The organism is Corynebacterium sp. (assembly GCF_030152825.1).
GTDB lineage: Bacteria > Actinomycetota > Actinomycetes > Mycobacteriales > Mycobacteriaceae > Corynebacterium.
Genome location: NZ_JASLIP010000007.1, coordinates 1 through 57,495, shown reverse-complemented (window position 1 = coordinate 57,495; position 57,495 = coordinate 1). Strand labels below are relative to the sequence as shown.

At 65.4% G+C, this 57,495-nt stretch carries 54 protein-coding genes and 2 pseudogenes (1 of these 56 only partly in view); 49 read left to right on the top strand and 7 right to left on the bottom strand.

Going from position 1 to position 57,495, the window contains the following annotated elements; translation table 11 throughout:
• The 3 genes from lysA to thrB all read left to right on the top strand — a co-directional run.
• Positions 1–720 carry the 3' portion of a diaminopimelate decarboxylase gene (gene lysA, locus Q1V78_RS01405; protein ID WP_300610816.1) on the top strand. The gene continues 669 nt to the left of window position 1, outside the view, so only the last 720 of its 1,389 coding nucleotides appear in the window; its start codon lies beyond the left edge, outside the window; its stop codon occupies positions 718–720.
• Between the two features lie 182 nt (positions 721–902).
• Positions 903–2,243, top strand: coding sequence for a homoserine dehydrogenase (locus Q1V78_RS01400; protein WP_300610814.1), 1,341 nt, complete (start codon positions 903–905; stop codon positions 2,241–2,243).
• A 5-nt stretch (positions 2,244–2,248) separates the two neighbouring features.
• Positions 2,249–3,169: a homoserine kinase gene (gene thrB, locus Q1V78_RS01395; protein WP_300610812.1), complete on the top strand. Its 921-nt coding sequence runs from the start codon at positions 2,249–2,251 to the stop codon at positions 3,167–3,169.
• A gap of 15 nt (positions 3,170–3,184) precedes the next feature.
• On the opposite strand, the gene Q1V78_RS01390 is transcribed toward thrB, so the two are convergent.
• Positions 3,185–4,237 carry a ThiF family adenylyltransferase gene (locus tag Q1V78_RS01390; RefSeq protein WP_300610810.1) on the bottom strand — a complete coding sequence of 351 codons (1,053 nt, stop codon included), beginning with the start codon at positions 4,235–4,237 and terminating at the stop codon, positions 3,185–3,187.
• Positions 4,238–4,242: 5 nt separating this feature from the next.
• Here Q1V78_RS01390 and Q1V78_RS09380 point away from each other — a divergent pair.
• From Q1V78_RS09380 to Q1V78_RS01375, 3 genes and pseudogenes are all read left to right on the top strand, one after another.
• Positions 4,243–4,665, top strand: a pseudogene (locus Q1V78_RS09380) (molybdopterin-binding protein); the annotation flags it as partial.
• Positions 4,666–4,762: 97 nt separating this feature from the next.
• Positions 4,763–4,957, top strand: coding sequence for a hypothetical protein (locus Q1V78_RS01380; RefSeq protein ID WP_300610841.1), 195 nt, complete (start codon positions 4,763–4,765; stop codon positions 4,955–4,957).
• Positions 4,958–4,985: 28 nt separating this feature from the next.
• Positions 4,986–5,240 carry a MoaD/ThiS family protein gene (locus Q1V78_RS01375; protein ID WP_284780780.1) on the top strand — a complete coding sequence of 85 codons (255 nt, stop codon included), beginning with the start codon at positions 4,986–4,988 and terminating at the stop codon, positions 5,238–5,240.
• Positions 5,241–5,493: 253 nt separating this feature from the next.
• Here Q1V78_RS01375 and Q1V78_RS01370 read toward each other — a convergent pair whose 3' ends face one another.
• From Q1V78_RS01370 to Q1V78_RS01360, 3 genes are read right to left on the bottom strand one after another with little or no spacing between them, the layout of a single operon-like run.
• A complete protein-coding gene (locus tag Q1V78_RS01370; protein ID WP_300610805.1) occupies positions 5,494–5,922 on the bottom strand; it encodes an NTP transferase domain-containing protein in 429 nt (142 codons plus the stop codon).
• Position 5,923: 1 nt separating this feature from the next.
• A complete protein-coding gene (gene moaA / locus Q1V78_RS01365) occupies positions 5,924–6,967 on the bottom strand; it encodes a GTP 3',8-cyclase MoaA (RefSeq protein ID WP_300610803.1) in 1,044 nt (347 codons plus the stop codon).
• Between the two features lie 44 nt (positions 6,968–7,011).
• Positions 7,012–8,781 (bottom strand): long-chain fatty-acid--CoA ligase, encoded by a 1,770-nt coding sequence (locus tag Q1V78_RS01360; RefSeq protein ID WP_300610801.1) that lies wholly within the window; start codon positions 8,779–8,781, stop codon positions 7,012–7,014.
• A 539-nt stretch (positions 8,782–9,320) separates the two neighbouring features.
• On the opposite strand from Q1V78_RS01360, the gene rho reads away from it, so the two are divergent.
• The 30 genes from rho to Q1V78_RS01210 all read left to right on the top strand — a co-directional run bounded on the left by rho (position 9,321) and on the right by Q1V78_RS01210 (position 38,810).
• On the top strand, positions 9,321–11,057 hold the full coding sequence (gene rho / locus Q1V78_RS01355; RefSeq protein WP_300610799.1) for a transcription termination factor Rho: 1,737 nt from the start codon (positions 9,321–9,323) through the stop codon (positions 11,055–11,057).
• A 62-nt stretch (positions 11,058–11,119) separates the two neighbouring features.
• Entirely contained in the window at positions 11,120–12,235 is a 1,116-nt protein-coding gene (prfA, locus tag Q1V78_RS01350) for a peptide chain release factor 1 (RefSeq protein WP_300610797.1), read from the top strand.
• A complete protein-coding gene (locus tag Q1V78_RS01345) occupies positions 12,236–13,246 on the top strand; it encodes a HemK/PrmC family methyltransferase (protein WP_300610795.1) in 1,011 nt (336 codons plus the stop codon).
• 89 nt (positions 13,247–13,335) lie between these two features.
• Positions 13,336–13,995, top strand: a complete 660-nt coding sequence (locus tag Q1V78_RS01340) for an L-threonylcarbamoyladenylate synthase (RefSeq protein ID WP_148812465.1) — start codon at positions 13,336–13,338, stop codon at positions 13,993–13,995.
• Between the two features lie 15 nt (positions 13,996–14,010).
• Complete coding sequence (locus tag Q1V78_RS01335) at positions 14,011–15,192, top strand: MraY family glycosyltransferase (protein ID WP_300610792.1); 1,182 nt, start codon at positions 14,011–14,013, stop codon at positions 15,190–15,192.
• A complete protein-coding gene (locus tag Q1V78_RS01330; RefSeq protein WP_300610790.1) occupies positions 15,185–15,697 on the top strand; it encodes a hypothetical protein in 513 nt (170 codons plus the stop codon). The genes Q1V78_RS01335 and Q1V78_RS01330 overlap by 8 nt, the downstream gene beginning before the upstream one ends.
• Before the next feature lie 347 nt (positions 15,698–16,044).
• Entirely contained in the window at positions 16,045–16,845 is an 801-nt protein-coding gene (atpB, locus tag Q1V78_RS01325) for a F0F1 ATP synthase subunit A (protein WP_012359961.1), read from the top strand.
• Between the two features lie 100 nt (positions 16,846–16,945).
• Entirely contained in the window at positions 16,946–17,188 is a 243-nt protein-coding gene (locus tag Q1V78_RS01320; RefSeq protein ID WP_012359962.1) for an ATP synthase F0 subunit C, read from the top strand.
• A 147-nt stretch (positions 17,189–17,335) separates the two neighbouring features.
• Complete coding sequence (locus Q1V78_RS01315; RefSeq protein ID WP_012359963.1) at positions 17,336–17,896, top strand: F0F1 ATP synthase subunit B; 561 nt, start codon at positions 17,336–17,338, stop codon at positions 17,894–17,896.
• A gap of 5 nt (positions 17,897–17,901) precedes the next feature.
• Complete coding sequence (locus Q1V78_RS01310; protein ID WP_300610783.1) at positions 17,902–18,720, top strand: F0F1 ATP synthase subunit delta; 819 nt, start codon at positions 17,902–17,904, stop codon at positions 18,718–18,720.
• A 57-nt stretch (positions 18,721–18,777) separates the two neighbouring features.
• Positions 18,778–20,415, top strand: a complete 1,638-nt coding sequence (atpA, locus tag Q1V78_RS01305) for a F0F1 ATP synthase subunit alpha (protein WP_300610839.1) — start codon at positions 18,778–18,780, stop codon at positions 20,413–20,415.
• A gap of 64 nt (positions 20,416–20,479) precedes the next feature.
• Positions 20,480–21,457 (top strand): F0F1 ATP synthase subunit gamma, encoded by a 978-nt coding sequence (locus Q1V78_RS01300; RefSeq protein ID WP_300610781.1) that lies wholly within the window; start codon positions 20,480–20,482, stop codon positions 21,455–21,457.
• A 2-nt stretch (positions 21,458–21,459) separates the two neighbouring features.
• Positions 21,460–22,908 carry a F0F1 ATP synthase subunit beta gene (gene atpD, locus Q1V78_RS01295; RefSeq protein WP_300610779.1) on the top strand — a complete coding sequence of 483 codons (1,449 nt, stop codon included), beginning with the start codon at positions 21,460–21,462 and terminating at the stop codon, positions 22,906–22,908.
• Between the two features lie 11 nt (positions 22,909–22,919).
• Positions 22,920–23,294, top strand: a complete 375-nt coding sequence (locus tag Q1V78_RS01290) for a F0F1 ATP synthase subunit epsilon (RefSeq protein ID WP_300610777.1) — start codon at positions 22,920–22,922, stop codon at positions 23,292–23,294.
• 253 nt (positions 23,295–23,547) lie between these two features.
• Positions 23,548–23,979: a DUF2550 domain-containing protein gene (locus Q1V78_RS01285; protein ID WP_300610775.1), complete on the top strand. Its 432-nt coding sequence runs from the start codon at positions 23,548–23,550 to the stop codon at positions 23,977–23,979.
• Positions 23,980–24,119: 140 nt separating this feature from the next.
• Positions 24,120–24,695: an ABC transporter substrate-binding protein gene (locus Q1V78_RS01280; protein ID WP_300610773.1), complete on the top strand. Its 576-nt coding sequence runs from the start codon at positions 24,120–24,122 to the stop codon at positions 24,693–24,695.
• A 35-nt stretch (positions 24,696–24,730) separates the two neighbouring features.
• The gene (gene nucS / locus Q1V78_RS01275) at positions 24,731–25,471 is read left to right on the top strand and encodes an endonuclease NucS (protein WP_300610771.1); all 741 of its coding nucleotides are present in this window, start codon (positions 24,731–24,733) and stop codon (positions 25,469–25,471) included.
• Positions 25,472–25,560: 89 nt separating this feature from the next.
• Positions 25,561–26,598 carry a tetratricopeptide repeat protein gene (locus tag Q1V78_RS01270; protein ID WP_300610769.1) on the top strand — a complete coding sequence of 346 codons (1,038 nt, stop codon included), beginning with the start codon at positions 25,561–25,563 and terminating at the stop codon, positions 26,596–26,598.
• Positions 26,599–26,665: 67 nt separating this feature from the next.
• Positions 26,666–27,526 carry an ABC transporter ATP-binding protein gene (locus Q1V78_RS01265; RefSeq protein ID WP_070759297.1) on the top strand — a complete coding sequence of 287 codons (861 nt, stop codon included), beginning with the start codon at positions 26,666–26,668 and terminating at the stop codon, positions 27,524–27,526.
• Between the two features lie 50 nt (positions 27,527–27,576).
• Positions 27,577–28,491: an NUDIX hydrolase gene (locus Q1V78_RS01260; protein WP_070759299.1), complete on the top strand. Its 915-nt coding sequence runs from the start codon at positions 27,577–27,579 to the stop codon at positions 28,489–28,491.
• 7 nt (positions 28,492–28,498) lie between these two features.
• Entirely contained in the window at positions 28,499–29,770 is a 1,272-nt protein-coding gene (locus tag Q1V78_RS01255) for a hypothetical protein (RefSeq protein ID WP_300610765.1), read from the top strand.
• A 190-nt stretch (positions 29,771–29,960) separates the two neighbouring features.
• Positions 29,961–30,749, top strand: coding sequence for an electron transfer flavoprotein subunit beta/FixA family protein (locus Q1V78_RS01250; RefSeq protein WP_148820430.1), 789 nt, complete (start codon positions 29,961–29,963; stop codon positions 30,747–30,749).
• 62 nt (positions 30,750–30,811) lie between these two features.
• Complete coding sequence (locus Q1V78_RS01245) at positions 30,812–31,762, top strand: electron transfer flavoprotein subunit alpha/FixB family protein (RefSeq protein ID WP_300610761.1); 951 nt, start codon at positions 30,812–30,814, stop codon at positions 31,760–31,762.
• A 198-nt stretch (positions 31,763–31,960) separates the two neighbouring features.
• On the top strand, positions 31,961–32,917 hold the full coding sequence (locus tag Q1V78_RS01240; protein ID WP_300610759.1) for a VWA domain-containing protein: 957 nt from the start codon (positions 31,961–31,963) through the stop codon (positions 32,915–32,917).
• 25 nt (positions 32,918–32,942) lie between these two features.
• Positions 32,943–33,227: a hypothetical protein gene (locus tag Q1V78_RS01235; protein WP_300610755.1), complete on the top strand. Its 285-nt coding sequence runs from the start codon at positions 32,943–32,945 to the stop codon at positions 33,225–33,227.
• A 54-nt stretch (positions 33,228–33,281) separates the two neighbouring features.
• Positions 33,282–33,740 carry a hypothetical protein gene (locus tag Q1V78_RS01230; RefSeq protein WP_300610753.1) on the top strand — a complete coding sequence of 153 codons (459 nt, stop codon included), beginning with the start codon at positions 33,282–33,284 and terminating at the stop codon, positions 33,738–33,740.
• A 135-nt stretch (positions 33,741–33,875) separates the two neighbouring features.
• The gene (locus Q1V78_RS01225) at positions 33,876–35,255 is read left to right on the top strand and encodes a CitMHS family transporter (protein ID WP_300610751.1); all 1,380 of its coding nucleotides are present in this window, start codon (positions 33,876–33,878) and stop codon (positions 35,253–35,255) included.
• A gap of 30 nt (positions 35,256–35,285) precedes the next feature.
• Complete coding sequence (locus Q1V78_RS01220; RefSeq protein WP_300610749.1) at positions 35,286–36,473, top strand: cysteine desulfurase family protein; 1,188 nt, start codon at positions 35,286–35,288, stop codon at positions 36,471–36,473.
• Positions 36,474–36,534: 61 nt separating this feature from the next.
• Positions 36,535–37,755, top strand: a complete 1,221-nt coding sequence (gene mnmA / locus Q1V78_RS01215; protein WP_300610747.1) for a tRNA 2-thiouridine(34) synthase MnmA — start codon at positions 36,535–36,537, stop codon at positions 37,753–37,755.
• Positions 37,752–38,810, top strand: coding sequence for a hypothetical protein (locus tag Q1V78_RS01210; RefSeq protein ID WP_300610744.1), 1,059 nt, complete (start codon positions 37,752–37,754; stop codon positions 38,808–38,810). The genes mnmA and Q1V78_RS01210 overlap by 4 nt, the downstream gene beginning before the upstream one ends.
• Here Q1V78_RS01210 and ligA read toward each other — a convergent pair.
• Positions 38,807–40,942, bottom strand: coding sequence for an NAD-dependent DNA ligase LigA (gene ligA, locus Q1V78_RS01205; RefSeq protein WP_300610742.1), 2,136 nt, complete (start codon positions 40,940–40,942; stop codon positions 38,807–38,809). The two genes, Q1V78_RS01210 and ligA, sit on opposite strands and share 4 nt — an antisense overlap.
• A 62-nt stretch (positions 40,943–41,004) precedes the next feature.
• Here ligA and Q1V78_RS01200 point away from each other — a divergent pair, with 62 nt between their 5' ends.
• Together Q1V78_RS01200 and ilvA are read left to right on the top strand one after the other, a co-directional pair.
• Positions 41,005–41,676 (top strand): 3'-5' exonuclease, encoded by a 672-nt coding sequence (locus tag Q1V78_RS01200; RefSeq protein ID WP_300610740.1) that lies wholly within the window; start codon positions 41,005–41,007, stop codon positions 41,674–41,676.
• 24 nt (positions 41,677–41,700) lie between these two features.
• Positions 41,701–43,236, top strand: coding sequence for a threonine ammonia-lyase, biosynthetic (ilvA, locus tag Q1V78_RS01195; protein WP_300610738.1), 1,536 nt, complete (start codon positions 41,701–41,703; stop codon positions 43,234–43,236).
• A gap of 72 nt (positions 43,237–43,308) precedes the next feature.
• On the opposite strand, the gene Q1V78_RS01190 is transcribed toward ilvA, so the two are convergent.
• Positions 43,309–44,001, bottom strand: a complete 693-nt coding sequence (locus Q1V78_RS01190; RefSeq protein WP_300610735.1) for an amino acid-binding ACT domain protein — start codon at positions 43,999–44,001, stop codon at positions 43,309–43,311.
• Between the two features lie 98 nt (positions 44,002–44,099).
• Here Q1V78_RS01190 and gatC point away from each other — a divergent pair, with 98 nt between their 5' ends.
• From gatC to Q1V78_RS01140, 10 genes are all read left to right on the top strand, one after another.
• A complete protein-coding gene (gene gatC / locus Q1V78_RS01185; protein ID WP_070759377.1) occupies positions 44,100–44,405 on the top strand; it encodes an Asp-tRNA(Asn)/Glu-tRNA(Gln) amidotransferase subunit GatC in 306 nt (101 codons plus the stop codon).
• Between the two features lie 99 nt (positions 44,406–44,504).
• Positions 44,505–46,013: an Asp-tRNA(Asn)/Glu-tRNA(Gln) amidotransferase subunit GatA gene (gene gatA / locus Q1V78_RS01180; RefSeq protein ID WP_300610731.1), complete on the top strand. Its 1,509-nt coding sequence runs from the start codon at positions 44,505–44,507 to the stop codon at positions 46,011–46,013.
• Positions 46,014–46,094: 81 nt separating this feature from the next.
• Positions 46,095–46,775, top strand: coding sequence for an NUDIX domain-containing protein (locus Q1V78_RS01175; RefSeq protein WP_300610729.1), 681 nt, complete (start codon positions 46,095–46,097; stop codon positions 46,773–46,775).
• 111 nt (positions 46,776–46,886) lie between these two features.
• A complete protein-coding gene (locus Q1V78_RS01170; protein WP_300610837.1) occupies positions 46,887–48,338 on the top strand; it encodes an MFS transporter in 1,452 nt (483 codons plus the stop codon).
• A gap of 69 nt (positions 48,339–48,407) precedes the next feature.
• Entirely contained in the window at positions 48,408–49,442 is a 1,035-nt protein-coding gene (locus tag Q1V78_RS01165; protein ID WP_300610727.1) for a 6-phosphofructokinase, read from the top strand.
• Positions 49,443–49,496: 54 nt separating this feature from the next.
• Positions 49,497–51,011, top strand: coding sequence for an Asp-tRNA(Asn)/Glu-tRNA(Gln) amidotransferase subunit GatB (gene gatB / locus Q1V78_RS01160; protein ID WP_300610724.1), 1,515 nt, complete (start codon positions 49,497–49,499; stop codon positions 51,009–51,011).
• A 132-nt stretch (positions 51,012–51,143) separates the two neighbouring features.
• Positions 51,144–52,775, top strand: a complete 1,632-nt coding sequence (locus Q1V78_RS01155; protein ID WP_300610722.1) for an AMP-binding protein — start codon at positions 51,144–51,146, stop codon at positions 52,773–52,775.
• Between the two features lie 85 nt (positions 52,776–52,860).
• Positions 52,861–53,916 (top strand): iron ABC transporter permease, encoded by a 1,056-nt coding sequence (locus tag Q1V78_RS01150; protein ID WP_300610721.1) that lies wholly within the window; start codon positions 52,861–52,863, stop codon positions 53,914–53,916.
• Positions 53,913–54,617 carry an ABC transporter ATP-binding protein gene (locus tag Q1V78_RS01145; RefSeq protein WP_300610719.1) on the top strand — a complete coding sequence of 235 codons (705 nt, stop codon included), beginning with the start codon at positions 53,913–53,915 and terminating at the stop codon, positions 54,615–54,617. The genes Q1V78_RS01150 and Q1V78_RS01145 overlap by 4 nt, the downstream gene beginning before the upstream one ends.
• A 127-nt stretch (positions 54,618–54,744) precedes the next feature.
• Positions 54,745–55,689 (top strand): ABC transporter substrate-binding protein, encoded by a 945-nt coding sequence (locus tag Q1V78_RS01140; protein WP_300610717.1) that lies wholly within the window; start codon positions 54,745–54,747, stop codon positions 55,687–55,689.
• A gap of 29 nt (positions 55,690–55,718) precedes the next feature.
• Here Q1V78_RS01140 and Q1V78_RS01135 read toward each other — a convergent pair whose 3' ends face one another.
• On the bottom strand, positions 55,719–56,765 hold the full coding sequence (locus Q1V78_RS01135) for a glutathione S-transferase C-terminal domain-containing protein (RefSeq protein ID WP_300610715.1): 1,047 nt from the start codon (positions 56,763–56,765) through the stop codon (positions 55,719–55,721).
• A gap of 233 nt (positions 56,766–56,998) precedes the next feature.
• On the opposite strand from Q1V78_RS01135, the pseudogene Q1V78_RS01130 reads away from it, so the two are divergent.
• A pseudogene (locus tag Q1V78_RS01130) lies at positions 56,999–57,495 on the top strand (DoxX family protein); the annotation flags it as partial.

The following is a 57,495-nucleotide window of genomic DNA, read 5'->3' as shown; positions in this document are numbered from 1 at the left end:
GTCCTGCGTGGCCTGCACTGCCACGTCGGCTCCCAGGTTTTCGACGCCGACGGCTTCGTGCTCGCCGCCGAGCGCCTGCTGGGCCTGTGGAAGCAGCTGCTATCCCACGAAGCCACGGGGGAGGATTTCAACGTCCTCGACCTGGGTGGCGGCTATGGCATCGCGTATACCCCGGACCAGGAGGCGCTTGACGTGGCCTCCGTGGCGCGTAACCTGCTCGCGAAGGTCGCCGAGGTGGCCGAGGAGGTCGGTGTTCCTAACCCGATCGTCAACGTCGAGCCGGGGCGCGCGATCGCTGGCCCGGCCATGGTGACCGTTTACCGGGTCGGCACCGTCAAGGACGTCGAGACCAGCGACCACACCGTGCGCCGGTACATCTCCGTCGACGGGGGGATGAGCGACAACATCCGCCCGGCCCTCTACCAGGCGGAGTACGACGTCCGTGTGGTCAATCGCGAGGTCGCCGGCACGCTGGTCCCGACCCGCATCGTCGGCTCCCACTGCGAGTCCGGCGACATCCTGATCAATGATGTCCCGGTTCCCGACGACGTCGCGCCGGGCGACCTGTTGGCCATTGCGGCGACGGGGGCGTACTGCTACTCGATGTCCTCCCGCTACAACATGTTCCTGCGCCCGCCGGTGATTACCGTGGCCGATGGCCAGGACCGAGTGATGATTCGCCGGGAGCGCCTGGAGGACATTTTGACCCTCGAGGGCTAGGGAAGGTCTGCCCCGGCAGGGCTGGGGCGCACCTGCAAAACGTAAAACTAGACTGCTTGGTCTAGGTGGGTTAACCTCTGACCTAAGCGATAAATAACTTGGCATTCTGCCGCTCGCTAGAATGGCTAACCGACGCCACCAAAGGCGAGCGCAAAACCAACAACAACATTGGGAGAAAACTTATGACTGACGCATCGACGCCCACCATCCGCCCGGGTAAAGGACTCGACGCCACTATTGGTGTTGCACTGCTGGGCATGGGCACAGTCGGTGCTGAGGTTTACCGACTGCTCAACGAGCGTGCCGACGAGTTCGCCGCCCGCATCGGCGGGCCACTGGAGGTCCGCGGCGTCGCGGTCTCCGACTTGACCCGCCCCCGCGAGGGAGTTGACCCCGAGCTGCTGACGGACGACGCGCTCTCCCTGGTGCAGCGCGACGACATCGACCTCGTCATCGAGGTTATCGGCGGCATCGACTACCCACGCCAGGTCGTCAACACAGCCCTGAAAGCCGGAAAGTCCGTGGTCACCGCGAACAAGGCCCTCATCGCCGCCCACTCCGGCGAGCTCTCTGAGGCTGCCGAGTCCACCGGCGCTGACCTCTTCTTCGAGGCGGCCGTCGCCGCTGCCATCCCGGTCGTCGGCCCGCTGCTGCGCTCCCTGGCCGGCGACAAGATCGAGTCCGTCATGGGCATTGTCAACGGCACCACCAACTTCATCCTCGACGCGATGTACGAGCGCGGCGCCAGCTACGACGAGATGCTCGCCGAGGCCACCGAGCTGGGCTACGCCGAGGCCGACCCGACCGCGGACGTCGATGGCCACGATGCCGCATCCAAGGCTGCGATCCTGGCATCCCTGGCCTTCCACTCGCGCGTCTCCAGCGAGGACGTCCACACCGAGGGCATCCGCAACATCACCACCCAGGACATCGAGGCCGCGCGCGCCGCAGGCTGCACCATCAAGCTGCTCGCCCTGTGCGACCGCGTCACCCAGGCCGACGGCACCCCGGGGGTCTCCGCCCGCGTCTACCCAGCGCTCGTCCCGCTGTCCCACCCGCTGGCCAGCGTCTCCGAGTCCTATAACGCCATCTTCGTCGAGGCGGAGTCCGCCGGCCGCCTGATGTTCTACGGCAACGGTGCCGGCGGTGGCCCGACCGCCTCCGCCGTCCTCGGTGACGTCGTCGCCGTGGCCCGAAACATCATCCACGGTGGCCGCGGTCCGCGCGAGTCCACCTACGCCGCCCTTCCGATCGCTGACTTTGGAGACGTCGTGACCCGGTACCACGTTGACATGCTGGTGGAGGATCGCGTGGGCGTGCTCGCCGAAATCTCCAACGCTTTCTCTAAGCACAACGTCTCCCTGAAGACGGTGCGCCAGGAGAACAAGGACGACCTGGGCGCCCGCCTCGTCGTCGTGACCCACAGTGCCACCGAGAAGGACCTGGAGGAGACCGTCGCGACGCTCAACGAGCTCGACGCCGTCCGTGAGGTCCACTCCGTCATCCGTATGGAAGGTAAGTAACAGCAATGGCGACTGAGATCCCCGTCGGGCGCAAGGTTCGGGTCAAGGTTCCGGGTTCCTCCGCGAACCTGGGCCCCGGCTTCGACTCGCTGGGTCTGGCCTTGAGCATCTACGACCACGTCGAGGTCGAGGTCATCGACTCCGGCCTCGAGGTGGAGGTCACCGGCGAGGGGCAGGGCGAGGTGCCGCTGGACGAGCGCCACCTGGTCGTCCGTGCCATTCGCGCCGGGCTGAAGAAGGCCGACGTCATCGCCCGCGGCCTTCGGGTGCGCTGCAATAACTCCATCCCGCAGTCTCGCGGCCTGGGTTCCTCTGCTGCCGCCGCCGTCTCGGGCGTGGTGGCCGCCAACGCGCTGGCCGGGGACGTCCTGGACACGGACACGATCATCCAGCTCGCCTCGACCTTCGAGGGCCACCCGGATAACGTCGCGGCCTCCGTCCTCGGCAGCGCCGTCGTGTCCTGGACGAACATCCCGGTCGACGGCACTGAGCCGACGTACCACGCCGCCCCGGTCACGGTCCACCCGGATATCCGCGCTACCGCGCTGATTCCGAACTCTCACGCCTCCACCGAGGCCGTGCGTCGTGTGTTGCCGAGCGATATTCCGCACCTGGACGCCCGATTCAACGTCTCCCGCACCGGCGTGCTGCTCGTCGCCCTCTCCCAGGACCCGAGCCTGCTGTGGGAGGGAACCCGCGACCGGATGCACCAGCCGTTCCGCGCCGAGGTGCTGCCGATCTCCTCCGAGTGGGTCAACCGCCTGCGCAACCAGGGCTACCCGGCGTTCCTCTCCGGGGCGGGTCCGACCGTGTTGGTGCTGTCCACCGAGCCGGTGGAGGAAGCGCTCCTGCAGGAGGCTCGCGACCGGGGCATCCGCGTCGAAGAGCTGACGGTGGCCGGGCCGGTGACCGTCGAGGACGCTTAAGCGGCTGACCGCGAACTAGCGGAAGCGGGTCAGCCCGCCCCGCAGGCTGGCCAGCCCCGCGACGCCGCGTCGCTCCAGCGCATCCACCGCGTGGGCCGAACGGGCCCCGCGCGCGCAGACCACGACCGCCCCGTTTTCCACCTCCGGCGGGGTGTAGCCGCCCAAGATCTCGGCCAGGGGCACATTGATCGCCCCGGGCAGGTGGAATTCCGCAAACTCCTTGGGCTCCCGCACGTCGATGACCGTGCTCCCGCGCGGAATCTCGGTGACCTCCACCGGGCCATGCGGGGGCGTTCCCGTGCGCACCTGCTCGGTCACCGCCGGGTTGGCTGCCACCGGGATTTCCTCCCAGCTTGCGGTCAAGCTGTCGTAGTAAGCGAGCCGGCCGACCAGCGGCTGGCCCACACCCGTGATGAGCTTGATGGCCTCCAGGGCCATCGCCGAGCCCACGATGCCCACCAGCGGCCCCAATACACCCGCCTGCGAGCAGGAGGGCACCGCGCGCGGCGCGGGCGGGGTGGGGAAGAGGTCCTCGTAGATCGGTCCGTGACCTGCCCAGAACACCGATAGCTGGGCCTGATAGCCCAGGATCGAGGCCCAGACGTGCGGGATCCCCAGCCGGGCAGCCGCGTGACTGGCTACGTGCCGGGTGTCGAAGTTATCCGTCCCGTCGAGGATGAGGTCCGCGCCCTCCAGGACTGCTAGTGCGTTCTCCCAGGTCAGCCGCTCGACGATCGGTTCGAGGTGAACATCGGGGTTGAGCTCTATCATCCGCGCGCGGGCAGAGTGGGCCTTGGACTCGCCGTGAGCGGCAGCCGCAGAGCTGTGGATCACCTGGCGGTGCAGGTTGGATAGCTCCACGGTGTCGTCGTCGATGAGCGTGATGTGACCGATGCCCGCGGCGGCCAGGTACAGCAGCGCGGGGGAGCCCAGCCCACCGGCTCCGATCACCGCGACCCGCGAGGCGGCAAGATTCTCCTGGGCCTCCGGCCCCATGAGGGTGACCTGGCGGCTATAGCGTTCGCTGGTGCTCGGCGAGCCCGCAGCGTCGACGGAGTGCGAGGACAATCTTCATGCTCCTTGGGGTTCACGTGCGGCTGAATATCGCGAGGATTCATACCCCGCAGGCGACCTCCCACTGTAGCCCTAAAATGGGATCCGGTAGCCTGCGGCAGCCCTACAGAAAACGGTGTTTCTTGTGGTCCCTGCGGGCGGCGCCGAACAACAGACAAGGGGCGCAGATGAGAGGTACAACCCCACACGACAACGCGGGCCCACGCGAGAGCACAGCCCCGCGCAACAATACGGACCCGCGTAATAGCGCGAAGATCGTCGTCGTCTCCGACCGCATCTTTGGCGGGGAGCGGGAGAACACCATCGGGCAGGAAGCCGCGGCGATGCTGCGGGACGCCGGGTTCACCGTCACCGACCTGATCGTCGTGCCCGAGGGCGCCGAGCCCGTCCGGCGCGAGCTCGAGCGGGGAATCGCCGATGGGGTGGCGCTGCTGCTGACCTGCGGCGGAACGGGTTTGGGGCCGCGAAACCTCACCTCGGAGGAAACCCCTCAAGGTCATCTCCACCCGGCTGGAGACCGTGGAAACGCAGGTGCTCGTGGAGGGGCTGAAGAACACGCCCAAGGCCTCGATGTCGCGCGGAGTGATCGGTCTGAGCTCCCGGGAGCCGGGCGGCACCCTGGTGGTCAACGCCTCCTCGTCCTCGGGCGGCATGCGGGACTGCCTGAAGGTCATCCTGGCTGTCTGGCCCAGCTTTTCGGGCTGGATCCGATAGCGCCCGGGGACGGGCTAGCATGGGGCGCATGCGTATCCACTACTTTGCCGCCGCCCGCGCCGCCACCGGGGTCAGCGAGGAGCCCGCTTCGGCCTTCGACACCCTCGGCGAGCTGCTCGACGATGCGGCTGCGCGGCACACCGGGCGCACGGACTCTGGCCTGAGCCTGGCCGACATCCTGGAACGCTGTACCTTCCTCGTGGACGGCCAGCGAGCCGAGCGCGCGACCGGGCTCGCCGGGGCGCAGCGCGTGGACGTCCTGCCACCTTTCGCCGGGGGATAGGACCCTATTCGGCGCTCGGTGGTTGGCCTCATCCGGCCGCGCGGATGAGCCCAGCTCGGTCTCAGACCAGTAGGACGTCACCCAAGTCCGACGTCATCCAACTCGGCCCCGTCGCCCAGCTCGACGTCACCCAGCTGCGCGAGTTGCGCCGGGGTATCGAAGTCCCGCTCCGCGCCCGTTCCCGGCACCAGCACCACCTGCCGAGCGGCCCGCAGCAGGGCACCGGCAGGTACGTCGCGTTCCCCGGTCTGCGCTATCTGAGCAGGCTGGCCCGGCGCCAGAGCGCACACAGTGGCTCGTCGAAGCCCTTGGCGTTGACCACCACCGCGCAGTCCGCCCCACCGATGGTTTCGGCGAGGTGGGGCAGGAGTGCGGCGGAGCCAGGAGCGTCGACGGCTAACACCGCCACCCATTCGGTATCCAGCTCCCGCAGCCCCGCGGCGATTCCCGCCACCGGTCCGCCGAAGGGAGGGTTTTCGCTGACCGTCGGCACCCCCAGGTTCTGAGGTGCCACGGCCACCCGCGGGCAATTGGGTGGTAGGGAATCCCACAGGCGGGCTCGGACCTCCCCCGTCAGCACGTGCCCATAGGCCTGGTCGAGCGGTACACCGGGGAGCACTCTTGGTTGAGCCAGCGCGAGCACCCGCTCGCGGTGCTGCGCGATGGAAACGAGAGCCGCCACGCTAGCCGCCGATCTTGCTCATGGTGCGCTCCGGCTGGAGGAAGCCGGGGTCGTCAATGCCATGGCCCGGCTTCTTGCGTGCCATCGCGCCCGCCCACGCATCGGCGAGTTCCTCGTCGCTTGCACCCTGCCGCATCATGTCCCGCAAGGAGACCTCGTCGGCTGCCGTGGAGAACAGGCAGGAGCGGATCGCCCCGTCGGTGGTCAGTCGGGTGCGGTCGCACGCCCCGCAGAAGGGGTGGGTCACACTCGCGATGATGCCCACCTGCCCGGAATACTCGCCGTCGGTGACGTCCCACAGCTCGGCGGGCGCGGAGCCGCGGGGATCGGCTGCCGGGCGCAGCGTGAATTCGGTTGCCAGCCGCTCCAGTAGCGCATCGGCCGTCACCATGCCCTCGCGGGTCCACTGGCCGCGCGGTCCCAGCGGCATCTGCTCGATGAAGCGCAGTTGCAGGCCCCTGCGCAGGCAGAAGCGCACCAAATCCGCGGCCGAGTCCTCGTTTTCGCCGGGCAGGACGACCGAGTTGATTTTCACGGGATTCAGCCCGGCCTCCAGCGCGGCATCGATGCCGCGGAGAACATCCTCGTGCCGATCCCGCCGACTGAGTGTGGCGAAGGTCTGCGGATCCGTGGTGTCCAGCGAGATATTGATGCGGCTCAAGCCGGCCGCCGCGAGCCCGGCTGCGCGCTTGTCCAGGCCGAGCGCATTCGTCGTGATTGCGATGCCCGGCACGTGCCCTTCGTCGGTGCGCAGCTGGGCGGTGGCCGCCACCAGCTCCTCCAGGGACTTACGCAGCAGCGGCTCGCCACCGGTGAAGCGCACCGCCCGGAGGCCCAGCGTCTCCACGCCGATGCGCACCAGCCGGATGACTTCCGCATCGCTCAGCGAGTGCTCCGTGGGCAGCCACTCCAGGCCATCAGCCGGCATGCAGTACGTGCAGCGCAAGTTGCAGCGATCGGTGAGGCTGACCCGCAGATCCCGCGCCACGCGGCCGAAGGAGTCGACCAGCTGGCGGGGGCGGGGCGCAGAAGAATTCTGAGTCATCGTGGGGCTCATTCTAGTGGGGCTGTCAACGCCCGCAGCAGCCGCTAGTCCTCGCCGAACTCGGCTTCTTCGTCGGGATCCGGCAGGGTCATGAAATCCCGCTCGCCGCGGCGCATCAGCCGGCGCAGCTCCTTCTTATCGAACTTCTCCACGCTCGTGCGCTCGATGTTCTTAACGAAGCAGAAGTTCTCCGGGGCCATCCACGCGGGAACCTGCGGCAGCAGGGAGTTGCGGATATCCGTCGCGGTTGCCTCCGTTGGCTCGTAGCCCGCGGCCAGGACGACGACGGCCAGGGGTCGCTGGCCCCACTTATCGTCCGGAATGCCGATGACCGCCGCCTCGTTCACCCCGGGGTGGGCCAGCAGGTAGTTCTCCAGGGAGGCGGAGTAGATCCACTCGCCGCCCGAGCGGATCACGTCGTTCTTCCGGTCGTGGATGACGAGGAAACCGTCCTGGGTCACGGTGGCAATATCACCGGTGCGCAGCCAACCGTCGACCGTGAAGCGGCTGGAGCCATCGTCCACCGCCTCGCCCCGGAAGACGCTGGCCGCACCGTCGCCGGTCTGGCTGGGGGACTCGTAGTAGCTGGCGGCGACAGTATTCCCGCGAACCTGCAGCTCGCCAGCATTGCGGTCGTGGGATTCCAGGGCGCGGCCGGCGTCGTTGACGATGCGGTATTCCAGTCCCACGGGGAAGCGTCCCTGGGAGTAGCGGTAGGCAGCACGCGCCTGGCCAGCCACGCCGGCGGGCGGGTGAGCGACCGTGCCGATCGGCGAGGTTTCCGTCATTCCCCAGCAGTGGATCATGTCCACGCCGTAGCGAGCCTCCCAGGCGTCGATCAGCGCCGGGGGAACCTGGGAGCCACCGGAGTAGATCGTCTGCAAGCTCATGCGCCGCGGCGGGGTCTTCTCGTAGTGGACGATCAGGCTCATCCACACCGCCGAGGCCCCGTGCGCTTGGCGGGGCATGGCGTCCTCGATGACGTGGGCGAGGTGCTCGGGGTCCGTGGTGTGTCCGGTCATCACCATCGGCGCGCCGGACATGAACGCGGCCAGCGGAACGCCCCAGCTCAAGACGTGGTAGATCGGCACTCCCAGGAGGAAGGGGGTGTCGTTCTGGATGCCGAAGCTATCGGCCGCGCGCAGCCCCAGGGAGTGCAGCCACAGGGAGCGATGCGAGTACACCACGCCCTTTGGCGCCCCGGCCGTGCCGGTGGAGTAGCACAGTGCTGCCGGCGCGGTTTCCGGAAGATCCGGCCAGTCGTAGATCGCGGGCCGTTCATCCAGCAGCGGCTCGTAGTCTGTCACGTGGATCCGGCGATCGGGGTCAGCCTCGGCGAAGGCGAGGGTGATCCGGTCCTGGATGCGGGTGATATCCGCGGGGCTGGCCCCGACGAGGATCACGCCCTCCACGGTGGGGCACTGGGGGAGCATCTCGACCAGGCGGTCGGCGTCCACCGCGTCACAGACGATGACGCGGTTCTCGGCGTGATTGATGGTGTGGATGACCTGGTCGTCGGCGAGCTGCCGGTTCAGCGGCTGGAAGACCGCACCCATCGACGGGGCCGCCAGCAGCACCTCCAGGTGCTCGGTGCGGTTGACCATCAGGGTTGCCACCCGGTCGCCGATGCGGATGCCGAAGTCCTCGGCCAGCGCGTGGGCGAGTGCGGCCACGCGCGCCCCGATCTCCTTGAAGGTCGTGACCTCAGGCTCGGTTCCCAGGTACGTGGTCACCGTGCTGTTGCGGTGCGCATTGGTGCCGTAGGTCAAGATTTGCGATACGGAAAAGGGGCGTTCCTGCATCGTAGATTCCATGGTGTCCACCTTAGCCCGCGGCTGCGTGTTCCTTTTCTTTATGACGCCACCAGTCCACCAACCCGGTGGCTCGGCCACCATTGATGCGTCCTGGCCATGAGGACTCGTGACTCAAGCCGGGTTCAAAAGTGTGTGAGCGATCGCCGGGTGTTACACTTGCAGCTGCTTCGAGGGCACCGTGCGATCAGCCGGGGCCCAGGAGGATTCCAAGGGTGTGGGGCGTTCAACCGCCAGCGCCGCTTCGTGGGCCGGGTTGTTATTGGCCCCGCGGCAGCCGCACCGCCACCGCGATTCCCCGGCCGGCCCCAGACAGTGGGCGTCTGCCAGATCTGCGGGATCGTGCGAGGGCAATTTCTTTTAATACTGAAGAATAATTCCGGGTTGTTGCCTGCTTGGCGCATCTGTTGAGTGGCCGCCACCTGGGCCGGCGTGTGTCGTCGGCCAAAATCAATGCAAATTTCTGCGCAGCGCGTGAGATGCACTGGCCAATAGTCCCGGCCGGTGTCGGCGAAGGGTGCTGTGCGGCGGAAAGGACTTTCGTGAGCTTGTCCGACATCATCGAGCGGGGCCAGGCCAATGGGCTGGCCTCCCTCAAGCTGGCCGAGCTGCGGCAGGTTGCAGCAGCCCAGGGGCTCAAGGGAACGTCGAAACTGCGCAAAGGAGACCTCGTGGCAGCCATCGAGAACGCCGGCAAGGGTGGCGGCGCTGTAGCTAGCGATCAGCCCCCACAGAAGGCCGAGAAGAAGGCTGAAAAGAAGGCTGATCAGCGCAGCGACCGGAGCGAGCGCGGAGAAGGCAAGCACGCCGAGCGTCGCGAGGACCAGCGGGACGAGCGCCCAACCTCCCCGGAGTCGGAGAACAACTCCGGCCAGCAGGAGGAGCAGAACTCGGGCAACAACGAGCGCGGCGATCGCCGCAACAACCGCCACAACGACGGTGGCGATAACCACCAGGGGCGCCGACGTCGTAACCGCCGCAACCGCCGCAACCGTCGTGGGGGAGAGCGGGGCCATGACCGCAACAACGGGCACCGGAACAACGGTGGCCACGGCGATGGCGGCAACCACGAGGGAGGTGGCGAGAACCGCAACGACCAGCAGGACCAGAAGCCGGAGCCGCAGGAGGCCCCGGTCGCGGGCATCCTCGATTTCGCGGACGCCAACACCGCCTTCATCCGCACCACCGGCTACCACGCGGGGCCGACGGACGTGTACGTCCCGATCAACACGGTGCGCAAGTACGGCATGCGCCACGGCGACGCCATCGTCGGAACCATCCGTCCGAACGCAAAGCAGGGCGGCGGCCGCGGCCGCAACCGCCAGAAGTTCACCCCGCTGCACTCCGTAGAGATGGTCAACGGCCTGTCCCCGGAGCAGGCAGCGCAGCGCCCGGACTTCTCCAAGCTGACCCCGCTGTACCCGAATCAGCGCCTGCGCCTGGAGACCACCCCGAAGGTCCTGACCACCCGCGTGATCGACCTGATCATGCCGATCGGTAAGGGCCAGCGCGCGCTCATCGTCTCCCCGCCGAAGGCCGGTAAGACCACGATCCTGCAGGACATCGCCAACGCGATCTCCACCAATAACCCGGAGTGCTACCTCATGGTCGTCCTCGTCGACGAGCGGCCGGAGGAGGTCACGGACATGCAGCGCAGCGTCAACGGCGAGGTCATCGCCTCGACGTTCGACCGCCCGCCGAAGGAGCACACCGCCGTCGCGGAGCTCGCGGTGGAGCGCGCGAAGCGCCTAGTCGAGCAGGGTAAGGACGTGGTCCTCCTGCTGGATTCCATCACCCGACTGGGCCGTGCGTACAACAACTCCTCGCCGGCCTCCGGGCGCATCCTGTCCGGTGGTGTGGACTCCAATGCCCTGTACCCGCCGAAGCGTTTCCTGGGTGCAGCTCGCAACATCGAGCACGGAGGCAGCCTGACGATCATCGCCACCGCGATGGTGGAGACCGGCTCCGCCGGTGACACGGTGATCTTCGAGGAGTTCAAGGGCACGGGTAACGCCGAGCTGAAGCTGGACCGCAAGATCGCCGAGCGCCGCGTGTTCCCGGCCGTGGACGTCAACCCTTCCGGTACCCGAAAGGACGAGCTGCTGCTCGGCCCGGACGAGGCCCGCGTCATGCACAAGCTGCGCCGCATCCTCTCCGCCCTGGATCCGCAGGCCGCGATCGATCTGCTCATCAAGCAGCTGCGGAAGAACAAGACGAACCGGGACTTCATGATCCAGATCGCCAGCTCCGCCCCGCTCGCGGAGGAAGAGGATGACTAGTCCGCACCCCAACCGGCTAGCATTGACCAGTGGACCAGGACTATTAGGAAGAGACTAAAAGCATGTCCAAGGCAGGCAAAGACTCGAGCAAGGATTCTGCGCTCGACCACACCCCGTCGGTGATGGATGACATCCTCTCGGAGTATCAGGGGCTGGAGGCCCAGCTGGCGGATCCGGAGCTGCACAATGACCCGAAGGCGGCGCGCCGGGTCGGCAAGCGCTTCCAGGAGCTCCAGCCGGTGATCCAGACCTACGAGCGGCTGAACACCGCGCGGGAGGATCACGAGGCCGCGGCCGAGATGGCCAGCGAGGATGCGGAGTTCGCCGAGGAGGCCACCCGCCTGGAGGCGGAGATCGAGGAGCTGCAGGAAAAGCTCACCGATCTGCTCGCCCCGCGGGACCCCAAGAACGGCGACGACATCATCATGGAGATCAAGTCCGGCGCCGGTGGCGAGGAGGCAGCCCTCTTCGCGGGGGAGCTGGCGCGCATGTACCAGCGTTATGCGGAGCGCCATGGCTTCGCCACCGAGATTCTGGGTCTCAACGAGACCGACTTGGGCGGGGTCAAGGACATGACCATGTCCATCCGCTCCAAGCAGCCTTCCCGCGACGGCGCGTGGGCCGACTTCAAGTTCGAGGGCGGCGTCCACCGCGTGCAGCGCGTGCCCGTGACTGAGTCCCAGGGGCGCATCCAGACCTCCGCCGCCGGTGTGCTGGTCTACCCGGAGCCGGACGAGGTCGAGGATGTCGAGATCGACGAGAAGGACATCCGCGTGGACGTCTACCGTTCCTCCGGTAAGGGCGGCCAGGGCGTGAACACCACTGACTCGGCAGTCCGCATCACCCACCTGCCGACCGGCGTGGTCGTGACCTGTCAGAAGGAACGCTCCCAGATCCAGAACCGCGCCCGCGCGATGCAGGTGCTGGCAGCTCGCCTGCAGCAGATGAAGGTAGAAGAGGCCGAGGCGGAGGCAGCGGAGGGCCGCGCGGCACAGATCCGCACCATGGACCGCTCCGAGCGCATCCGCACCTATAACTTCCCGGAGTCCCGCGTCTCTGATCACCGCATCGGTTACAAGGCCAATAACCTGGATTCCGTGCTGGACGGGGACCTGGAGACCCTCTTCGCGGCTCTGAAGGAAGCCGAGCGCATCGAGCGCCTCGAGGCCGAGGCCTAAATGGCCACCGTCAGCGAGGCCGTGCGCTCCGCTGCGCGGCAGTTTTCCGACGCCGGTCTGGCGTCTCCGCTCAACGACGCCCGGTGGCTCATGGCCTACGCCCTGGCCGGGCAGGGCAACGCGGATTCGCCGCGCACCCCGGCCGGACTGACCGAGGTCTTCGCCGCCGGTGACAACCCGGAGCCGGTGATCTTCGCCGAGTGGGTGGCCCGCCGGGCGCGTCGCGAGCCCCTGCAGCACATCGTGGGGGCCGCACCCTTCTTCGGCTACGACCTCTACAGCGATTCCCGCGGCTTCATCCCGCGACCTGAAACCGAACTGCTCACCGAGTATGCATTGGGGCAGATCTGTGCCTGGATTGAGCGCGCAGCCGCCGAGCCGAACCTGCGCCCCGCAGACGGGGTGGTGCGCGTGGTGGACCTGTGCGCCGGTCCCGGCACCATCGGGCTGGCGCTGGCCGCACAGCTCGGCGAGTTCCTCCGCGAGCAGGCTCCGGCCGGATCCGCCGACTACCGCTGGCTCTGCAGGATTGAGGTGACTGGCATCGAGTTGGATCCGGCGGCGGTGGAGCTGGGGCAGGAGAACCTCACATACTTCCGCCGGGTGGGTCTGCTTGGCGAGCAGCTGGACGTCCGCCTCGTGGAGGGCGACGTCCGCGACCTGGGGCTTCTCGACGACCTCGGGCTTGCCGGTCGTGCCCAGCTCGTCGTGGCGAACCCGCCCTACGTCCCCAGCGGCAGCCGAACGGACGTCGAGACCGGGGCCGACCCCGCGATCGCCGTTTTCTCCGGCGACGACGGCCTCGAGCTTATGCCCCACGTCGCCACCGCGATCGTGCGCGCCGCCGCCCCCGGGGCGCCGGTCGCCGTCGAACACGACGACGCCACCGGGGATCAGACCCGGGAGATCCTCATTGCCGCGGGACTGAGCGACGTCGTGAAGAAACAGGACCTCGCTGGCCGCGACCGCTTTGTCGTCGGGCGAGCGACTTCGCCACAGGCAAGCCAATAACAGCCACCGCGCGGGCAGCACCGGTTGGGGCACTACACTCTAGAAGAAGAAAACAGCGCACAATTCCCAAGTAAGGGAGAAGGAAGCTCATGGCCCAGCGAGTAGACGCGACAAACCCCGGAGACCGGGAGGGCGCCATCGTCACAGCAGAGAACGCGGTGAAGGGCGGTCGGTTGATCGTCATGCCGACGGACACCCTTTATGGCATCGGCTGCGATGCCTTCGATAATGCCGCCGTCGAGGCTCTGCTGCAGGCCAAGCACCGCGGCCCGGATATGCCCGTGCCGGTGCTGATTGGATCTTGGGACACCGTCGAGGGGCTGGTCGCGGAGTTCAGCGCGCACCTGCGCCGACTCGTCGAGGCCTTTTGGCCCGGTGGGCTTTCCCTGGTCGTGCCGCAGGCTCCGAGCCTGCCGTGGAACCTGGGGGACACCCGCGGCACCGTGATGCTGCGCATGCCGAACCACCCGATCGCCATCGACCTGCTGCAGCGCACCGGCCCGATGGCCGTGTCCAGCGCGAACGTTTCCGGCCAGCCGCCGGCGACCACCGTGGCCATGGCTGAGGAGCAGCTCGGCGACTCCGTGGCGGTGTACCTAGACGGCGGGGAGGCGACCATAGGGGAACCCTCCACGATCGTTGACCTGGCTGGGCACCGCCCACGCATCCTGCGCGAGGGCGCGATCAGCGCCGAGCAGATCGGCGAGGTGCTTCAGATGCCAGCCAGCGAGCTGCGTTCGAAGTCCTAAAGGTGGGCTGACGGGATGCTTTTGGCTCAGGGATTCACGCCGGTGGCGGGCGCCGGCGTGCCGCTACGCGAGCTGGCGCTCGTGTTGCTGGTCGGCTGTACCGTGACCTTCCTAACCACTGGCGGTGTGCGCTACCTCATGGTCCGCTACGGCACCATGGCCATGCCCCGGGAGCGCGACGTGCACACGGTTCCCACGCCTCGCTTGGGCGGGGTGGGGATGTTTACCGGTGTGGTTGTCGCGATCGTCGCAGCAGCTCAGCTGCCTGCCTTGAATCGCGGATTCCCGCCGGTCACACCGGATATGACGGCGGTGCTGGCCTCAGCCTTCGTGATTGTCATCGTCGGTATTCTCGACGACCTGCAGGACATCGCCTGGTGGGTCAAGCTCGGCGGTCAGGTCGTGGGGGCGACGCTCATGAGCCTGCTGGGGTTGAGCTGGTATCTGATCTATTGGCCGGGCGGGGAGGGGACCACCCTCATCCTGGACCAGGTCCAGTCCACGATCTTGACCGTTTTGCTCACGGTCACGATCATCAACGCGATGAACTTCGTCGACGGCCTGGACGGGCTGGCTGCCGGTCTGGGGCTGATAGCGGCGGGCACCGTGCTGATCTACTCGCTGACGATCCTGCACGACCAGGGTGGAGCGGTGTCCGCGTATCCGCCGGCGATCATCTCCGCCGTGCTGGCCGGGGTGTGCATGGGCTTTTTGCCGCATAATTTCTCGCCTGCGCGAATCTTCATGGGGGATTCCGGCTCGATGCTCATCGGCATGCTGCTCTCAGCCGCCTGCGTGTCGGCCTCCGGGCGCATCAACCTTTCCCTCTATGGTGTGGCGGACATGTTCGCGCTGCTGTCTCCCGTGATCGTGGTGCTGGCTGCGCTGTTCATCCCGCTGTTGGACCTCGTGCTCGCTGTCGTGCGCCGCGTGGCGGCTGGCAAGAGCCCGTTTGCGCCGGATAAGAAGCACCTGCACCACCGCCTGCTGCGCCTGGGGCACACTCAAAAGCAGGTGGTGCTGGTGCTTTATACCTGGGTCGGGGTGGCCGCGTTCAGCGCGGTGGGTTCCACGGTCTTGCCGACGAACTTGACCGCGATCCTGGTCGGGGTGCTCCTGCTCGTGGCCGTGGCGAGCACGGCGATTCCGTTGTGGAAATCTGGGGAAGCGGAAGATAGAGTAATCCGACGTGAGTGAAGATTTTGCAGGTCACAATGACCGCCAGCCAGACCAGCCCGAGGTGTCCGACCCTCAAGCTGCGCAGTCCCCGCTGCCTCCCGTTGAGGACGACCCGGACGTCGGTGATTCCCGCCGTCCGCTGATCCGTGCCGCCCGGGGTGGTCTCATCGCTCTGGCTGCGGTGACGGTGTTCTCGCTGGCCCTGTGGGGCGCGACGCGCGACCTTCCGGGGATCTATGGCGCGCTCATCGGTGCGGCGATTGGTGGCGGCTTCCTGTTGATGACGATCGGCGTGGTGCTGGTGACTGCCAACTCCTCCCCGCAGGCCACCCTGGGGGCTGTGCTGGGATCCTGGCTCCTCAAGGCGGCGCTGCTGCTGGTTGTGCTGATCGTCATCAAGGACAAGACCTTCTATGACAATACGGCACTGGGGGTCACTATCATCCTGGTGCTCGTGGCGATGCTCGGCTCGGAAATCATGGCAATTACGCGCACGAAGCTGATGTATATCCCCGAGAAATAGGCCACGTATCGAGCCGGCGGCAAGCAGCGCAAGAGGGCTGTTCGGGCCAGCGATCCGGCGTAGAGGGAATGAGCGAAACCCCGCAGGTGAATGTGATCACATCCTGTGGGGTTTCGCTTATGGTTTCTTGGGGGTTTCCTGGTAGAGTCGTAGCGGGCCAACTGGGCTGCTGGGCGTTTTGCCACCAAGGCAGCGTAATTCGGCACCGACCCACCCTCATGGACGTGCGACGGAGTCCTGGGGGAGAGGTAATACCAAGAAATAGACCTCCATCGCACCGCCTAACTTTTCTAAAAGTTCACGCGGCCCAATCACGGGAGAGAACGCTGAGTGTAACAACCTTGGCAATGAAGGGTGAGTTTCATCCCCCTTCATTGGAGCACGAATTCTTCCCGGGGCAGGTGGATCCAAATCAGCTGTGGCTGACCGGTTTCGCGGGCGATATCTTCGCCCTCGACCGTCTCATGCTCGTGCGTATCCTGATGATCGCCATCGTGGTGATCTTCTTCCTGATCGCTATGCGCAAGCCGAAGCTGGTTCCCCGCGGCATCCAGAACGTTGGCGAAATCGCTCTGGACTTCGTGCGGATCCACATCGCGGAGGAAATTCTAGGCAAGAAGGAAGGTCGCCGGTTCCTGCCGGTGATTGCGGCAATCTTCTTCACTGTCGTGGCTGCGAACCTGCCGACCCTCATCCCGTTCCTGAACATCTCCCCAAGCGCCCGTGTCGGCCTCCCGCTGGTACTGGCGCTTGTGGCATATGTGGTGTTTATCTACGCGGGTGTGAAGCGTTACGGGTTCGGTAAGTACATGAAGTCCTCGCTGGTCATTCCTGGCCTGCCGACCTTCATCCACTTCATTGTTGTACCGATCGAATTCTTCTCGACCTTTATCCTCCGTCCGGTAACCCTGACCATTCGTCTTATGGCCAACATGCTGGCCGGTCACATCATCCTCGTCATGCTTTTCAGCGCCACGAACTTCTTCTTCTGGCAGCTGAACGGCTGGTCGTTGGTGGCTGGCGGCACGATGGTCTTCGCGATCGCATTCTCGCTCTTCGAGCTCATGATCGTCTTCCTGCAGGCGTACATCTTCGCCCTGCTGACGGCTGTGTACATCGAGCTGAGCTTGCACGCGGACGCACACTAACCCCGGTTAGTAACTCTGAAATCTGAACAACTGAACCGATCGTCACAAACCACCCGCAACAAGCGGAAAGATCGGTCACCAGAAAGGTAATGGAAACCAAATGAACGACATCCTCTTCCTGGCTCAGGACACTGTCACCAAGTTCGAGGGCTTCGGCACCATCGGCTACGGCCTCGCAGCAATCGGTTCCGCAATCGGTGTGGGTAACGTTGCAGGTAAGACCGCTGAGGCTATGGCACGTCAGCCGGAGATGGCTGGCCAGCTGCGCACCACCATGTTCCTGGGTATCGCGTTCGCTGAGGCCCTGGCCCTGATTGGTTTCGTCGCCGGCTTCCTGTTCTAAGTCAGTCCGCTCAAGAAGCGGTCGGGGATTACACGGGCTCTCAGGCTCCTCCCCGTGAGGAGCCAACGAACCGGCACCGATCGTGAGAAAAAGTTTTAAAAACTTAGGACTTTCAAGAACAACGCACTAAAGCGAAAGCTGGAGACTATGACGAACACCTTTTTCTTGGCAGCTGAGACGCTGCCGTTGGAAGAGCCGATTAACCCGCTCATTCCACCGCTTTATGACATCGTCTGGTCCATTATCCCGTTTGCCGTCATCCTGTTTGTCTTCGCGAAGGTTGTCCTTCCGAAGTTCCAGGAAGTGCTGACTCAGCGTGAGGACAAAATCGAGGGTGGCATTCAGCGTGCAGAGGCCGCCAAGGCCGAGGCTCAGGAAGCCCTCGAGAAGTACAACAAGCAGCTCGCAGAGGCACGCACCGAAGCGGCTCAGATCCGTGATGATGCTCGCTCCCAGGGGCAGAAGATCATCGCTGACATGAAGACGCAGGCAACCGAGGAGTCCAACCGCATCGTTGAGGCTGGTAACAAGCAGCTGGAGGCCAACCGCGCTTCCGTGGTTGCTGACCTTCGCAAGGAGATGGGGGAGAACTCCATCAACCTGGCTGAGCGCCTGCTGGGCGAGCAGCTGAACGATGACGTCAAGCGTTCGGGCACCATCGACAACTTCCTCGCCGGGCTGGACAACGTCGGCACCGCTGGGAAGTGATCGGTATGCACGCAGCGAGCCGCGAGGCATTTGAGCGACTCATCAAGACCTTGGACCAGGGTCTGAAGGAGTCTGATAACGCAGTAGGCAACGGAGCAACGACCGGCACCGAGCTTTTCGATGTCGTCGACGTCCTGGATCAGGAGCGCAGCCTGCGCGTCGCAATGGTCGACGCCGCTGCAACCCCGGAACAGCGTGTCGAACTCGTCAAGACCCTGCTGTCCGGCAAGGTCACGGCCTCTACTGAAGAGATCGTGTCCGCTGCGGTATCCCAAAACTGGTCAAACTCGCAGGACTTCCGGACCGGCCTGGAGCGTCTCGGCCGCCGAGCACTGCTTCGTTCGGCTGAGGCCCAGGGCCAGCTCGAGCGCGTCGAGGGGGAGCTGTTCTCCCTCGCCCGCATCCTCGAGCGCGAGTCCGAGCTCGAGCTTCTGCTCTCCGATCGAGCAGCAGCTGTGGACGACCGTCGCGACCTTCTCGCGAAGGTTATCTACGGCAAGGTCTCCTCGGTGACTGAAGCTCTGGCCCTGCAGGCAGTCGGTCGCGCCCGCAAGGCGCCGGTCGACCTGCTGGATGACCTGTGCCAGGAGGCAGCTTCCCTCAACGGCTTCGAGGTCGCGCGCGTTACCAGCGCCGGCCCGCTGTCCGAGGAGCAGAAGGCAAGCCTCTCCGAGAAGTTGCACAAGATTTATGGTCGCAAGATTGCGGTTCACACTGAGGTTGACTCCAGCCTCCTCGGCGGTGCCGTAGTCCGGGTCGGCGACGAAGTGATCGACGGAAGCACAGCTGGCAAGCTGGAGCGTATGCGTCGTTCTCTCGCATAACGACCGACCAAGCGAGAACACGAATTGCTGGAACACGAAACCGAGAGCAGGAAAAACATGGCGGAGCTGACGATCTCCTCCGATGAGATCCGTAGCGCGATTGCGAACTACACCTCGAGCTACTCCCCGGAGGCCTCCCGCGAGGAGGTCGGCGTGGTCACGACGGCAGCCGACGGCATTGCCAACGTGAGCGGCATGCCATCGGTGATGGCTAACGAGCTGCTCGAGTTCCCAGGCGGCGTCATTGGCGTCGCTCAGAACCTGGACACCGACTCTGTCGGCGTCGTGGTCCTGGGTAACTACGAGACCCTTAAAGAGGGCGACGAGGTAAAGCGGACCGGAGAAGTCCTTTCCATTCCGGTCGGGGAGAACTTCCTCGGCCGCGTTATCAACCCACTGGGTGAGCCGATCGACGGCCTTGGCGACATCACCGACACGGAGGAGCGCGCACTTGAGCTGCAGGCTCCTTCCGTCCTGATGCGTCAGCCAGTGAACGAGCCGATGCAGACCGGCATCAAGGCTATCGACGCAATGACGCCGATTGGCCGCGGTCAGCGCCAGCTGATCATTGGTGACCGTAAGACGGGTAAGACCTCCGTCTGCATCGACACCATCCTCAACCAGCGTGACAACTGGGAGTCCGGCGACCCATCGAAGCAGGTGCGCTGCATCTACGTTGCGATTGGTCAGAAGGGTTCGACCATTGCGTCGATTCGCCAGACCCTGGAAGAGCACGGCGCGCTGGACTACACCACCATCGTTGCCGCACCGGCATCCGACTCCGCAGGCTTCAAGTGGCTCGCACCGTTCGCGGGTGCAGCTCTGGGCCAGCACTGGATGTACCAGGGCAAGCACGTCCTCGTCATCTACGATGACCTGACCAAGCAGGCTGAGGCCTACCGCGCGATTTCCCTGCTGCTGCGCCGCCCGCCGGGCCGCGAGGCATACCCAGGTGACGTGTTCTACCTGCACTCCCGTCTTCTCGAGCGTGCCGCAAAGCTGAACGACGAGCTGGGTGGCGGCTCCCTGACCGCACTGCCGATCATCGAGACGAAGGCAAACGACGTGTCTGCCTTCATTCCGACCAACGTTATTTCCATTACCGACGGTCAGGTCTTCCTTGAGTCTGACCTGTTCAACCAGGGCGTCCGCCCGGCAATTAACGTTGGTGTGTCCGTTTCTCGTGTCGGTGGTGACGCACAGACCAAGGGCATGAAGAAGGTGTCCGGTAACCTGCGTCTGGACCTGGCCGCATACCGCGACCTGGAGGCATTCTCTGCCTTCGCATCCGACCTGGACGACGCTTCCAAGGCTCAGCTGGAGCGCGGTGAGCGCCTCGTCGAGCTGCTGAAGCAGACCGAGCACGCACCGCAGTCCGTCGAGCACCAGATGATCTCCATCTGGCTGGCCGGCGAGGGCGAGTTCGACGACGTCCCAGTCGAGGACGTCCGTCGCTTCGAGGCTGAGCTGATTGAGCACCTGCGCTCCAACGCATCTGGCGTCTTCGACCAGATCGCTGGCGGCACCCCGTTCACCGAGGAGTCCCAGGCGCAGCTGAAGCAGTCCACCAGCGAGTTCAAGCGTGGTTTCCAGACCACCGACGGCACCCCGATCATCCGGGAGCCGGAGGCTCGCGCCATGGAGCAGGACGAAGATAACCGGTCCAAGATCACCGTTACCCGCAAGACCGTTTAAGGCCGCGGAAAGGGATCGACAAAGCACCATGACTAACTACGGACAAGAAGGGAGGCGGTAGCGCATGGCTAATCTTCGCGAACTCAGGTCACGTATCAAGTCCGTGAACTCGACCAAGAAGATCACCAAGGCCCAGGAGCTTATCGCCACCTCGAGGATCACGAAGGCTCAGGCTCGCGTCGACGCTTCGCAGCCTTACGCTCACGAGATCACCAAGGTGATCGAGCGTCTGGCTTCCGCCAGCTCCCTGGATCACAAGATGATCCGGGAGCCGAAGGATCCGAAGCGCGCAGCCATCCTCGTGGTTTCGAGTGACCGTGGCATGTGCGGTGGCTACAACAACAACGTCTTCAAGACCACTGCGGAGCTCCGCAAGCTGCTTGAGGACGAGGGCAAGGAAGTTGTCCTGTACATCCTTGGCAACAAGGGCGTGACCTACTACAACTTCCGCAACGAAAACATCAGTGGAGCGTGGACCGGGCACTCTCAGGACCCGGTGTACGCCGAAACCGCGAACCTGCGTAACCACCTGATCGGCGGCTTCCTCGCCGGTTCGGAGGGCACGGTCGACGTCGTCGACGGCGTCAACGCCGAGGGCGACCAGGTGCCGGGCTTCGACGAAGTCCACATGGTTTACACCGAGTTCCACTCGATGCTTTCCCAGGTGCCAAAGGCACACCGCCTATTGCCAATCAAGACTGTCGTCGAAGAGGAGAAGATGGAGCTGGGATCCGACATGGTGTCGGACGCCTCAGACGAAATCTCTCCTGAGGTGGATTTCGAACCGGACGCAGACACGCTTCTCGCGAACCTGCTTCCGCAGTACGTATCCCGCGGCATCTTCGCCGCGCTGCTCGAAGCAGCAGCCTCCGAGTCGGCCGCGCGTCGTACCGCTATGAGTGCGGCGACGGACAACGCGAGCGAGCTGGTGGAGAACCTGTCTCGTATCGCAAACCAGGCTCGCCAGGCGCAGATTACCCAGGAAATCACAGAGATCGTCGGTGGCGCGTCTGCGCTCGGCGATAGCGGAGAGAGTGACTAATAATGACTACAGCAATTCAGGAGCAGCAGAACTCCGCTGCACCGACTGCTGCCGGCCGCGTCGTTCGAGTGATCGGCCCGGTTGTCGACGTGGAGTTCCCGCGTGGGCAGCAGCCAGCACTATTCAACGCACTGCACGTCGAGGTTGACCTCGAGGCAGTTGCGAAGACCATTACCCTGGAGGTCGCACAGCACCTGGGTGACAACCTGGTGCGCACCGTCTCCATGGCCCCGACCGACGGTCTGATCCGTGGCGCCGAGGTCAAGGACACCGGTAAGCCGATCTCCGTTCCAGTCGGCGACGTCGTCAAGGGCCACGTCTTCAACGCCCTGGGCGACTGCCTGGACGAGCCAGGTCTCGGCCGCGACGGCGAGCAGTGGGGCATCCACCGCGAGCCACCGGCATTCGACGAGCTCGAGGGTAAGACCGAGATCCTGGAGACCGGCGTTAAGGTCATCGACCTGCTGACCCCTTACGTCAAGGGCGGCAAGATTGGCCTCTTCGGTGGTGCAGGTGTGGGTAAGACCGTCCTGATTCAGGAGATGATTACCCGTATCGCCCGCGAGTTCTCCGGTACCTCTGTGTTCGCCGGCGTCGGTGAGCGTACCCGTGAGGGTACGGACCTCTTCCTCGAGATGGAGGAGATGGGCGTGCTCCAGGACACCGCGCTGGTGTTCGGTCAGATGGATGAGCCGCCGGGAGTTCGTATGCGCGTGGCTCTGTCCGGTCTGACCATGGCGGAGTACTTCCGCGATGTTCAGGGCCAGGACGTGCTGCTGTTCATCGACAACATCTTCCGTTTCACCCAGGCAGGTTCTGAGGTCTCCACGCTGCTCGGCCGCATGCCGTCTGCAGTGGGTTACCAGCCGACCCTGGCCGACGAGATGGGTGTCCTGCAGGAGCGCATTACCTCCACGAAGGGTAAGTCCATTACCTCCCTGCAGGCTGTCTACGTGCCGGCCGATGACTACACCGACCCGGCACCGGCGACGACCTTCGCCCACCTCGACGCAACCACCGAGCTGGACCGTGCGATCGCTTCCAAGGGTATTTACCCGGCAGTGAACCCGCTGACCTCCACCTCTCGTATCCTCGAGCCGGGCATCGTCGGCGAGAAGCACTACGAGGTTGCGCAGCGCGTGATCAACATCCTGCAGAAGAACAAGGAGCTCCAGGACATCATCGCCATCCTCGGTATGGACGAGCTGTCTGAGGAGGACAAGATTACCGTCCAGCGTGCTCGTCGTATCGAGCGCTTCCTGGGCCAGAACTTCTTCGTCGCAGAGAAGTTCACGGGCATCCCGGGCTCCTTCGTCCCACTGGAGGAGACCATCGACGCCTTCGAGCGCATCTGTGATGGCGAGTTCGACGCTTACCCAGAGCAGGCCTTCAACGGCCTGGGTGGTCTGGAAGACGTCGAGGCTGCCTACAAGAAGCTCACGGACAAGTAAGAGGAGCACACATGGCTGAGATTGCCGCTGAATTGGTGGCTGTGGAGAAGGCGTTGTGGTCTGGCACCGCAACGGCCGTCATCGCGGAGACCACCGAGGGCGAGATCGGCGTGCTTCCAGGTCACGAGCCACTGCTCGGCCAGCTGGTCGAGAATGGCGTCGTGATCATCCGGACCACTGAGGGTGAGAAGCTGGTGGCCGCGGTACAGGGCGGGTTCCTGTCCGTGTCCTCCGAGAAGATCACCGTTCTCGCTGATAGCGCTGTGTGGGCCGACGAGGTCGACCAGGCTGATGCTGAGGCTCGGGTGCGTGAGGCATCCTCCGAGGAGGAGAAGTCTCGCGCAGAGTCCGAGTTGCGCGCTGTGAAGCGTTCCAAGGAGAAATAGACCGAAGTTTTCGGTAACTACCGGCCAAGGCCACGTCGCGTGGGGTGACCCGCGCGGAGTGGCCTTTGTGCTTTTCCCACTAAAGCTGCCCGTCTCTCACGCTGAGTACGGAATGCCGCCCGCTGGTGGGTGGGAATTGTTAATATCCAGGCATGGGGCTAGATTTTGATTAAGGTATTGCAGCCTTGAAACACTCCTGGTTTTCCTGCCCGCCGGGCTGGCGGGGTGATGCGACGGTGAAGAGGCGGAAACGTTGACCACGATTCTTGTGCTTTTGGGAATTGTTCTTCTTCTGCTGCTCGTTGGCGTCATCCTGTGGCGCTTCTTCTACCTGCGGAGCGAGGGGTACCCCGTGCTGCTGCGTGCGCTTCCCGCCGAGGAGGCAAGGCACTGGCGGCACGGGGTTTTGGTTTATTCGAGGACCTCGACCCGGCTGTACAAGTTGCGCAGCCTGCGGCCCGGGTCGGACCTGGTGTTGACCCGGTTGGGAACCACCGTGGTGTCCCGCCGGGAGATCGTGGACAAGGAGCGCCCCTTCATCGAGGGCTACTGCCACGTGGTGAAGATTTCCCATCGTGGCGAGGAGTATGAGATCGCCATCGACGAGCAGGGGGACAACGCCTTCGTCTCCTGGCTCGAGTCCGCGCCCTCAGAGCGCCGGGTGCGCACCACGCGGTTTTCCTAAAGATTCTGGTTGTTTTCCACCCCGACCGGGGTTACCCGGGCGGGGTTTTCGCGTTGGCGATGGAAACGGGCCTGACCAGCACCGCCTACGGCACAGCGCCTTGCTGAAGTTCACGGATGGCGCCGAACTCGAGGGGGCACTTGGTTAAGTCCTTTGAGGAGTCCGAGGATGGCAAGCAGTCGACCTTTGAGCCGAAATCCGATTTCACGTTCTCGGAGGAGGACCACTCCTTCCAAGCAGCTAAGCCCGGTGACGTTGACGTCCTCGCTGTATTCCCTGGAAACTCGAACCAGGACATCAAAGGTATGAAGGATGTCCCGCGGCAGACTGTCGAGGCGATGGATGTGAAGACGCCCACCGCGCCGTCCGTAATGAAGGGTAAGACGAATGGCGAGGAGGTCGAGGTCGGTAACAATGTCACTGCCGATAACGCTATCCGCCAGGCACTGACCCTGGGCATCGACAGTGAGGCGCTCGTGGACGTGACCCTTGACGGCTGTGGCCGCCCAGCCAACTCCTCCATGGGCGGCCAGCTCCAGCGCTTCGGCATCGCCCGAGCCTTCGACACCCGCGCTAAGTACGTCATCGCCGCTGAGATCACCAGCATGCTGGATGGCCTGATCGTGATCTCCCACAGCGAGGAGCTGCTGGACAGGCTCTGCGATCGCCGCCTGTATCCGCACCACGGCGTGCGGACTGCGACGCCCTACGAATAGCCCGCCGCGGTCTGCCGTGGGGTAGCGTTAGAAAAATGCGTCTCATCATCGCCACGTGTGCTGTCGACTACGTCGGTCGACTGGAAGCTCATCTGCCACGCGCCGATCGCCTGATCATGGTGAAGGCGGACGGCGCGGTCTCCATCCATGCGGATGACCGGGCCTATAAGCCCCTGAACTGGATGACCCCACCCTGCACGACGACGGAATACCGCCGCGCAGAGGTGCTCGCAGAGGCCAATGATGATGAGGAGGCTTTCCTCACGCTCCCCGAGTTGGAAGACGAAGACGTCGAGGCCCTGTGGGTCGTGGAGAACCCCAAGGGCGAGCAACTGCGCATTCAACTCTTTGCGGTGCACTCCGACCAGAACTTCGACCTCGGTGAGGACCCGGGGCTGCAGAAGGACGGTGTGGAGGCCCATCTCCAGGAGCTGCTGGCCGAGCAGATCGAGATCTTGGGGGAGGGCTACTCCCTGGTGCGCCGCGAATACCCGACCCCCATCGGGCCGGTGGACATCCTCACCAAGGATGCGACGGGGGCGACCGTCGCGGTGGAGATTAAGCGCCGCGGGAACATCGACGGAGTCGAGCAGCTGACTCGTTACGTCGAGCTGCTCAACCGTGACGAGCTGCTTGCCCCGGTGACCGGTGTCTTCGCCGCCCAGGAGATCAAGCCCCAGGCCCGAACCCTGGCCGAGGACCGCGGAATCCGTTGCGTGACCTTGGACTATGCGGCGATGCGTGGCACCGATGATTCGGAGTTTCGGCTGTTCTAAGCCCCGGTGCTCATGGGGTCGAAGCGCCCCAGTCGGCTCGGGGATTGGGCGCGGTCACCCCGCGGTCGGAAGCCGTTACTATGGAGGGCATGACTGTTCCGCACGATCCTTCCTCCCAGCAGCCCTCTCAACCAAAGGGAACCGCCCCGCAGGCGCAAGCATCCTCCCCGCAGCAGCCGCAGGCGCCGCAGCGTTTTGTCTCGCGGGCGATTGACCTGGGGACGGTGAAGCAGCAGGCCGTGCAGCGCGAGAGGCACGCACAGCAAGCAGCGGAAGCTGGAGTGAGCGTGGACTACGTCGCCCGCTCGGCGGACGTGACCCCGGAGTCCTTCGAGCAGGACCTGGTGGTCCGCTCCACCCAGGTCCCGGTGGTCCTCCTGGTGGGTAGTGCCCGCTCCGAGGCCAGCGCGGAGCTGAAGAACTTCTTCGCCCGCCTGGTGGAGATGCCGGACGTGCCTCAGGAGCAGCTGAAGTGGGTCTTCCGCTACATCGACGCCGATGCCGTGCCGGAGATGGCTCAGGCGCTCGGGGTACGCGGCGTGCCCACGGTGCTCGCCCTGGTGGCTGGCCGCCCGGCGACGTCCTTCCAGGGCGCCCAGCCACAGGAACAGGTCGAGCAGTGGCTGGAGTCGGTGATTCAGGCCGTCGACGGCAAGCTGCCGGGCCTGCCTGCGGATTCGGGCGCCGCCGCCGAGGAGCAGGACTCCCGCCTCGACGAGGCCGCAGCCCTCATCGAGCAGGGGAAGACCCAGGAAGCGATCGCCGCCTACGACGCGATCCTGGCCGACCCGAACACCGACCCCGAGATCGCGGCGACCGCACGGGCCGCACGCGCCAATGCCATCCTCGCGGAACGCGCCGGAGATCCGGCGGCGGGGGAACAAGCGCTGGAGAAGGTCGCGGCAGAACCGGGCGACGTCGACGCCGCGACGGCCGCCGCCGAGCTGCTCGCCCTGCGCGGCGAGAAGGCCCAGGGCTTCGAAGTGCTCGTCAACGCGATGCGCCACACCGCGGGCGAGGAGAAGGACCGCGCGAAGCAGCAGCTGCTGCAGCTCTTCGAGCTTTATGACGCAGCCGACCCGGAGGTCATCGCGGCCCGCACGAACATGGCCAGCGCCCTGTTCTAACACCGCGTCTGTTAGCCCGGAGTAACCCGATCCGATCCCACGAGCCCCTGAGGTAGCGAGAACCACCATGCAACGCAATGTTATTTCCACCCCGGAAACCCAGCCGGCGGCGCCGGAGGACCTGATCCTGGACATGCGCGGTGTGTCGCTGCGCCGGGGCGGCAACGAGATCCTGCACGAGCTGGACTGGCAGGTCGAGCTCGACGAGCGCTGGGTCATCATGGGGCCCAATGGGGCGGGGAAGACTTCCCTGATGCGCCTGGCCAGCGCGCAGCTTTTCCCGACGACCGGCACCGTGGACATCATCGGTGAGCGGTTGGGCTCCTCCGACGTCCGCGACATCCGCACCGCCGTCGGAATGTCCTCCTCCGCCCTGGCTCACCGCATCCCTGACGACGAGGTGGTCTCGGACATCGTCATCTCCGCGGGCTACGACGTCATGGGACGGTGGCGGGAGGCCTACGACGAGATGGACTACGAGCAGGCCGTCAACACCCTCGAGGTCGTGGGCGCCTACCACCTGGCCGACCGCACGTGGGGCACGCTCTCTGAGGGAGAGCGCAAGCGCACGCTCATCGCGCGTGCCCTGATGACCGACCCGGAGCTTTTGCTGCTCGATGAGCCGGGCGCCGGACTGGATCTCGGTGGCCGCGAGGACCTGATCGAGTTGCTTAGCCAGATCGCGATGGACCCGGACTCCCCGGCGACCGTGCTGGTCACCCACCACGTGGAGGAGATCCCGCCGGGATTCACCCACGGGATGCTGCTGGACGAGGGCCACATCGTCGCCCAGGGCCTGCTGACCGACATCATGACCAGCGAGAACCTCACCAAGGCCTATCACCAGCCCATCGAGGTTAAACAGGAGGACGGCCGCTGGTTCGCCCGCCGCCTTCGTCGCGGTGGAGCCCACCGGGCGCGGGATTAGATAGAGTCTTTTAAGTACCGATTTAGGTTGAAAGCGAGGTCCGGCTCGAGATGGGATTTGCAGAGCAGTTGGGTCCGGTAGAGCCACGGCATGCCTCCACGGTCATTCTGCTGCGTGACACGCTATCCGGCCCGGAGGTCTACGTGCAGGAGCGCGCGTCAACCATGGCGTTCTGCGCGGAGATGACTGTCTTCCCGGGCGGTGGGGTGGATGCTCGCGATATGCCCGGTGACGTCGACGGCGACGGGGTGGACTCGCCCGATGTGCGCTGGTCCGGCCCGGACGTTCGCTGGTGGGCCCATCGCCTGCGCAAGGACCCCGCGATTGCCCGCGCCCTGGTGTGCGCCGCGGTGCGCGAGACCTTCGAGGAAGCGGGCACGCTCCTGGCCTCCAACGAGGACGGAGATATCGTCGCCGACACCACGCGCTTTCAGCACGAGCGCCAGGAGCTGGAGAATCACCTGCTCCCGTTTTCTACGTTCATGGACCGGCACAAGCTGATCCTGCGGGCGGACCTGCTGCGCCCCTGGGCGAACTGGGTGACCCCGGAGGGGCAGCCGATCCGCTACGACACGGCATTTTTCGTCGCCCGTCTGCCGGAGGGGCAGGATACGACCGGGGACACGCGCGAGGCCACGTCCACGGGCTGGTTCCGCCCGTCGACGCTGCTGGATGGGTGGCGTTCCCGGAAGATCAGCCTGATGCCTCCGACGTGGGCGCAGCTGAAGCTGCTGAGCACCTTCCGCACGGTCGACGAGGTCATGGACTTCTCGTCGGGGCTCTCGGTCGACCCCGTTCTCGACGAGCCGATCGATGAACCGTACATGGCGGAGTACTACCTCATGGAGTCCAAAATGTACGGCCGCCCGAAGCGCGTCTTCGCCCCGGGAATGAAGTTCGCGGTTGACCCGGCGGACCTGCCGGAGCACCCATTCGAGCACCGTCCGGGCTCCTACCTGCAGTAGGTCGCGGTTGTCTTTTAGCCTTGAGGAGCTTCAGTGGCTCCAGTCCTCTCCCGACGCCGGCACCGCCATCGCGCAGGCCGGCGAGCTTGAGCTCAGCCAGCGCAGCGTGGTTTCCGATACGGCAGCCCTGCGCAAAGCCTGGGGCGACAATGCCCGTGCGGTGGCCGAGTTGGTGGAGGCCCGCCGGATAGCGGCGACGAAGCTCTCTGCCGAACTCGTCGCCGGGTGGTGGACCGATAAGGATGCTGCCCAGCAGTCCACCCCGCTGGCCGTGGCGCGCTTCCGTGCTCGGCACCTCGCGGCACTGGGGGTGGCGGTGGCGCGCGACGTCACCTGCTCGGTGGGGACCGAGCTTGTGGCGCTTAAGGATGCCGGGCTGACGTGCAGCGGCTCCGACATTGACCAGGTTCGGGTGGCGATGGCTCGCAAGAACTGCCCGGGCGTCGAGGTGCGGGTGGCCGATGCCCTCGAGCCCTGGGAAGGAACACCGGGGGAGGAGCCGGTGATCCTTGCGGACCCGGCTCGGCGCAACTCCTCGGGGCGGATTCACCGGCTCGAGGACATGCAGCCCCCGGTGAGTGACCTGGTTGGGGCCTATCCCGGACACGAGTTGATGGTGAAACTCGCCCCGGGCGTGGACTTCGCAGAGCTCGAGGACTGGGCCGGCCAGGCGGACGTCATCAGCGTGGATGGCCAGGCCAAAGAGGCTTGTGCCTTGACCTCCGGGCTGGTCTCCCCGGAAGCCCGGGATGGTGAGGGGCTGGCGCGCCGGGCCGTGGTGATCAGCACCAGTGACCAGGGGGAAAGCGTGGACATCCTGGCCAGCTGGGAGCCGGAGCTAGCAGAAGACGACGTCGCAGCACGCGCGGGGCAGCCTGGCCGGTACATCATGGAACCGGATGCAGCGATCATTCGCGCCGGGCTCGTGCGCCACTTCGCGGCCCGGGAGGGGCTGTGGCTGGTGGACCCGAACCTGGCCTATGTCACGGGTGACCATGTCCCGACGGGCATGCGGGCCTTCGAGGTGCTGGATACCGTGCCGGTCAAGCAGCTGCGCAAGGCCTTGCAGCAACGAAGGGTCGGCAAGCTGGAAATCCTCGTGCGCGGGGCGGACATCAATCCGGATCAGCTGCGCGCGAAGCTGAAGCTCAAAGGCAAGGGCGAGGCCACTGTCGTCATTGCACGGCTGGGGGAGCGGAACACAAAGCAGCGCGGGGGTGGGTTGAGCAGCGGTGTGGTGGCCTATATCTGCCGCGCGGTGGCCCCCGAAAAGCACTAATACTGCGAATTCGCTGCGGGTTGACGCAAAGCTCAGGCGCGGGGCATTCCGGTTGGGTAGAACGGACGGTGACACGCCCAGCCCGCGCGGTGGGGTGGTTCTAGAAAAATATTAATGTGTTGTGGCGAAACTCACGTTTTTCAAGCTAAGCTGAATTGGAAACCAACACACAATCACGAAAGGCCAACGCATGTCGAACATCGTTGTTCTGGTTAAGCAGGTGCCGGACACGTACTCCGAGCGCAAGCTCCGTGAGGACGACTTCCGTCTGGACCGTGACAGCGCCGACGCTGTTCTCGATGAGATCAACGAGAACGCTGTCGAGGCTGCACTCCAGCTGAAGGAAGCAGACTCCTCCCGCAACGTCATCGTGCTCTCCGTGGGTCCGACCCGCGCGACCGAGGCGCTGCGCAAGGCACTGTCCCTGGGCTGCGACGAGGCAATCCTGGTCACCGACGAGGCCCTCGAGGGCTCCGACGTCCTGGGCACCGCCTGGACGCTGAGCAACGCGCTCAACCAGATCGAGGACATTGAGCTCATCATCGCTGGTAACGCTTCCACCGACGGTGTCGCGGGCGCTATCCCGGGCCTGCTGGCCGAGTACCGCCAGATCCCAGCTCTGACCCACATGGAGGAGCTGGCTGTCGAGGGTGGCACCGTCACCGGTAAGCGCGTCACCGAGGAGGGCATCTTCGGCCTCGAGGCGCCGACCCCGGCCATCGTCTCCGTCACGGAGAAGGCCAACACCCCGCGCTTCGCCGTCTTCAAGGGCATCATGGCCGCGAAGAAGAAGGAGATCAAGGAGCTCAGCCTCTCCGACATCGGCGTCGATCCGGCGAACGTCGGCGGTGGCAACGCAACCTCTTCGGTCGCTGGCGTCACGCCGAAGCCACCGAAGTCTGCCGGTGAGAAGATCACCGATGAGGGCGACGGCGGCAAGAAGCTCGTCGAGTTCCTCGCCAAGGAAAAGCTGATCTAGCTCACCGCTTTTCACGTTTCATAACCCGACATTCCCTGCCACATTAGGAAAGAGGAAAATCCATGACCAACGTATTGGTACTGGTTGATCACGTTGAAGGTGAGCTGCAGAACTCCACTCGCGAGCTCATCACCGCTGGTCGCGTATTCGGCCAGGTCGGCGCCGTCGTTGTTGGTAAGCCGGGCACCGCTGAGGGCCTGAAGTCCGAGCTGGCCGCTGCTGGCGCGGAGACCATCTACGCCGCTGAGTCCGACGAGGCTGACTCCCTGCTCATCACCCCGTCCGTCGACGCCCTCTCCGGGCTCGCCGCTCACCTGCAGGTTCCGGTCCTCGTCTCTGCGTCCGCTACCGGCAACGAGGTTGCTGGCCGCGTGTCCGCTCGCGTGGGCTCCGGTGCGGTCTACGGCATCACCGAGATCGACGCCGAGCGCAACGCCAAGAAGCCGGTCTTCGGTGGCGAGTACATCGTCGACTCCGCTGCCGCGGGCGTGGCCCCGGTCTTCACCTGGCAGGCCGGCTCCATCGATCCGGAGCCGCAGGACGCTGCCGGTGAGATCCAGGCAGTCGAGCTGCCGGGCGCTGGCCCGACCGCTGTGAAGATCACCAGCTTCGCTCCGGCTGAGGCCGGCGACCGTCCGGACCTGGCTGAGGCGAAGATCGTCGTCTCCGGTGGCCGTGGCGTGGGCGGCTCCGAGGGCTTCACCGACGTTGTCGAGCCGCTGGCCGACGCGCTCGGCGGTGCCGTTGGTGCATCCCGTGCCGCAGTCGACGCGGACTACTACCCGGGCAAGTTCCAGGTCGGCCAGACCGGTGTTACCGTGTCCCCGAACCTGTACATCGCACTGGGTATTTCCGGTGCTATCCAGCACAAGGCTGGTATGCAGACCTCCAAGACCATCGTTGCGGTCAACAAGGATGACGAGGCATCGATCTTCGAGATCGCTGACTTCGGTATCGTTGGTGACCTCTTCGACGTTGCCCCGCAGGCAACCGAGGAGATCAAGAACCGTTAAGGTTCCCGAATCCAATCAGCTGCCCTGAACGCAGCTAAAAAATAAAAAGCCGGTGTTTCCCGTTATGGCGGAGCACCGGCTTTTTTATATCCGTCCATAGCGTGCCTAAGAGCTTTGGGGAACAGCAAATACCACTTCGAGTGGAGGGGACTTTTTAAGATGTGGGCACGACGTTCAGTTGGGGCCATTCTGGCGTTTGTGGTGGGGACGATCCTCGCTGTGGCGGTTCCCGTTGGGGCAGCCAACGCCGATATCGACAAGCCAAAGAAGCAGCGAGTACACCTGGTCATGGACTCTTCTGGGTCGATGGCGGAGAAGATTGATGGCGGGAAAACCCGGATTGATGCAGCCACGGACGCCTTGAACTCCCTGGTCGATTCAACACCGGAGGAGACCGAGCTGGGTTTGCGGGTGTACGGCGCGAATGACAAGAACAAGGGGAGCGAAGAATCCTGCCGTGATTCCGAGCTGGTGGTCCCGATTGCGATGGGAAATCGCGACGACCTTTCGAAGGCCATCAAGGGGTACAGCCCAGCCTGCTGGACCCCGATTTCTTATGCCCTAAAGGAAGCCGGCAAAGACATCGGCAAGCCAGGGGAGGATGAAGAAAACACCATCGTCCTGGTCTTCGACGGCGAGGAAACCTGCGTCCCGGACCCCTGCGACGTCGTCGATGAACTGGAGAAGCAGGGCATCAACGTGACCATCAACGTGGTGGGTATGAACGTGGACGGCAAGGCGCGTAATCAGCTGCAGTGCATCGCGAAGAAGGGCAACGGAAAGTACTACTCGGCGGATAACGCCGATGAGATCAAGACGGCCATCGAAGAAGCTGCGATGCGCACGGGTCAGGCCTTCCGACTGGACGGTGACCCGATCACCGGCGGGGACTCCCGGTTAGAGGCCCCCGACAGGACCCCGGGAACCTACCTGGACGAGTTCGGTTTCGACGAGACGCGTTGGTACCGCGTCCCGAAGCAGGCCAAGGATTCCGTGATCTGGGCAGGTGCGGCGATGAGCCTGGCGGAAACTGACGAGCAGCACGGCTCGATCACCGTCGAACTGGTCGATCCCGCCAGCGAAAAAATGCGCCCTAGAATCCGACTATGGGCACAGCAGAGGCCCCGAGGGACTACTGGCTACCAACCTATCTAGCTGGAAGTGCGAAGACGCCGAAAACTTGCTGCTGAAAGTCACCACGGAGGTCAAGGGCGAAGGCGAGCTTCCGGTGCGGATCCACCTGGAGGAGCGCGGCGCGGTCCAAAACCTCGACGAGCTGCCAGAAGCCGCCAAGGCACCCGAGTGGGAGGAAATGGAGGCAGCAAAGGCGCCGGAAGGTACGTCCTACGGCGGTGACTCCTTCGGGAACGCCAAGGTGATCGAGCCTGGTGCCCACAACATCGCGGTGACCGTGGGCGAAAGCCAGGTATTCGCCGTGGATCTGGACTGGGGGCAGCGCGTATAGGTGCAGACCGACCTGGAAACGGTGCAGAAGCGCTTCATGGCATGGAGCACGAGGGTGCTTTCTCCCTTCGGGAGCAACGCTCTTGTCAACGACACTGATAGCTCGGACTTCGGTAGTTCCAAGAGCATCAGCCTCCAGGCCCGGACTTACCCGATCCGCTACAAGAACAGCGGCGAGATTTACCCGAACGAGAACTCGGTGCCGGGTCGCTACTACATCATCGTCTCCGGAGGCAATCGGGAGGACACGGCCGATAAGCAGGGGGAGGCCAAGGGCACGATGACCGTGGAGATCCTGGGCAAGGCTGGCGAGGGGGCGCCGGAGTTTGCCTCCCTCGACAAGGATCTGGACGAAGAGCAGGATGAAGGCGCTGCCGACGCCGATGCCAAGAATGTGGCCGCCGAGCAGGAAGGCTCGGGGCTGAACTGGCCCATGATCGGAGCGGCCGCGGTCGGGATCATCGCCCTGCTGGCCGCCGTCGTGCTGGCGGTGACGGGGAGGAAGAAGTCCTAGCTAACACTTCACATCGAGCGCACGAACCCTAGTGAGCTCGATGATTGTGATCCAGTTTGGGGTCTCTGTCACATTGCAACGCACGGCATAGGCGCGCCGAAGGTGCGCCACCCCTCACTGGAAAGGACTTTGGGCATGCAGTCAGCCCTCGGGCTCACCATCGCTGGGCTCGCCATCATCTTTCTCACCGTCGCGGTTCTGATTCGCGGCAAGGTGAGCCCGATCGTGCCCATGGCCCTCATCCCGGCGATCGGCGCGCTCATCCTGGGGTATAGCTTCGAGGAGCTCTCGGACTTCTTCAGTGACGGATTGAAATCCGTCATGAGCGTGGTCGTGATGTTCATCTTCGCGATCATCTTCTTCGGGATCATGCAGGACGTCGGGCTGTTTACGCCGGTGATTCGAGCGCTGGTCAAGGCCACCAGGGGTAATCCCGTTTTCATCACCCTGGGAACCGCAGCCATTGGCGTGGTCGCCCACCTCGATGGCTCGGGCTCGACGACCTTCCTGCTGACGATCCCCGCGTTGCTCCCGCTGTATAAGGCGATGCGTATGAGCCGCTACACCCTGCTGATGATCGTCGCGCTGGCAGCGTCGGTGATGAACATGGTGCCGTGGGCAGGCCCGGTGGGGCGCGCAAGCTCGGTCATCGCACAGGACCCGCACGATATCTGGACTCACCTGCTGCCGGCCCAGGGCATTGCACTGCTCGGCGTGTTTGCGGTGGCCGCGGTCCTCGGCGTCCTCGAGCTGCGCCGGGCCCGCAAGCGCAGCGCGCAGAAGGTTGGTGCCGGGGAGGAGGTCGCAGGCCCGGCCAACATTGACGTCGAAAAGATGGCCGCCGAGTTCGCGGAGAACCAGCGCCAGCAGCAGGCGGAGATCGGCCTGTCCTTCCGCTCCGGCAGGGCGGTGACGGTGATCAACATCCTGCTAATCCTCGCGGTGCTCGTCGTGCTGCTGGCGGGCCTGCTGCCGCCGGCCCCCGCCTTCCTCATCGCCACCACCGTGGCCATGCTGGTTAACTGCCAGAACAAGGAAGCCCAGACTGGGGTGCTCAACCGGCACGCACCGAATGCGCTCTCCATGGCGGGCGTGATCATCGCTGCCTCCATGTTCCTGGGAGTGCTCAACGGCAGCGGCATGCTCGAGGAGATCGCTCTGCAGCTCATCGCGATCATGCCTGAGGGAGTGGGGCAGTACCTGCACATCATCGTCGCCTTCCTCGGCGTCCCGCTGGACCTGCTCACGTCCACTGACGCTTACTACTTCTCGGTGCTGCCCATCGTTCAGGAGACTGCTGCGAACTTCGGGGTGAGCGGCATGGGGGCTGCCGCAGCGCTCATCGTGGGTAACGTCATCGGCACTTTCGTCTCCCCGTTCTCGCCGGCGCTGTGGTTGGCGCTCGGCCTGGCGGAGGGGCAGATGGGCCACTACCTCAAGCGTGCGCTGCCGCTGGTGTGGGGATTCTCGATCATCCTGGTCGCCATCTCCTGGGGCATGGGGATGTTCGCCTAGCCTCCCAGGGGCTATGCCACACTAGAAATCATGACGAGCCAGCCCCGCATCTACGCCGATCACGCCGCCTCCAGCCCGTTGCGCCCGGAGGCGGCCGAGGCGATGTGGGAGGCGGAATCCGCGCTCAACCCGGCCGGCCAGTACCGCACCGGCCGGGATGCTCGGCGGATGCTGGAGGAGGCTCGCGAGCAGACCGCAGAGCTTCTCGGTGCTGACCCCGTGGAGGTGATCTTCACCGCCTCGGGCACGGAGGCCGATAATATCGCCGTGCAGGGGCTGGCCTTCGGCTCCCGGAAGTTGCACCCGACTGCCGGCGACATCATCGCCCCCGGCATCGAACACCCGGCGGTGGGGGAATCCATCGACTGGCTGTGCAGCGGTCCGCTTGACCTGGGGTACCGCCGGGTCGAGCTGCCCGTGGACGAACACGGGGTCGTCGATCTTGAAGCGGCCGAGGAGATCGGCGTCCTAAAAAACGCGGGCCCGGAGAACACCGCGCTGATTACCTGCATGTGGGCGAATAACGAGACCGGGAACATCCAGCCGGTTGCTGAGCTTGCCAGAATTGCGGCGGACAAGGCCATACCCATGCACGTGGATGCGGTGCAGGCAGTGGGGCGGGTACCGATCGACTTTCACGGGCTGGGAGTCGCGACGCTTGCGGCGAGCGCGCACAAGTTCGGTGGGCCGCGTTCGACCGGGCTGCTGCTCGCGCGCCGGGATGCGAAGATCCTCTCGCCACTGAAGGGTGGGAACCAGGAACGAGGGCTGCGCTCCGGAACCGTCAACGTCCACGGGGCGGTGGGCACCGCGGCGGCACTGGCGGCGGCACATCGGGATATGGCTGCGGAGAACGAGCGGCTACGGACCATCCGCGAGCGGGTGCTGGAGGCCGTACGTGGCATCGAGGGGGTAGAAGTGTGGACCCACGAACCCTCGTTGCCCAGCCACCTGCACCTGAGCATCCCCGGCGCGGAGGGGGATAGCCTCATCATGCTGCTGGACGCAGCGGGGGTGGATGCCTCCACGGGCTCGGCGTGCGCGGCCGGGGTGAACCGCGCCAGCCACGTGCTCGCCGCGATGGGGGTGGACGTGGAGGTCGCCCGAGGTGCCCTGCGGCTGACCTTCGGCGCGGAGACCACGCTGGCGGACGCTGAACGCATCGCCGAACTGCTGCCGCGGGTCGCCGAGCAGGCTCGAGCAGCGGGAATGGCCTAAGCGCCTGTGGTCGGTCGCCGTAAATGGCCTAAGCCTGCCAAACCCGAGTAGGGTGCCACCCATGCGAGTAGTAGCAGCAATGAGCGGTGGTGTGGATTCGGCGGTCGCGGCCGCCCGGGCACTCGAAGCAGGCCACGAGGTTATCGGCGTGCACCTGGCGCTGTCCCAATCCCCGGAGGCCGTGCGCGCCGGCTCCCGCGGCTGCTGCTCCCTGGAGGACTCCGCGGATGCCCGCCGGGTGGCAGACAAGCTCGGCATCCCCTTCTACGTCTGGGACTTCTCCGACCGCTTCAAGGCCGACGTGATCGATAATTTCGTGGACTCCTACGCCATCGGCGAGACCCCGAACCCGTGCCTGCGCTGCAACGAAAAGATCAAGTTCGAAGCCCTGCTGGATCGCTCCATCGCGCTGGGCTTCGACGCCGTGGTCACCGGCCACTACGCGCAGCTCCACGACGGCGTGCTGCGCCGGGGAGTGGACGCGGACAAGGACCAGTCTTATGTCCTCGGCGTGCTGACCGACGAACAGCTGGCGCACTGCATGTTCCCGGTCGGGGACACGGTCAAGCCCGAGATCCGCGAGGAGGCTGCCGACGCCGGCTTCGGGGTCGCCAATAAGCCGGATAGCCACGACATCTGCTTCATCCCGGATGGCCGAACTCAGGCATTTCTGGGCTCGAAGATCGGCCTGCGCCCCGGCCTGGTGCAGGACACCGGCGGGGAGACCGTGGCGGAGCACGACGGGGTGTACGGCTTCACCGTTGGTCAGCGCAAGGGCCTTGGTCTGCCGCGCGAAACCCTGGACGGCCGCCCACGCTATGTCACGGATATCGACGCCCACACGGGCACTGTGACCGTCGGCACCCGGGAGGACCTGCGGGTCGGCGGGATCATCGCCGACCGCCTCAAGCGGCTCGATCCGGAAGTGCACGGCCGCGAATTCGACTGCGAGGTGCAGGTGCGCGCCCACGGCGGGGTGGTTCCCGCCCGCGCCCGGTTGGTTGACGACCCAGCCCCGGTCACCCCGGCGGGGCGCGTGAAGGAGGCCGACGAGCTGCCGTGGCGCCTGGAGCTGGAGCTGCTGCAGCCCCTGGAGGGCGTGGCCCGCGGCCAGGCCGCCGTGGCCTACCGCCCCGACGAGGCTGGCGACATTCTGCTGGGTTCCGGCACCATCCGTGCGACGACGCCCCTGGGTGCTCCGATTGAGGAGCAGCCCGCACCCGGCACCGTCGGCGCGGTGGACGCCGACGCCATCGAACAGGGTGAGGACGCCCAGCGATGACACGTCTCGGCTGGTGGGAATCCTTCGCCACGACCCACCCGGATCAGAACAGTGCCCTGGAGGCCGCGCTTCTCCGGGGCGTCGATGTGGATGAGGATACGGGCGCGCCGGGCGGGATCTCCCTGCCCCGCATCCAGCCTGCAGGCGAGCCCGGTGTCAAGGACGTCGCGCTGGACGTCACCGCCCTGACCGCCGGTTTCGCACAGCTCAACCTCGCCGCGAACCCGCGGGGCTGGGAGATTAGCCACGGGGCCAGCCTGATCGGTCGCCAAACCCGGTCCTATCTCTCGGAGCTCCGAGACTTGGTGCCCGAGGTGCTCGCCGAAAGGCGCGCCCCACGGATCATGCTGAACGCCGCCGGGCCCTGGAGCTTTGGCGCCACCGTGGAGCTGGCGGGTCACCCCATCGTGGCCGACCGCCCAGCCTTCCGGGATATCGCCCTTACGCTGGGAGCGGGGTTGGCGGAGACCGCCGAATGGCTGGCCAGCGCGACCGGCTCGGAGGTGTTCATCGGACTCCACGAGCCCGCCGTGCCGCAACTATTGGCCGGGCTGGCCGGGGCCACGCGGTGGGACCGGCTGGCCCCGGTGGATCCCGAGCACATCCTGGGCGTGTGGCAGCGGCTGCTCGGCCAGTTGTCCGCGGGCGTGGGAACCGTGCTGCACGAGTGCCCGCCCGAGCTCTTCCGGGCCATCCCGCAGGTGGGCTTCGCCCGCATCGGCGTTGCCTCCGAGCTCCTCTTTGGCGAGCAGTCCACCTCCGAGCTCAAGGACGCCATTGGATCCAGCGTCGGGGCAGGGCAGGGGATTGGCGTCTGCGTGCCGCGCCCCGCAGAGCCGCAGGGGGCCGCGGCGATCGAGGACAGTGCCGCCACGTACGCGGGTGCCGTCCAGCGCCTGTGGCAGCAGTGGAGCTTCCCCGCGGAGCGGCTAGTCCAGCAGGTTGACCTCTGCGCGATCACCCCGGGGCTGGACAATCTCGCTGTGAGCCCCGCGGTGGCTGCCACGTGGTCGGCGACCGTGCGGATTGCCGCACGCAACCTCGCTGCGGGCTAAGCTCCACCCTCGCTGTCCTCGCCCGGCCCCTCGCTCAGCAGCTTGTGGAACCCGGCTTCGTCGAGCACCGGGATGCCCAGCTCCTCGGCCTTCGTGAGCTTCGAGCCGGCCTTGGCCCCGGCGACCAGATAATCCGTCTTCTTGGACACGCTGCCGGTCGCCTTCCCGCCGCGGGACTCGATGGCCTCCTTCGCGCTGCTGCGGTCGAAGTCCTCCAGCGTGCCCGTGACAACGATGCTCAACCCGGCCAGCAGGTCGGCCTGAATAGTCCCGGCCGCGTCGGCAGAAGGCTGCTCGGTGACGTCCTGCTCCATCCGCACCCCAGCGGCCGCCCAGGCGTCGACGATCTCTTTATGCCAGGAGACCGCAAACCAGTCGCGGACGGATTCTGCGATGATGGGCCCCACCCCGTCGACGGTGGACATCGTCTCCACATCGGCGGCGGCGACGTCCGGAATGGAACCGTAGTGATTGGCCAGGGCCTTCGCCGCGGTCGGTCCGACGTGCCGGATGGACAGGGCGACGATGACGCGCCACAGGTCGACCTCCTTGGCCGCCGCGAGCGTCGTCAACAGCGTCTCGCCCTGCTTATTCAGCGCGCCGGACTTCGTCGTATACGCGTCCGTGCGGCGCAGATCCTCCTCCGTCAGCGAGAACAGCCCCGTCTCGTCGGGCAGCACGCCGGAATGGATGAGGTCATAGGCGGCCTTCTCACCCAGAGCATCGATGTCGAAGGCCCCGCGGCCGGCGATGTAGGTCAGGCGGGTGTGCAGCTGGCCGGGGCAGTAGCGGGTATTGGGGCAGCGCCAGTCCGCATCGTCTCCTCGGGCCGGGGCCAGGGGAGTGCCGCACTCCGGGCACAGGCTGCTGAAGAGGAACTCGCGCTCCGCACCACTCCGGGCGTCCTCCACCGGGCCGAGCACCTCCGGGATGACCTCCCCGGCCTTGCGGATCATGATCTCATCGCCCAGGCGCACGCCCTTGCGGTGGGCCTCGGAAGGGTTGTGCAGGGTCGCCATGGTCACGGTGGAACCCGCGACGTACTTCGGCTCCATCACCGCATACGGGGTCGCCCGGCCGGTGCGGCCGATCCCTAAGCGGATGTCGTGCAGCCGGGTGCGGGCCTCCTCCGGCGGATACTTATAGGCGATCGCCCAGCGCGGGGCGCGGCTGGTTGTTCCGTGCCGCTGCTGGGACTCTGTGTCGTCGACCTTGATGACGAGGCCGTCCATCTCGTGGTCCGCATCGTGGCGGTGGTCCGCCCAGTAGGCGACCTGCTCCAGGACCTCCTTGGCGCTGTGCACCTGCTTGGTATACGGGCTCACCGGCAGACCCCAGGCCACCAGCGCCTCGTAGGCCGCGTGCTGGGAGGCCGGGGTGAAGCCCTCGCGGGCGCCGATGCCGTGACAGATCAGGCGCAGCGGGCGGCGCGCGGTCTCCGCCGGGTCTTTCTGGCGCATCGCTCCGGCAGCGGCATTGCGCGGATTCGCAAACATTTTCAGCCCCTCCGCCTGGCGTTGGGCGTTCATCTTCGCGAAGTCCTCGACGCGGATGAACACCTCGCCGCGGATCTCCACGAGCTCCGGGACCGGGAAGTCCTCGGAAGGTTGCAGGCGCGCCGGAATATCGGAGAGGGTGCGGGCGTTGTGGGTGATGTCCTCGCCGGTCGTGCCGTCGCCGCGGGTGAGAGCGAGGTCCAGGACGCCGTTACGGTAGAGCAGGTTGATCGACGCGCCGTCGATCTTCAGCTCGGTGAGGTAGGTCTTGGCCGGGGTGCGTTCCAGCCAGGAGCTCAGCTGCTCGGTGTCGAAGACGTTATCGAGCGAGAGCATCGGCTCCTGGTGGTCCACGTTGCGAAACGGGCTGGACTCCGGAGGGGCCGGGGCGACCTCGGTGGTGGGGCTGGGGCCTGTCACCGCCTCGGGGTGGGAGTTCTCGAACTCCTGAAGGCGGGTGAGCAGGGCGTCGAACTCGGCGTCGGAGATCTCCGGACTGCCGTAGTAGTAGACCTCGCGGTGGTGCCTGACCTGGTCCGCGAGGGACTGCCACTGCTGGCTCAGCTCCGCAAGCGCAGGATCGGAGGTCGCGGGATTGGCGGCGGGCGAGGAATCGGAATCGTATTGAGTGTTCACGGGATCCAAGTCTATCGAGGACCCGCTCTGGCCTGTCTGGCGCTCCGGTTAAAGTAAGGATCATGACCGCAGCGCATTTCAACCCGGCTCACATGCTGAGCTTCGACCTAGAGACCACCGGCACCAATCCACTGTCCGCCCGCATCGTGACCAGCGCCATGGTGCGCATCCGTGGCAGCCAGGTGGAAGACGTCGAACTGCTCGCCGACCCAGGCGTCGAGATCCCCGAGCAGGCCAGCGCGGTGCACGGCATCACCACCGAATACGCACGGGAGCACGGTAAGCCTCACGACGAGGTCCTGGCGGAGACGATCCGGGCGATCCGGCAGGGCTGGGAGGAGGGCGCGACCCTCGTGGTCTTCAATGCGCCCTATGATCTGACGGTGCTGCGCAGCCAAGACCCGAGCTTCACCGTGGACGGCCCGGTCATCGACCCGCTGCTGCTGGATCGCCACTTCGATCAGTACCGCAAGGGCAAGCGCACCCTGGGGGCGGTTTGCGAGCACTACGAGGTGGCTCTTGACAATGCGCACGAGGCCACCGCCGACGCGATCGCCGCGGCGCGGGTGGCGTGGAAGATTGCCCGCGAGCACCCGGAGCTGACCCAGATGAGCGCCGACAAGCTCATGTTGGACCAGTCCACCTGGTACTACGAGCAACAGTCCAGCCTGGCGGAGTACTTCCGGTCCAAGGGGCGCGACGCCAACGTGAACACCAGCTGGCCGCTGCAATAGGCCGGGCGCCTATAATTTCAAAACATGTCTTCCTCACCACACCCCACCGCAGCTGATTACCTCAAGGACATCGTGGCCGCCCCGGTCTACCGGGCGGCCAAGCACACCTCCACCGACGCGATGCCGTCGCTGTCGAAGCGCCTGAACAACCGGGTGCTCGTCAAGCGCGAAGATCTGCAGCCGGTGCACAGCTTCAAGATCCGTGGCGCGTTCAACCGCATGGCGCAGCTCAGCCCGGCGGACCGCAGCCGGGGCGTCGTCGCCGCATCGGCGGGCAACCACGCGCAGGGCGTGGCACTGTCCGGCAGCGAGCTGGGCATCCAGACAACCATCGTCATGCCCGAGATCACCCCGCAGATCAAGGTCGCGGCCGTGCAGGGATTCGGCGGCAGCGTGCTGCTGCACGGCGCAAACTTCGACGAGGCTAAGGCCAAGGCCATCGAGCTCTCCGAGACCGAGGGCATGGTCTTCGTACCGCCCTTCGACGACGAGGCAGTCATCGCCGGCCAGGGGACGATTGGCCTGGAGATCTTCCAGGATGTCCCGGAGATCGACCGCGTGTTCGTGCCCATCGGGGGCGGCGGGCTGGCCGCCGGCGTGGCGATCCTGCTCAAGCAGCTGAATCCCGAGATCCAGGTCATCGGCGTGGAGCCGGAGGAGTCCGCTTGCTTCGAGGCAGCCAAGGAGGCTGGCGAACCGGTGGATCTGGCGTACACGAGCCTGTTCGCCGAGGGCGTGGCGGTCAAGCGCATCGGCGACGAGACCTTCCGCATCCTCAACAAGTGGCTGGATGGGGTCGTGACCGTTAGCTCCGACGAGATCAGCGCGGCGATCAAGGACATCTTCGACGACACCCGCGCGATCGCCGAGCCCGCCGGTGCGGTGGCCCTGGCGGGGCTGAAGCGCTTCTGCGCAGAGCACGAGGTCAGCGATGAGACACTGGTCCACGTGCTCTCGGGCGCGAACGTGAACTTCCACTCGCTGCGCTACGTTTCCGAGCGCTCCGAGCTCGGCGAGGGCAGCGAGGCGCTGTTCGGTGTGACCATCCCCGAGGCCAAGGGTGCGTTCCTGGACTTCTGCACGGTGCTGGGCAGCCGCGCGGTCACCGAGTTCAGCTACCGCGTGGGCGAAAACGACCAGCCGGCGAAGATCTTCGTCGGTGTGCAGCTGAAGTCCGGCCACCAGGAGCGGGCCTCCATCCAGGCGGACCTGGAGGCCGCGGGATATGGCGTGGTCGACCTGTCCGAGGATGAGGTCGCCAAGGAGCACATTCGCTACATGATCGGCGGCCAGCCGCCGCACGCGGTGTCCGAGAGCGTGTTCGCCTTCGAGTTCCCGGAGCACCCGGGTGCGCTGATCCGCTTCCTCGAGGTGCTGGGCACCCGCTGGAACGTCTCCGCGTTCCACTACCGCAGCATCGGCATGGACTACGGCCGCGTACTCGCCGCATTCGAGAACGTCGAGGGGGACGCGGACTTCTCGGAGCACCTGGAGAAGCTGGGCTACCACGCGACGGAGGTCAGCTCCAGCCCGGCATACCAGTTCTTCCTCCAGGCCTAGTCGGCCCGGCAATGGCCCGGATCGGGTTCATCAGTTCTGGGCCACTAGTCCTGAGCCAGTAGTTCCCGGCCACTAGTCATTGTCGGCGCAAAATAGCGCGCCCAAGATGCAGCCCAGCTGCCGCAGGTGCTCCACCTCGGAGAGCAGGAAGTCCGGGCCGCCTGGGCGACCCACGATGAGGATTAGCGAGGAACCCTCGATGGGGGTGGCGGCAAGCGAGGAGTCCATGACCGCCCAAGGCTCGGGAATCCAGTCCTCCTGCTCGGGGTTGAGAACCCGAGCCTCGCACACGGGCGCCGAGTCCAGCTCCTGGCCGTTGTCTTCAGGAGCAGCGCTCGAGGCCGCGATGCGGTGGGTACGGGGCGCGGTATCCAACACGATGGCCCAGCCCGCGGACATGGAGCGCGGCAGATCCGCCATCAGCGTCTCCAGGGCCTCAGCGCGGCGGGAGCGCAGCGCCGCGATGGAGGCCAGCATCTGCACCTGGCCGCGGCGGTCGATCGAGCCGGAGAACGGGCGGATGGAGTCGACGAACACGCCCTCGACTTCCTGGGCTGCGGTGATCAAGACGTCCGGCAACGTGCCGTGGGGCAGGTCCACGACGATGTCGTCAACGACGACGATCTCGTTGTTCAGGGAGTCGTCTTCGTCGTAGCCGACGATGTCGACGCCTTGGATGTTGCCGTCGACGTTGCCGAGCGCCTGGGCGATCTTGCCGAGGGCGCCGGGCGAATCGGGTACGCGCACGCGCATTAAGTAAGACATGCCCCAAAGTCTAGCGACCCGTGCGGAAAACTTAAGGAGTTCTTTTCTGGCCGGGGCATGCTAGGTGAACGTGCACGCCCTTGACTAGAGTTATGGGCATGTCTGAAATTTCCCGCGAAAATGTTGCCCACTTGGCCAAGCTGGCACGCCTCGAGATCCCGGAGGATGAGCTGCAGAGCTACGCAGACCAGATCGACGACATCATCGAGCATGTCGCCGCGATCTCTAAGGTCGATACCGAGGGCGTTGAGCCACTGAGCCACCCGACTCAGAACGTCGACGGTGCCGTCTCCGTGATGCGCGAGGACGTCGTCATGCCCGTGCTGACCGCCGAGCAGGCCCTGGACCAAGCACCGGCAGTGCAGGATCAGCGCTTCCAGGTTCCGCAGATCCTCGCCGACTAATCTGCCTTAGCTTTGTGCCTGGCTGGCACGCCGGAATAACAACACCAACTCCACGCAGCGCACCCACGCTGCCGATGATTACAGCTCAAAGGACTATTGATGACTGAAGCTCAGCGCCTGACGGTCGGGGAGCGTACGGACTCCGACTTCACGACCTGGACCGCCGCCGAACTGGCAGAGAAGATTCACTCGCGGGAAATCAGCTCTGTCGAGGTGACCCAGGCTCACCTGGACCGCATTAGCGACGTTGATGGGGAGATCAACGCTTTCATTCACGTCAACGCCGACGAGGCACTGGCTGCCGCCCACAACGTCGACGCCGCCATCGCCGCTGGTGATACGCCGACCTCGAGCCTGGCCGGCGTGCCGCTCGCGCTGAAGGATGCCTTCGTCACCACCGACGCGCCCACCACCGCGGGCTCGAAGATGCTCGAGGGCTACATTAGCCCCTACGACGCGACGCTGACCCTGCGTCTGCGCAGCGCTGGCATCCCGATCCTGGGTAAGACCAACATGGACGAGTTCGCGATGGGGTCCTCCACGGAGAACTCCGCTTATGGCGCGACCCGCAACCCATGGGATCTGGAGCGTACCCCGGGTGGTTCCGGTGGTGGCTCCTCCGCCGCGCTGGCTGCGGGCATGGCGCCGCTGGCCATCGGCACCGACACGGGCGGCTCTATCCGTCAGCCGGCTGCGTTGACCAACACCGTGGGTGTGAAGCCGACCTATGGCACCGTCTCCCGTTACGGCCTCATCGCCTGCGCATCCTCCCTGGACCAGGGTGGCCCGGCGGCCCGTACGGTCGAGGACACCGCCCGCCTGCACCAGGTGATTGCGGGCTTCGACCAGAACGACGCCACGTCCTCCCGCCACGAGATCGCCGACGTCGTCGCAGCCGCCAAGCTGGGTGCGAACGGTGACCTCAAGGGCGTGAAGGTCGGTGTGGTCAAGCAGTTCCAGCAGGCAGAAGCCCTGCAGGCGGGCGTGCGCGAGCGCTACGAGGCCAACCTGGAGCAGCTGAAGTCCCAGGGCGCGGAGCTCGTGGAGGTCGACTGCCCGAACTTCGACCACGCGCTGAATGCCTACTACCTGATCCAGTTCTCCGAGATCTCCTCCAACCTCGCCCGCTTTGACGGGATGCGTTACGGCCTGCGCGCCGGCGACGACGGCACCCGCAGCGCCGATGAGGTCATGAGCCTGAGCCGCGCGCAGGGCTTTGGTCCGGAGGTGAAGCGCCGCATCATGCTGGGCACCTACGCCCTGTCCGTCGGCTACTACGACGCCTACTACCTGCAGGCCCAGCGCGTGCGTAACCTCATCGCGCAGGACTACGCCAAGGCCTTCGAGCAGGTGGACGTCATCGCAGCACCGACCACCCCGAGCACCGCCTTCAAGCTGGGCGAGAAGGTCGACGATCCGCTGCAGATGTACCTCTTCGACCTGTTCACCCTCCCGCTGAACCTCGCCGGTGTCTGCGGCATGTCCGTTCCGGGCGGCCTGGGCAGCGATACCCAGCTGCCAACCGGCCTGCAGCTGATGGGCCCGGCCCACGGCGAGGAGAGCATCTACCGCGTCGGCTCCGCCTTCGAGGCAGGCCGCGAGAGCTAAGTCCTCGGATCAGCAGCTCAGCTTTCGGCCCCGCACCCAGATTCGATTTGGGTGCGGGGCCGCTGGCGTACAGTAGACCCTATGGTTACTATGGGTGATGGCTGGGCAATTGGCGTCGATGGTTCCCGCAGGTGGGGGACCTTGGGGGCCGCCGGGCTGTTCCTCTGCGCTCCATCCGAGGGTTCGGAGGAGCCGGTCGTCCTCATGCAGCACCGCGCATGGTGGACCAACCGCGGGGACACCTGGGCGATGCCGGGCGGGGCGATCGATTATGGGGAAACTCCCGAGGAGGGCGCGAAGCGGGAGACCTGGGAGGAAACCGGGATCGACCCGAACGATGTGACGGTCGTGGATACCGTGGTGACCTCCCGCGTGGAGCTCGACCACGTCCTGCGCCGGGAGGCGGTCCGCCCACAAGACCAGCACCTGCTCGACCCCGTGCGCGCCATGATCGAGCGCGACGGTGATGTGCGCCAGGCGCTGCTGGATAACCCGATCTATCACCCGGTCCACGGCGGGCGTGCCGTGTTCGGCCTTGGCGCCAAGTTCTGGTGGGAGGTGCCCGACGACACGGTCAAGGAGTGGCGCTACACCACCGTGATCGGCCGCGCCCCCTACCCGCTGGAACTGGCCCCCACCGAGGAGTCCAAGGACCTGCGCTGGCAGCCACTGTCCAAGCTGGAGGAGCTCGACCTCATGCCCGAGTTCCGCGCTAGCCTGCCCGAGCTGCGCGCGAAAATCCGCGACCTCGACATGTTCTAGCCGCGCGTGCTCGCAGCTGCTTCCGGGAGGTGCAGCTACAGGGCCCACCGGCTCGCGCGGGGGAGGGGAGAACCCCGAGTCGGGGCCACGAACAGCCACTTGAATGATTAGATAGGGGCTGTGACTGAGCAAAAATACCCGGAGCTACCCCTGGAAAGCCGAGGCGCGTGGCGCTCGCTGATCGCCCTGTGCGTCGGCTTCTTTATGATCCTTCTGGATCAGACCATCGTCGCGGTGGCCACCCCCGACCTGCAGGATCAGCTGAATGCCAGCTATAACCAGGTCATCTGGGTGACCTCGATTTACCTGCTCTTCTTCGCCGTTCCCCTGCTGGTCACCGGCAGGCTGGGGGACCGATACGGGCCGAAGAACGTCTACATCGTGGGCATGGTGATCTTCACCCTGTCCTCGCTGGCCTGCAGCTATTCCGCGACCATCGAATGGCTGATCCTCTCCCGAGCGGTGCAGGGCCTGGGCGCGGCACTGCTGACCCCGCAGACCATGTCCGTGATCAACCGGGTCTTCCCGCGCGAGAAGCGTGGCGCGGCCCTCGGCGTGTGGGGCGCGGTGGCCGGCCTGTCCACGATGCTGGGGCCGATCCTCGGCGGGGTCATCACCTCCTCCCTGAACTGGCACTGGATCTTCCTGGTCAATGTGCCCATCGGCATCGTGTCGATCGTGCTGGTCGCGCTGTGGGTCCCGCCGTTCGAGCCGACGGACAAGCCGATCGACGGGCCGTCCATGCTGCTGTCCATGGTCTCGGTCAGCCTGATCATCTTCGCGATCCAGCAGGGTGAGACGGTCAGCTGGGCGTGGTGGATCTGGGCCCTGGTGCTGGCCGGCGTTCTCGTCGGCGCGCTGTTCTTCCGCCGCCAGTCCCGGTTGACCCACGCCGCGGGCTCCGCCAACCGGGACGCCGTCCTGCCCACCACCTTGTTTTCCCGCCGCAGCTTCTCGATGGGTAACGTCGCGATCTTCACGATGGGCTTTGCCACGGCCAGCATGATGCTGCCGCTGATGATGTACTTGCAGCAGGTTCACCACCTGTCTGCGATGACCGCGGTGCTCTACGTGGTGCCGATGTCTCTGCTGGCGCTCCCGCTGTCCCCGTTCGTCGGCTGGCTCATCGACCGGATGGACGCCCGCCCGCTCGCGGTGACTGGCTTTTTCTTCATGGTCGCCGGCATCGTGGGGCTCTACCTTGTCCTGCGCCCGGGCGCTGCGCCTGCCGCCATCATCGTGCCGATGCTCCTGCTCGGGGTGGGCAACTCCGCCGTGTGGTCCCCGAACTCCGCCATGACGCTGCGGGACCTCCCCGCGACGCTGGCGGGTGCGGGCTCCGGGGCGTACAACACCATCCGGCAGGTCGGCGCGGTCACCGGCGTGGCGGTGGTGGGGGCCGTCATCCAGATTCGACTGCCGCATTACGCGACCGAGGGGCCGGAGGCCATTGCGCACGCTTTCGGCCAGTCCATGCTCCCGATTGCGGCTGCGCTGCTGGTCGGGCTCGTGGCCACGATGGCGTCCGGAAAATCCGAGCCAGGACCGGCTCACCGCAACTAGTGTGGCTGGCGTGGGCGGAACAACGGCCTGACAACCGCCCGCGACGCAGCTCGGGAGGAACACTTTTATATGCGCATTGCAATTTTGACCAGTGGTGGCGACTGCCCCGGACTCAACGCCGTGATCCGTGGTGTGGTCCGCACCGCCGGGGCGGCCGGCGTCGACGTCATCGGTTTCGAGGACGGCTACCAGGGCCTGGTGGAAAACCGCACGGTCCCGCTCTACGACGACGCCTACATTGACCGCATCATCCGCTACGGCGGCACCATCCTTGGCACCGGCCGCCTGCACCCCGATAAGTTCAAGGCACAGATCGACACGATCAAAGCCAACCTGGCGGAAAACGAGGTGGACGCCCTCATCCCGATCGGCGGCGATGGCACCCTGCGCGGTGCCCAGTTTCTGTACCAGAACGGCATCCCGGTCGTCGGCATCCCGCAGACCATCGACAACGACGTCGACGGCATGGACTACACCTTCGGTTTCGACTCTGCTGTCGCGGTGGCCACCGAGGCGATCGACCGGCTGCACACCACGGCGGAGTCCCACAAGCGCGTCATGATCGTGGAGGTCATGGGGCGCCACACCGGGTGGATCGCGCTGCACGCCGGCATGGCCGGTGGCGCCCACGACGTGCTGTTGCCGGAGTTTCCCTTCGACATCGACGAGGTTTGCGGGCGTATGGAGAAGCGCTTCGAGCAGGGCGAGCGCTACGGCATCATCTGCGTGGCCGAGGGGGCCCGGCCCGTCGGCGGGCCCCTGGACGGGATCGGCGAGGAAAACGAGCTCGACGAGTTCGGCCACGTCAAGATGCGAGGCATGGGCTACCAGGTCGCCCGCGCGGTGGAGAAGCGCATGGGCGTCGAGGTGCGATCCTCCGTGCTGGGGCACATGCAGCGCGGCGGTACCCCAACCGCGTTCGATCGCGTGCTGGCCACCCGCTGTGGTGTCAACGCGACCCGCGCGGTGATGGAGGGCAGGACCGGCAAGGTGGCCGCCCTGCACGGCGAGAAAATCGACCTCATCGACTTCGAGCAGGCCGTCGGGCGGGTGAAGTCCGTGCCGGACTACCGCTACCAAAACCTCCAGGGCCTGCTGGGCTAAAAGCACCCGAGCCGATTACAGATGACCGGTGGCAAAGGTACTAAGATGGGCGCCATGACTGCGCAGTTGTATGACTATTCCGACGATGTGATGGATTTCGACGAAGTGCTGGAGCGCTTCGAACCCGTGATGGGAATGGAGGTCCACGTCGAGCTGTCCACGAACACCAAGATGTTCTCCACCTCGACCGCGGCCTTCGGCGGGGATCCGAATACCCACGTGGACCCGTGCAGCCTGGGTCTGCCGGGCGCACTGCCGGTCGTCAACAAGCAGGGTGTGGAGTGGGCCATCAAGATCGGGCTTGCGCTGAACTGCAAGATCGCGCCGTACTCCCGCTTCGCGCGCAAGAATTACTTCTACCCAGACCAGCCGAAGAACTACCAGATCAGCCAGTACGACGAGCCGATCGCCTACGACGGCTACCTGGACGTCGTCCTCGATGACGGCACCGAGTGGCGCGTTGAGATCGAGCGCGCCCACATGGAGGAGGACACCGGCAAGCTGACCCACCTCGGTGGCGCTTCCGGTCGCATCCACGGCGCGACTGCCTCCCTGGTGGACTGCAACCGCGCCGGCGTGCCGCTGATCGAGATCGTCACCAAGCCGATCGAGGGCGCTGGCGAGCGCGCCCCGGAGATCGCGCGTGCCTACGTCACCGCGCTGCGCGACCTGGTTAAGGCCCTCGGCGTGTCCAATGCCCGCATGGATCAGGGCTCCATGCGTGTGGACTCGAACCTCTCCCTGCGCGAGAAGGGCAGCACGGAGTTCGGCACCCGCACCGAGACCAAGAACATCAACTCCCTGCGCTCCGTGGAGCAGGCCGTGCGCTTCGAGATGCAGCGCCACGCCGCCTGCCTCGTCAATGGGGTGCAGATCCAGCAGGAGACCCGCCACTACCAGGAGGACGGCACCACCTCGAAGGGGCGCCCGAAGGAGTCCATGGCGGACTACCGCTACTTCAACGACCCGGACCTGCCGCCGGTCTTGGCCCCGGAGGAGTGGGTCGAGGAGATCCGCGCGACCCTGCCGGAGATGCCGTGGATCCGCCGCGCCCGCATCCAGAAGGAGTGGGACCTGCCGGACGCGGAGATGCGCGACCTCGTCAACGCTGGTGCGCTCGACCTGATCGTGGAGACCACCGAGGCTGGCGCGGATCCGGCGGATGCCCGTAGCTGGTGGGTGGCCTACCTGGCGCAGAAGGCCAACGAGCAGGGCGTGGAGCTCGAGCAGCTCGACATCACCCCGGCTCAGGTCGCTCGCATCATCGAGCTGGTCAAGGAAGGCAAGCTGACCACCAAGCTCGCCCGCCAGGCCGTGGACGGCGTATTGGCAGGGGAGGGTGACGTCGACCAGGTGGTCAAGGACCGTGGCCTGGAGGTCGTCCGCGATGACGGAGCGATCGAGGCCGCCGTCGACGAGGCTCTGGCTGCAAACCCGGACATCGTGGAGAAGTACCGCGCGGGTAATAAGAAGGTCACCGGTGCGATCGTCGGTGCCGTGATGAAGGCGACCAAGGGCAAGGCTGATCCGGCGCAGGTCAATAAGCTGATCGCCGAGAAGCTGAACTAGCACCGCGCGGCCACCGCTCGCGTGCGTGACGCGCGGGCGGTCGCGTGAAGCCTCCGGGCCACGAGAAATCGGGCCCGGAGGTTTCTTATTTTCTCTCGCCTTGAGGGGGCGCGAGAATGTAGAGTGTTGGTTATGGAAACTAAGTATCGAGGTCTGAATGTTCCCCTGACTCCGCTGCGGTTCCTAGAGCGCAGCGCCAATGTCTTCCCAGAAGCCACGGCCTGCATCGACGGAGTGCGGCGCATCAGCTTCAGGCAGTTCCGAGAGGATGCGGAGGCCTTCGCTCGTGCGTTGCGGGCCCACGGCTTGGGGCTGCACGACCGGGTAGGGGTGCTTGCCCCGAATAGCTACGAGGCTCTGCTGGCGCAGTTTGCCGTGCCTCTCGCTGGGGGAGCGACCGTGCCTATCAACACCCGGCTCGCGGCTGCGGAGGTGGCCTATATCCAAGGTCACGCTGGGTTTAATATCCTCATCGGTGCAGCTGACCTGCTAGTCGGCGTGGTTGAGGAACTGCCAGAAGAACTGCGGCTGCTGGAGATCCCAGAGTTGGACGGCACCCAGCCCGGGAAGTTCCCCTCTTTCGCGGATTTCATCGCGCCCCACCGGGAAGGCGAGGACCTAAGTTATCGGGTGGCCGACGATAATGAGCCCATTGCGATCAATTACACCTCGGGCACGACCGGTAAGCCGAAGGGCGCCGTGTATACGCACCGCGGGGCCTACCTCAACGCCATCGGCGAGGTTAACGCGCAAAATTTCGCCAGCGACAGCGTCTATCTGTGGACGCTGCCCATGTTTCACTGCTCAGGCTGGTGTACCGGCTGGGCGACGATGGCGGTTTCGGCAACCCAGGTGGCGCTCCGGGCGGTGCGAGGGCCGGAGATGTGGCGCCTGATTGCAGAAGAGGGGATCACTCACATGTGTGGCGCTCCCGCGGTGCTCACCACGCTGGTCGATGATGAGAACAAGCGGCGCGTGAAGAACCTCAGGATCGTGACTGCGGGAGCCCCGCCGAGCCCCACCATCATCACTCGGTGTGAGAATCTAGGCATCGAAGTCACGCACGTTTATGGGCTGACGGAATCCTACGGGCCGTTTACCGTCTGTGAGCCACAGCGCGCGTGGTCGGATATGACTGTCCGGCGTCGTGCGGTTCTCAAGGCTCGGCAGGGCGTAGCAATGATCACCAACGAAGAGGTGCTGGTCATCGAGCAAACTGCTGAAGATGATGATTCGATTGTCGAGGTGCCTAGTGATGGTGCGACGATGGGCGAAATCGTCATGACTGGCAATGGGGTGATGGCGGGTTATTTCGAGGATGAGGAGGCCACCCGCATCGCCTTCCGGGGTGGGTATTTCCACACCGGCGATCTCGGTGTCAAGCACCCCGATGGCTATATTCAGCTGCTGGATCGGGCCAAGGATGTGGTGGTCAGTGGCGGTGAGAACATTTCCACGATCGAGGTGGAGCAGGGCATCGTCAGTTACCCGGATGTCTCTGATTGTGCGGTCATTGGAGTTCCGGACGAGAAATGGGGCGAGAGGCCGCGTGCGTACGTGGTGCTGCGGTCGGAAGCTCGAGGGGATGATCCGGAGGCGATTTCTGAGGCGATCATCGCCCACTGCCGGGTAAATATGGCGGGCTATAAGGTGCCCAAGGATATCGTCATCCTCGACGAGCTGCCCCGGACCTCTACTGGCAAGGTGCGCAAGAAGGAACTACGTGACGAGGCGTGGCAAGGGCAGGAGGCCAAAATCCACTAACGGCTGCTTGGCGACCGAAGGTGGGCCTAGGGCGCTAGCCTGCACACATATTGAAAATGGCTATCAATTAATGTAGGTTCGCGGTGTGCAGAAACGTCGTCTTAGCTCGCCGGCGGTAGCAATCGCCATCGCGGCGATCCTGGCGGCAATTCTCTTTATCGCAGCGCTCGCCATCGGGCCGGTCACCATCGCGGTGCCGGATGTGCTGGCCAGCGTCTGGGCGCAGATCACTGGGCGTGGCGAGAGCGCCCAGGAGGATCCGGCACTGGGGAGTGCCTATAACGTCGTGGCGGCCATCCGCTTGCCCCGCGCGATCATCGCCGCGCTCGTGGGCGCGGCCCTGGCCGTGGCCGGAACCGTGATGCAGGCAGTCTTCCGCAACCCGCTGGCCGATCCCGGCATCATCGGTGTGTCTGCCGGGGCGGCGACTGCCGCGGTGCTGGCCATCGTCACCGGATTCAGCGCAGTAGCCGCCTGGGCGCTGCCGGCCTCGGCCTTCCTCGGGGCGCTGGGGGCTGTGGCCATCGTGCAGCTGGCCGCGGCGATGCGCGGGGGAGGGCCGGCCACCCTCGTGCTCGTCGGTATTGCACTCAGCGCGTTTTTGGGTGCGGTCACCGCGGCGGCGATCGCCAACGCACCCTCGGACTCGGATATCCGCGGCGTGGCGTTCTGGCTCAACGGCGATCTTGTCGCCCGCACCTGGGAGCACGTCGTCATCGCGAGCCTGCCGATCGTGCTCGGCATCGTGCTTCTGCTGTTCTTTAGCCGGGACCTCAACATCCTGCTGATGGGCGACCAGGCTGCCCGCACCACTGGTGTGAACGTGCGCCGGGTTCGGGTTGTCACGCTTACGGTTGCTGCGTTGATCACCGCGTCGGCGGTGGCGGTCTCCGGCGTGATCGGCTTCGTGGGGCTCGTGGTGCCGCATCTTATCCGCCTGATCATCGGCCCGAATCACAAGGCCTTGTTGCCCACCGCCGCGCTGGCCGGTGCGGCCTTTCTACTGGCAGCAGACACGATAGCCCGCATGCTCTTCGCCCCCGTGACGCTGCAGACCGGAACGGTCGTGGCCTTCATTGGTTCGCCGATCTTCCTCTGGCTTCTGCTGCGTGGCCGTCGCCCGGCGGGGTGGTCGGCATGATCGACGCTCGCATCACCGTCCCCGGCATCCTCGCCGACGTCGCCTTCTCGGCCGAACAGGGCCAGGTCACCGGGATCATCGGACCCAACGGTGCGGGCAAGTCGACGCTGCTGCGCGGGGTCTGGCTGGATGCTGGAACCTCCGACCGGCAGCGCGCCCGGCAGATGGCGGTTGTTCCCCAGGACACGACGATGAGCTTCGACTTCTCCGTCGCCGAGGTCGTCCAATTTGGGCGCCACCCCCACGTGTCCCGCTTCCAACAGTTCACGGATTCCGACCGCCGGATTGTGGAACACGCGCTGGCGAGGGTGGGGATCGAGCACCTGAGGGAGAAATCGGTCAACCAGATTTCTGGCGGCGAGCGCCAGCTCGTTCATGTCGCACGCGCGATCGCGCAGGACACCCCGGTTCTGCTGTGCGATGAGCCCACCAGCGCGCTCGATCTTAAACACCAGGTGCGGGTGCTGAAGCTGCTGCAAGAGCAGGCACAGCAGGGCAAGACCGTGGTGGTTGTCCTGCACGACCTGACTCTGGCGGCGCGGTACTGCGACCGGCTCGTCCTCATGGCGGAACGAAACGTGGCGGCCACGGGACCGCCCGAGGCGGTGCTCTGCCCGGAGTTGGTATCCGAGGTCTACGGCGTCCCGGTGGACATTAGGCCGGACCCGGTCACGGAGAGCCTGCGGGTCACCCCGCTGTGACACTGCGTTGCACCGCGTGGCGGCGGATTATCCGCTGCCTCGGGTAATCCGAAACCCGAATCCCACGGTGGCGGGGCGCTCTACAGCTAAGCCCCGAGACCCAAGACAAAAGACTTTAAGGATGAGAATGACTACTGCTCGAAAGCACTGGCGCCGCGCGCTGGTCGCGCTGACCCTGCCACTGTTCACCTTCGCTGCGGCCTGCTCCTCGGCCGAGGACGACGTCGCTGCGCAAGCTACCCAGGGTGCGGAGGAAAGCCGCAGTGCGGAGTCCACCGAGTCCGGTGAGGCGGTAACCAAGCCACAGCGCATCGCCTCCTTGTCCTCCGATGCGACTAGCGTGCTCGCGGAGCTCGTCGATCACGAGCGCATCGTGGCATCCCCGGCGACCCCTGGCAGCAAGCCGGTGGGCGGAACCGCGCTTCCCGACGGGGTGCACGCCGACCCGGAGCAGGTGCTGGCGCTCAACCCGGACCTGGTGGTGCTGACCGAGCGTCACGGTTCCGAGGGCTCCGCCGCGGACCTGCTCGCCAACAGTGGGGTGAAGGTTCACACTTTCAAGGACTCCGACTGGAGCTCCATCGACAGTCTCATGAAGAGCATGACCACCCTCGGCGAGCTGACCGGAGAGCAGAACAAGGCTCAGGATCTGAGCACGAAGATCGGCGAGCGACGCGATGAGATGGTGGGCCCACTGGACAAGAAGGCCAAGCCCCGCGTCCTGCTGCTCATGGCTCGCGGCGGCAAAAAGATGATTATGGCGCCGCCCACGATGGCCAGCGGCCTGGTGAAGGAGGCCGGTGGCGAGCTGATCTCCGAGGCTGAGGGCATGCGGGGTGCGGCGCCGGCAGACCCGGAGCGAATCGCCGCGCTCGCCCCGGACGTCATCCTCATCGAAGACTTCCGCGGGCAGGGCAAGGAGGCCTTCGCAGACCTTCTGGACCAGCCGGCGATCGCCGAACTGGGCGCACGGGTTGAGCTGATCTCCCCGGCGACCACGGGTGCCTCTGCGGGGTCGAAGATCACCACGGGGCTGGAGGATGTCGCCGAGAAGATTGGCACCAAGCGTTAGTGCCGAAGCGTTAAAAACCAAGCGCTAACTTAGGCGAAGGCGCCGGCCTCGTCGCCGTCCAGTACGTCCTCCCCTTGGGGAGCGCCCGGGGCGGTGCCCTCGCCGAACGGGCTGCCCGGGAGCTTTTCGCGGCCATGCTCGGTGTAGAAGATCTCCGGGCTTGGGCCGACCGGCACCACTCCGGTGGGGTTGATATCGGTGTGGACCAGGAAGTAGTGGTCCTTGATCTGCTGGAAGTTCGTGCTGTCGCCGAAGCCCGGTGTCTGGAAGAGGTCGCGCAGGTAGCCCCACAGGTTCGGCATCTCCGAGATCTTGTTTCGATTGCACTTGAAGTGGTTGTGGTACACCATGTCGAAGCGAATCAGGGTGGGGTAGAGGTACACATCCGCCAGCGTGATGTGATCGCCGACCAGGTAGCGGCGGCTGCTCAGTCGTTCCTCCAGCCAGTCGAGGGTGCTGAAGAGCTCGTTGAAAGCCTTCTCGTAGGCCTCCTGCGAACCGGTGAACCCTGCGCGGTAGACGCCGTTGTTGACGGTGCGGAAGACGCGCTCGTTGATCTCGTCGATCTCCGCGCGCAACGCCTCCGGGTAGAGGTCCGGGGCTCCGGGGCGCTGATAATCGGTCCACTGGGTGGCGAGGTCCTCGACGATGCTGAAGAAGTCGTTGCTGACCACGGACTTCGACGCGACGTCCACCATCGCCGGGACGGTGATTCCGCGAGGGTAATCCCGGTAGCGGTTGAGGTAAGCGTCGCGGAGCTTGCCGATCTTCAGCACGGGGTCGACGGAATCCTCGTTGAGGTCGAAGGTCCAGGACTTCCAGTCGTGGGTGGGGCCGGTGAGCCCCAGGGAGATCGCATCCTCCAGGCCCATTAGGCGCCGGGTGATCACCGCGCGGTGTGCCCATGGGCAGGCGCGGGCTGCGATCAGCCGGTAGGTATTCGGCTTCACCGGCCAGGCCTGCCCTTTGCCTGAAGCAGTGTTGCCTGGGTCGAAGTTTTCGACGTCCTTGACGATGCGGTCGTCGATGTAGTTCATGTCGCGGTCGAATTCGCCGCCCGATTCAACGTAAGCCATTTCCCTCACTGTCCTCTATATTTGCGTGCTCTGTTGGAGACCTGAGCCGCTAGGCCTTCCTCCATTATTGATGATATGTCAACAAAAGTCAGCCACTTGGGGGTTTGGCTGGCCTGAGCTGCGGGTTTTGTCACTTCATCCTAGGGAAGTTGCTCGATTGGGCAGGTGCAGTGTTCTCCGACACTCCGCGTCTGTTCGGTCTGTTCCTGGGGAAACTCGTTTAGGCTAAGGATATGACTGACGCATCGAATAATGGCAGGAAGTCCCAGAAGGGGGCGCTTGGAGGTTTGCCCTACGGGCACAGCGACCGCGCATCGGAACCGTACGCCGATATCGATGTGCCAGAGTACGAAGGCGCAACCCCGGAGCCAGCGGCGAAGGGTGCCTCGAAGTCTCCGGCTGCTCCAGCGGCGAAGACCGTGAAGAACGGCCCCGCTGTCGCGGATAAGAAGCCGGCTGCGAAGGCTGCCCCAACCGCGAAGACTGCGGCCAAGCCCAAGGCGAAGTCGGGTGACGCCAAGTCTCCAGCCTCCGCTCAGGCGAAGGCTGCCAAGGGCGATGCCCCGAAGGCAGCAGCAGCCAAGGCGGCTGGTCCGCAGCCTGCCGAGGCTAAGAGGGCCGACACCGCAGCGGCTGACGCTAAGACCACGGCCAAGGGCAAGGACGCAGCGGAGCGGACTGACACTGCAGGGGCGGCAGAGCGGGGGACCGCTGAGCAGGGCCGTCCGCG

Coding starts and splice junctions, on each gene's coding strand:
- Q1V78_RS01145 (WP_300610719.1), top strand. CDS start 53,913: ATGATCGACGCTCGCATCACCGTCCCCGGCATCCTCGCCGACGTCGCC.
- Q1V78_RS01335 (WP_300610792.1), top strand. CDS start 14,011: ATGCTTTTGGCTCAGGGATTCACGCCGGTGGCGGGCGCCGGCGTGCCG.
- Q1V78_RS01290 (WP_300610777.1), top strand. CDS start 22,920: ATGGCTGAGATTGCCGCTGAATTGGTGGCTGTGGAGAAGGCGTTGTGG.
- Q1V78_RS01165 (WP_300610727.1), top strand. CDS start 48,408: ATGCGCATTGCAATTTTGACCAGTGGTGGCGACTGCCCCGGACTCAAC.
- Q1V78_RS01265 (WP_070759297.1), top strand. CDS start 26,666: ATGCAACGCAATGTTATTTCCACCCCGGAAACCCAGCCGGCGGCGCCG.
- Q1V78_RS01200 (WP_300610740.1), top strand. CDS start 41,005: ATGACCGCAGCGCATTTCAACCCGGCTCACATGCTGAGCTTCGACCTA.
- gatA (WP_300610731.1), top strand. CDS start 44,505: ATGACTGAAGCTCAGCGCCTGACGGTCGGGGAGCGTACGGACTCCGAC.
- Q1V78_RS01340 (WP_148812465.1), top strand. CDS start 13,336: ATGGCCCAGCGAGTAGACGCGACAAACCCCGGAGACCGGGAGGGCGCC.
- Q1V78_RS01270 (WP_300610769.1), top strand. CDS start 25,561: ATGACTGTTCCGCACGATCCTTCCTCCCAGCAGCCCTCTCAACCAAAG.
- Q1V78_RS01345 (WP_300610795.1), top strand. CDS start 12,236: ATGGCCACCGTCAGCGAGGCCGTGCGCTCCGCTGCGCGGCAGTTTTCC.
- Q1V78_RS01260 (WP_070759299.1), top strand. CDS start 27,577: ATGGGATTTGCAGAGCAGTTGGGTCCGGTAGAGCCACGGCATGCCTCC.
- Q1V78_RS01400 (WP_300610814.1), top strand. CDS start 903: ATGACTGACGCATCGACGCCCACCATCCGCCCGGGTAAAGGACTCGAC.
- Q1V78_RS01320 (WP_012359962.1), top strand. CDS start 16,946: ATGAACGACATCCTCTTCCTGGCTCAGGACACTGTCACCAAGTTCGAG.
- Q1V78_RS01360 (WP_300610801.1), bottom strand. CDS start 8,781: ATGGAATCTACGATGCAGGAACGCCCCTTTTCCGTATCGCAAATCTTG.
- Q1V78_RS01135 (WP_300610715.1), bottom strand. CDS start 56,765: ATGGCTTACGTTGAATCGGGCGGCGAATTCGACCGCGACATGAACTAC.
- Q1V78_RS01300 (WP_300610781.1), top strand. CDS start 20,480: ATGGCTAATCTTCGCGAACTCAGGTCACGTATCAAGTCCGTGAACTCG.
- Q1V78_RS01225 (WP_300610751.1), top strand. CDS start 33,876: ATGCAGTCAGCCCTCGGGCTCACCATCGCTGGGCTCGCCATCATCTTT.
- Q1V78_RS01220 (WP_300610749.1), top strand. CDS start 35,286: ATGACGAGCCAGCCCCGCATCTACGCCGATCACGCCGCCTCCAGCCCG.
- Q1V78_RS01245 (WP_300610761.1), top strand. CDS start 30,812: ATGACCAACGTATTGGTACTGGTTGATCACGTTGAAGGTGAGCTGCAG.
- atpB (WP_012359961.1), top strand. CDS start 16,045: ATGAAGGGTGAGTTTCATCCCCCTTCATTGGAGCACGAATTCTTCCCG.
- Q1V78_RS01315 (WP_012359963.1), top strand. CDS start 17,336: ATGACGAACACCTTTTTCTTGGCAGCTGAGACGCTGCCGTTGGAAGAG.
- Q1V78_RS01175 (WP_300610729.1), top strand. CDS start 46,095: ATGGTTACTATGGGTGATGGCTGGGCAATTGGCGTCGATGGTTCCCGC.
- atpA (WP_300610839.1), top strand. CDS start 18,778: ATGGCGGAGCTGACGATCTCCTCCGATGAGATCCGTAGCGCGATTGCG.
- ilvA (WP_300610738.1), top strand. CDS start 41,701: ATGTCTTCCTCACCACACCCCACCGCAGCTGATTACCTCAAGGACATC.
- Q1V78_RS01210 (WP_300610744.1), top strand. CDS start 37,752: ATGACACGTCTCGGCTGGTGGGAATCCTTCGCCACGACCCACCCGGAT.
- Q1V78_RS01310 (WP_300610783.1), top strand. CDS start 17,902: ATGCACGCAGCGAGCCGCGAGGCATTTGAGCGACTCATCAAGACCTTG.
- Q1V78_RS01190 (WP_300610735.1), bottom strand. CDS start 44,001: ATGTCTTACTTAATGCGCGTGCGCGTACCCGATTCGCCCGGCGCCCTC.
- gatC (WP_070759377.1), top strand. CDS start 44,100: ATGTCTGAAATTTCCCGCGAAAATGTTGCCCACTTGGCCAAGCTGGCA.
- nucS (WP_300610771.1), top strand. CDS start 24,731: ATGCGTCTCATCATCGCCACGTGTGCTGTCGACTACGTCGGTCGACTG.
- Q1V78_RS01140 (WP_300610717.1), top strand. CDS start 54,745: ATGACTACTGCTCGAAAGCACTGGCGCCGCGCGCTGGTCGCGCTGACC.
- Q1V78_RS01375 (WP_284780780.1), top strand. CDS start 4,986: ATGCGTATCCACTACTTTGCCGCCGCCCGCGCCGCCACCGGGGTCAGC.
- thrB (WP_300610812.1), top strand. CDS start 2,249: ATGGCGACTGAGATCCCCGTCGGGCGCAAGGTTCGGGTCAAGGTTCCG.
- atpD (WP_300610779.1), top strand. CDS start 21,460: ATGACTACAGCAATTCAGGAGCAGCAGAACTCCGCTGCACCGACTGCT.
- prfA (WP_300610797.1), top strand. CDS start 11,120: ATGTCCAAGGCAGGCAAAGACTCGAGCAAGGATTCTGCGCTCGACCAC.
- gatB (WP_300610724.1), top strand. CDS start 49,497: ATGACTGCGCAGTTGTATGACTATTCCGACGATGTGATGGATTTCGAC.
- moaA (WP_300610803.1), bottom strand. CDS start 6,967: ATGACTCAGAATTCTTCTGCGCCCCGCCCCCGCCAGCTGGTCGACTCC.
- Q1V78_RS01250 (WP_148820430.1), top strand. CDS start 29,961: ATGTCGAACATCGTTGTTCTGGTTAAGCAGGTGCCGGACACGTACTCC.
- mnmA (WP_300610747.1), top strand. CDS start 36,535: ATGCGAGTAGTAGCAGCAATGAGCGGTGGTGTGGATTCGGCGGTCGCG.
- Q1V78_RS01155 (WP_300610722.1), top strand. CDS start 51,144: ATGGAAACTAAGTATCGAGGTCTGAATGTTCCCCTGACTCCGCTGCGG.